Origin of the sequence: Vibrio sp. S/42/10, assembly GCF_029890535.1 — a bacterium.
GTDB lineage: Bacteria > Pseudomonadota > Gammaproteobacteria > Enterobacterales > Vibrionaceae > Vibrio > Vibrio cyclitrophicus.
Genome location: NZ_JAKMZC010000016.1, coordinates 57,672 through 115,342, shown reverse-complemented (window position 1 = coordinate 115,342; position 57,671 = coordinate 57,672). Strand labels below are relative to the sequence as shown.

Here is a 57,671-nt window from a genome sequence, read left to right as displayed (position 1 = left end):
GTGTCTCACAATAGAGTAAAACATCACACCGAAGACGACGAAAGCGATCGCACAACAGATATAGAAGATCAGCATATGGAGTTCATACACTTTACCGCTAATCTCAGTAACACCTTGTGTCATGTTGTATTCAGTACTTGCATGCACTAAAGGCGATATTAAGGCCGCAACAAAAATATTCAAAAGCCACGCTAGACTGACCAATAATCTTTTCAAAAGATCTCTCCTCATCCTTCCTAATTGGATAATTGCGACTTAAATGTTGTTGCGGGCTATAAGTCATTACTAGCAGGGCAACATACATTGTTATTCCGATTACATATGAAAAGGCTGAATCTCAATCTACAACTCACGCGACGACTAAAGTGATACAGTCTCAGTGACCACTGACCCATAAACAACCTATGTACTTTCCGATTAAGAGACATTGGAAGTTTCTACGAAAGATTCAAAAACGGCGAACTTGTCAAACTTTGTTATATTTATGTAAAAGGCTAGTTAGTGATATCCAATTGTTCAAGGTAAGTGTGCTTACTAAACAGACAATTATTGAAGTAGCTTTATCCATATGCCCTTCCCTTGCTGTTGGAATTTATTTTAAATCGAGTTTTACGATTGCTTTCATGGAAATGATAATCAATATCACTTAAATTAAATCAACAGAAAGATATCCCGACATGAAAAGGTTTAGTGATTATGCAAGATGCAATGAACTGGTTAGCGAGAGACCCAGATCCAAGAACTCGTGAAGAGCTACAGTACCTCATCGATGAGGGGATGAACGACGAATTAGAAGATCGCTTTATTCAACGGTTAGAATTTGGTACAGCAGGTCTACGAGGCAAAGTTGGATGCGGTCCAAATCGAATGAACCGGTTAGTAATACAGGAAACAGCAACCGGACTTGGCCACTATTTAATCGAGCATGTCGCTAATGCCACCATTCGCGGTGTCGTTGTTGGCTATGACGGGCGCTTAGATTCAAAGCAGTTCGCCATTGATACAGCTTCCGTGCTTACGGCTTTGGGGATCAAGGTTTACCTAACCTCTAACGTGGCAGCAACACCTATTGTGGCTTTCGGTATTGAGCATTTTAATGCGGCGGCTGCTGTTGTCGTAACGGCTAGCCACAACCCACCAGAATATAATGGCTTCAAGGTGTACTGGGAAAATGGCGCGCAAATTATTCCCCCTCACGATGCAGGCATTGCAGCTGAAATCGACACTGCTGCAGCCAAACCTATTCCTTTAATGAACTTGAGTGATGCAGAACAGCAAGGCAAATTAGTGTGGCTCACCGAGGGATATTATCAAACCTATCGAGCTGCGATTAATCAGAGCCCGCATGTAAACAACAGTACCGAAGCCGCTAAAACAACCATTACCTATACCGCCATGCATGGTGTAGGTGCACAAATGGCTGAAGATCTTCTCCATGATTCTGGATTCCACAAAGTATTCAGTGTACCGGAACAAAGAGAGCCCGATGGTCACTTCCCGACCGTTAACTTCCCGAACCCCGAAGAAAAAGGGGCAATGGATCTCGTTATTAACCTCGCCAAAAGTGTTGATGCCGACATCGCTTGCGCTAATGACCCAGATGCAGACCGATTTGCCGTTGCAGTTAGAATCGATGATACAATTAGAACCGATGATGCTTCTTACAAGATGCTGACTGGGGATCAAGTAGGTGTGTTATTCGCTCACTATTTATTATCGAAGCCGCACACCAAAAACCAATTAGTTGGTAACAGTATTGTATCTTCAACCTTGCTTGAAAAAGTGGCTCAATCCCACGGCGCGACTTACTTCCAAACGCTAACGGGCTTTAAATGGTTGGCGAATATTGGGATGCAGTTGGAGGATGAGCAGAATGAGTTCTTGTTCGCCTATGAAGAAGCCCTTGGCTACACAATCGGCACTCAGGTACGAGATAAAGATGGCCTATCGGCTATCGTTGTCTTCGCTCAATTAGTTGAAGAGTTGAAATCTCAAGGTCAAACCATCTGGGATCTCCTCGCTCAAATTTCGCGTGAGCATGGCGTCCATACTAACGCTCAGAGAAGTATTGCGCTTGACCCTGACTCGCCATCTATTGGTTCTAAACTCAGAGCTGCTCAACCTAAAGCTATAAACGAGGTCGCTATCTCTGTGATTGAAGATCTGCAATCCTCTTTGCGATACATCGTTGGTGGCGATACTGAAACCATTAACTTACCAACAAGTGACGTGCTGATTTATCACCTTGAAGATGGCTCACGTATTATCGTCCGCCCTTCTGGCACAGAGCCAAAAGTGAAAGTCTACTATGAAACAGTGACAAAGTTTGAAGAAACAGAGACGTATGAAGACACTCGTTTACGTGGTGAAAAGTTCATGGAGAAACTAATTGAACAGCACCAAAAAGAGCTGAATTCTTAGTCGGTGAAGCGAGAGTTTACTCGATATTCGAATAAGACAATTCGTACTTAGCAGAACCAAAAATGGACGCATTAAGCGTCCATTTTTTATCGGCAATGAGCCGTTATCATGTGCTTTACTTAGGTAATTGAAGCAGTAAAGAAAGAAGAAAGCATCCAAACCGCTAACACAATAAACACGCCGCCCATCACTTTCTGCTGATAAGTACGAAACTTTGCGTTTTCTACGAGAGGCTTACCAATAGTACCCACCAAAGCCACAAGAAGAAAATTAAACGTCAAACCAAGAACGTTCAATAATAGGCCCAAAAACAGCATCTGTTCACCAGAGGTCGCTTCAATATTTGTAGAAACGAATTGAGGCAAAAACATCACAAAAAAAACCAACGCCTTTGGATTAAGCAGATTACTAATTAACGCTCTTTGGTAATACGACTTAGCGGCAGCATTGTCACTGAGTCCGGCCGCTTCTCCCTGATCGGTTCGAAGGCAGTCCCATCCCATTTTAAGTAAGTATGCACCACCTAATAAATGCAGCGCTTTCAAAGCAATAGGGCTCATAGCGATCAATGCCGACACACCCATCGCCGCCAGCACTGTCAGAATAATTCCAGAAGTCGCGTTACCTAGGCTCGCAAACACACCGACCTTACGACCATAGCTCATACTTGAGCTCGCGATCAGTAACATATCAGGACCAGGTAAAAGGAGAAGTGCAACAACGGCTGTCAGGTAAACAGGTAAAATGGCTAAGTCGATCATGAGCTTCAGTATTGATAAAAACGGAGCCGGATTTTATATCAATTACAAACGCCATTCTAGATGCAACCCGTTGCTTGATGGTTAATTATTCGAATTAACAACCACCAACAGCCAGTAAAACCAACTTATTAACTAAAAAAACCAATGTGATTAACTCGCTACCCATTCAATCTCAATCAATGTCGTTTCTCCACACTTAAGGCGACCAAGGAATATATCGCCGCGGTGTACTTCTCCAACGCCTTTAGGGGTACCCGTCATCACGACATCACCGTCGAGTAATGTCGTGTAAGAAGACAACTCTTCGAGGATAGTTTTCGGGGAATAGAGCATCTGTTCAACGTGTCCTTTTTGAACGCGGACACAGTTGATAAACAGTTCTATATTCAAGTCCGCGAGGTCTAAGTTATCAGTTGGAACAAAGCGACTAAATACGGCTGAACCATCAAATGCTTTGGCGCGCTCCCAAGGTAAACCTTTCGCTTTTAAGCTACTTTGCAATTCACGTTTAGTGAGATCTAGCCCTAAACCCACAGCGGAGTACTGACCATTTTCAACGATAAAACAGATTTCTGACTCGTAGTGCAGCGCTTCTTGATGAAAAGAAGACAGAGATGACGTAACACTGGTGCTCGGTTTATTGAAAACCACCATTGAGTCTGGAATTGCGTTATTGAGTTCTTCGATGTGATCGACATAGTTACGCCCAACACACAGCACCTTAGTTGGAGTTGCTGTTCGTTTCGAATTCATCAATTGTTCCTGATCTACAACGCTGCTCATAGTTTGTCCCTGAACTATTCTTTGGAGTGCAAAGTTTACCGCAACATAAAGAGAGAATCTTCGACAAGATGGTTATCAACATCTAAATTCTGATCTTTAGCTCAATTTAATGATTTAAATACTTTTATCCGAAGATCGCGACATATAAGAACTGATGACAAGAGCATAGCTACGTAGATGAAATGAATGGCTAGGTAACATGAAGGAAAAACTAAAACAGATGCGTATAGAACGAAAGAAGCCCTCTCTAATCAAGAGATCAGAGAGGGCTTAGCATGGTGTCTAGGACAGTATCCTAAAAGGTAAACTTAAGGAGTAAACACTATGCTAAATTAGTCTGCGACTTATAGGTAGTAACGAGCACCAAGTAGCCACTGGTCGTCAGCTTTTTCTTTGTAAACGCCAGAACCTTGTAGGTCGAACTGGTAACCAGCAAAGCCTACGAACTGAGACGTGAAGTTGTATTCAGCTTGTAGAGCAGTAGTAGCAAATACTGTATCGCTTAGCTTGTCGTCTTCTACCGCTTCGTAGTTAACGCTTAGGTTAAGGCTGTTAGAAAGAGCGTAAGAAGCTAGTAATTCAATTGCAACTGACTCTTCAAGAATCTGGCCGTTACCTGAGTTCATGTAGTTGTTCATTGCGTATACACCAGCAAGGTAAAGACCTTCAGCGCCGTATGAACCGTAAGTTGCACTTAATACGTGAGAATCAGCAGTTTTTGAACCCACTACACCAAAGTAGTTAACATCACCGGTGTTGTATGCGTAGTTCGCAGTAACGTCAGCAATCGCGTAATTCAAAGCAATTTGAGCACGGTTGCCGTATTCGTTCGCACCATCAGCTTTGCGACCTTGCCATGCAACAGCTGCGTTTAGAGAGCCAGCGTTGCCGAAGTCGATAGCGTTGCCGTAGCTAACCATTTCTTCGCCACGACCAGTACCTAGGTTACCGTGATCTTCGTAGATGAAGTCATTCGCGAATGCGATTGGCATATCTGCTACACCAGCAACGTTGTAGTAAGGTGCCCATTGAGTACCTACTGCTGCACGACCGTAATCGTCATGAGAAAGACCAACGTAACCAAGACGAGTTGTGAATGACTCTTCACCACCGTCAAGCATGTTTAGCGCCCATTCACCTTTAGCATCAGCAGTAAAGCCGTTACCAAGATCGTGAGTTGCACCGAAGTTGATACGTGGAGAAACAGATTCTACACCGATATCATCGCTGTTAAGACGGTCATCGCTGTTTACATCACCAACTGCAACTGAAACGTGACCGCCAACTGAGAATGTTGTGCCGTCTTCGTTGTAAAGCTCTACTGCAACTGCCTGTGTACCAAATACTGCACCAGAAATTGCTAGCGCTAAAAGTTTCTTATTCATTGTCATATCCATTATGTAACTGGGTGAGTTATTCACTAACAACCTCGTGCTTACGGAGAAGTTGTTACCTGCATTTAACAAGTGGACAAACACTAATATACGAATGACAAAAAGTTGCATTAAAATATGTAAAATAAAAAAATTCGCACTATAAAAAACAAAAAAACCTTTTTAAACAATAAATTAAACTAAAAACACAAATGCGAACTGTTACTTTTTGAGATAAAAACATCAAAATTTTTGGTTTTCTAATCACCAAATAAACATTAAAAATCAAAATTTAAAATTACTCATCAGACCATTATATGACAAACTTTTAACCTTGAAACACCTTGTAACATCTAGAATGCATTTGAAACATTTAACCCGGTAAAATAATTTCCACTGCTTTAGAGAAGAAAAAGTAACTCAGCGGAAATTCATCGAAGCCAGATACAAAAAAAGCAACCAATCAGTGATGGGTTGCCTTCAATAACTCATAGCTTTCGTTCTTATTTAAAGCAAACCTCAGCCCAACGAGCCAGACCTGCTGTTACTGAGCCGAAATAGTTACCACTCACAATCGGTACATTCGGTACAGCTTCTTCTACTGCTTGGCGAAGGATTGGAGATCGAGCCGAACCACCGGTCATGTAGATAACATCTGGCTTTTTCTGACCTTGTTGAATGGCTTCTTTTACTAACTCAATCATCTTAGACTTTGGTGTTTCAATAGCTTCGATCATCTGTTCAACAGAGATATCAACTTCCACTAACTCAGAAGCGACATTAATCGCCGTTCGGTATTGAGCACATTCAGCTAAAGCAATTTTGGTTTCTTCAGCTCGACGCACAATGCTGTAGCCTAGAGTATCGTGATAAACCCTCATCAAGCGATCTAACTTTTGAGGATCTGAAGCTTCTTTACGAAGTAACTTCAAGGCCGCTAGGTTTTCGCGAGAATAGAAGTTCTTTTGCGCTTCAACATTATTGATCGCAATTGGATTCCAGAATTGAGTCAGCGGCATATCGATACCTGAAATGCCTTTACTACCCATACCGAAAGGTGACATCAGTTGTTTAAAAGCAAGGTAGATATCAAGGTCATTCCCTCCTACCCTTTGCCCGCTGTGGGCTAATAAACTTTGAGTACGATCCGCCTTACCCGACCAAGTTGGTCCCATTTCTAACAATGAGCAATCGGTCGTACCACCACCAATATCCACCACCAATACCGTTTGGTTTTCAGTTAGGGTACTTTCGTAATCAAGCCCCGCCGCAACAGGTTCAAATTGAAAAGCAATATCAGTAAAGCCTGCACGCTTAGCTGCACGAGAAAGAATATGTTCGGCTTGTCGGTTTGCTTCTTCACCACCTCGACCATGAAAGTTAATCGGACGACCAATAACGGCTTGTTTAATTTGTTCTTGAGTCGTCAGTTCGGCTTGGTGTTTAATATTCGCCATCATTGCACAGACTAAATCTTCAAAAAAACTCACCTGAACATCATGTAGCCCACTCGCACCAAGGAAAGATTTCGGCGATTTCACATAGTAAACGTCACGAGGGTCTTCTAAGTAAAGATCCAACGCTGCCTGACCAAATGCCATATCTTCAGGCACTAAATCAATACTCTCTTCTCGGTTCAACGCAATCGCACGTCGTAACACCTGCTCGCCAACCACATCGCTCGGTTTGATATTCAAATGGCGAAATAGATGCTCAGAAACGCTTTCACGAGTCGGAGCAAACACAGTTGAGGGAATATAGTGGTTGTTACCTTCCAACGGTAATAGGCTTGGTTCTCCATTAACCATTGCTGCAACAGAACAGTTTGCCGTTCCATAATCAAATCCAATAAACATAATATCCCCCACTCGACAAAAGGGGCGAGATGCTACATGAAAAACCTTAAAATTACGAGTTGCTTTGTTAATTTTACTGAGTCAATTCTTGGTTAACAGGGCTCTGCAAAGGAAAACAAATATGCTACATTTCAGCACAAATGAATCATGGGTCAGATAAATGAAAACACCTTGCCGAGCGGCTTGTAAAAATAATGGCGGCATATGCAATGGATGCCATCGAACAATGGATGAGATTATCGGCTGGAAAGGGTTATCTGAAAACGAAAGAGAATCAGTGATGAATAATCTGAGTGGCATTAGCTCAACTCATCAATGCCCAGAATGCAATGAGCCTGCACAATGTGATATCAGTGCGGGAAAAGAGACGTGTTGGTGCTTTGAATTAGAGAAGCGAGACACCGACAATATTCCAAAAGCAGGTGTTTGTCTGTGTCGTAAGTGCCTATCAGCCTTACCTGTTCAGTAGTTTTTGTGCCTATGAACTTGCACTAGAACGCAAAAAGAAGCGAGATAGCATTATCTCGCTTCAAGACACGATTAACTAAATGAGTGATTACTTAGCTTTTGCAACCAATGCCGGCTGAGAGAACTCGACTCCCCCCCAACCATGTATCATGAAGTTTCGAATATTTTGATGGTCGGTATTCTCAGGAAAATCTAGTACGTCATTTCGGTAAAACTGACCAAAACAAGCCAACGTTTGATCTACTGAGAGGCCTAACGCTAAACCAAAGGCAAAAATCTTACACGAACCATTGTTCTGCCCTGCCGCATTAACCACATCGCCATTACGAAATTCACTCTCAGAAAAATCATAGCTAGCTTCTATCACTTGCATTGTATCTTCAAATTGAACGCTTTCCGGTGCTTGTTTCAGGTTTTCTAAGAAAGTTTCCAGTTCCATTTACTCATTCTCCATTAAGTACACAACTAACAATAGTCTATCTTGTTTTACGGCAAGAGTAAGCTGTTGTTTCCTGTTGAAAACACCTCACTTTTTTACTCGACACCTGCAATTACCTTAATGAAACTAATGACATAGTATTATCAGGACGTTATATTATTTCATCAGATGGTTAACATTGTTCAATAACGAATATGCATAAAGATAAAAACATAGAACTGTTCAGATACCTTAAACCCGGTACAAAAACAGCAGGTGTGTTGGAATTCGGCCCAGACGACTCAGTCCAAATAAGCACCCTGTATATTGGCTATAAGGAAGATCAGTACCTGATCTTAGAGCTCTCCCAAAAAGCAACCGAGGCACTCACTCTCAGAAAGCTCACTAATGTTGATATGATTGTCCGTGCTATTACCGATACTGAGCTTGGACATATCATTGCATTTAAAACCAATGTACTGGCTCATATCACTTCGCCAGCGCATCTTATTTTTCTTCGCCCGCCGTCTAATTTTGCGACTAAACCAATCCGCGAACACGAAAGATACAAAGTGCACCTGGGGTGTGAAGTGACCTTTGATACGCTGTCACTTGACGCAACGTTAGTGGATTTTTCTGTCTCTGGCTGTGGTGTTTACATTACACAGCAATCTGATATCGATATAGGTTGGAAGATCAAAGTCAATTCAGTACTGAGCGAGCATTTAGAAAGTGAGTTGGTCTACAAAGTGGTGAGTAAGAAAAAGCAAGGTCAAGGCTGGATTTTTGGTATCCAATTTCCCGAACACTTAAGCATGAGTGATGAGCTAAAAACACTACTGTTGGAACAAGCCTTTATCGCAAGTTCTTTGTAGCAGTTTATTATTGGGATGTTGTGATTATAAAATTTTAGGAATAAAAACGATATTTCACCACAATTTCATAAAGGAACCCCATACGACTATTTGCTTTTGCTTTTGCTTTTGCTTTTGCTTTTGCTTTTGCTAAAGATTAGTCCTGTTGCTCCCAGTAAGAGTTTTTAAAATGTACAAAAGCTTGGTGTAGAGACTCTTCCTTGATCGGTTTTACAATCACGTAATTTGCCCCGGCGGCTAGGAAGCTGTTTCTAGTCGACTTCTGAGCGTCAGCGGTACAGGCATAGATAGGTGTTGACAAAACAATCTCATCTCTCAATTTCTGAGTGGTTTCGACCCCTCCTAAATTAGGCAGTTGGTTGTCCATTAGAATGAGGTCAAACGTATTCGCCTTTGCCATTTCTATTGCTTCTAAACCGTCTTTAGCCCAAGTCACGATCATTCCATATTTTTTACAGAAAGCTTGTGCGATAAATGCATTCGTGTGATTGTCTTCTACCAACAATACTTCTAAAGGTCGACTAAAAAGCGTTTCAGGATCAATCTCTGCTTGTGGTTTGTAACCTAACAACGACTTTGAATGCAATTCAACCGGTAATTCAACAATAAACTCAGAGCCTTGACCCATGACACTGCGAACTTGAATATCTCCCTCAAGCATATCGACTAGGTTTTTTACAATCGTTAATCCGAGACCAGTGCCGCCATACTCGCGAGTTGTGGTCTCCTCTGCTTGTACAAACGGTTCAAAAACTGCATCGATCTTGTTTTCATCAATACCAATACCACTGTCTTTGACTCGCACAATTAAGCTGGCTTTGTCGGAGTTAAAAATACTTTCTAGCTCAAAGTTGACTGAAATGCTGCCTTGATGAGTAAACTTCAATGCATTACTCAATAGGTTAAACATAATTTGGTTAAGTCGAACTTGATCAGTGTATATCTCAACGTCATCAACTAAATGATTCACAATACTAAAGACAACTGATTTATCCTCGCATAACGGTCGATAAATACTATCCAACGTATTAACCAACTCCGTTAAGCGAAAGTCTTTTTTCTGTATATTAAATTGACCCTGTTCGATTTTAGAGAAGTCCAAGATGTCATTAAGTACCGCCAGTAAGTGTTCAGCACTGTTGCAAAGTACATCGACTTGGCCCCGATTATCTTCTCCCTGTAAAGAACGTTTAAGCAGCTGGGAAACACCTAGAATACCGTTTAGCGGCGTACGAATCTCATGGCTCATCTTAGCTAAAAAGTCGGCTCGTACATTCGCAAGATGCTCAGCTTCTTCTCTTGCTCGATCAGCCTGTCTCTCTGCTTCTATCAGCTTAGTGATGTCTTGCCCTTGAACCACCACTCCTGTAATACCGTGTTCAACGCGAATCGCAGACATGTTCCAACGGAACACCTTTTCACCGATTGGCACATTAATCCCCGTCAGTTTCGCGCCTTGAACCACCATTTGAATGTTCGGCAACATACGACTCTCAAACTCTTGAGCCATCGCACCATAGTTGTCATCGTCATCGAATAAAGCCATGCGAGCTGCCGGGTTCATCTGAATCAAATCGCCTTTTTCAGACCAGACCAAAATGGGTGAATGAGCAAAATTGAACAGATCTTGGAACTTTTGGTTCTGTTCAGATAAACGTTCAAAGGTATCTTCTAGCGTGCAACCAATATGATGGAACTCGAAAATATTGGAACCATCAAACTTGTTGTATTCATCATTGTCACTTGCGGAACGGGTAAAGTTCATCAGTTTATCGAGCTCAGCCGCGACTCTTCTTTGAATCCAAGCTCGCGTAAAGAAGGACATAAAGACGATCACAACGATCACGACAATAATGGCGCGCTCATAATTCTCTTCTAACTCAATAAAATTGGTGTTTTTTTGCACCGCTCGAATAGTGAGTGGTGTATCAACGGCGTTTATCTGAATCGTCGTGATAGTGACGAAGTGGAGAGGTAATTCATCATGGACTTCGTAAGCAAGAATATCCGTTATCGTATAGCTTTCGTCACCACTGAACGTTGAAGTAACTGGCGCTCCATTAGCCTCGATGACAATATTTTCGCAATTACTTCCTTGTTGGATAGATTCTGCAAGAGAGAAGTTATTGTCTAGCACAATGGCAATATATAACTGACCAAGAACCTCACCGGTCGCGTTATCAATAATGGGTGTTCTTCGTGCCAATAAATGGCGGTCGCCAATATCGGTGGCTAGCTTCAAAAAATGCCAATTACTACTGAACGATACTTCATTAGAGATACTCTCTAATGACGTATTGTCTAAACCATAAAACTGACCATTTCCATCGTCCCAAACTAGACCATTATGAGTAGAAATAAAGCGTAAATCTGGCGCGTGAGCAGGCTCCCGCTGATCAACACCAAAGAAAAAATAGCTCAACGCCTCTTCATTATGAGTATCAAAATACCCTCTTAAAGTTTGACTGTGTGAACTACTATCTTGGTGAATTTGAAGAACAGACAAACGGTAGTCGAACATGTTTTGGATCAGGCTTGATGTTTGCTGAACGGTTCGATTGGTCTCTTGTTTCACAATATTACTACTGGTCTCATAATTATGAATAAGCACGCCAAGCGCCATCACCCCTATCACTAAAATAATAATACGGGTAATTAATTTGGCTAAAGTGTTTCTTGGTGTATTGGCGTAGCTTTTCTTCATTATTGGCCTGAGTACCTAAATGCACGCTTCTTAAGTTCTGAAATACGTTCTGGAGAGTCTTCTTTGGTGACAACTTCGAACTCACCAGAATAAACGGTAGGAACTTCCAACCCAGCAAGGTCCCATTTGATAGCTTCTGCCATCGCAATACCCGTATCGTCATTCATTCGCATGACAGTAACATCTAAGTCACCTCTCTCAATCGCTTCAAGTTCAGCAGAACCGCCTCCCCAGCCATTAATTAAGATATCTTTACGCGACTCACGAATCGCTTCTACAGCACCTAGAGCGACATCAGTTGCACATGCATAGATAAAGTCTAGATCCTTATTGTTCGCAATGCTGATTTTAGCTGCCTGGTAACCACTTTCCTTATCTGATTTAGTGTAGAAAGAAGACTTGAGATCAAAATTAGTATCGGTGTTTACATCATGGATAAAGGTATCGCCACGAGCATCACTAATGTAGCCCTCTGAACGATATAGAACCGAGTACTTACTGTTAGGAGGTGTCACTTGTTTAAAATAGTCCGCCAACTTCAAGCTGCCTGTTGCATGGTCAAAACCCACATACATAAATGGCTGCCTGTCTGCCCACGCACGTACTGGAGTGGTGATGTTTTGCAGGATCAACTTGGTATCCGTAGAGCTCAATACATGCTCAATAAATTTACGGTGTCGAGTTGTATCTAGCGTAAAAATTAAGTAATCCGTCTTGTTTTCAATCGCCTCTTGCAAAGAAATACTCTGCTGAGATATATCTGCATTGACACGAGTAAACACTTGGTTTATTTGGTAATTAATTCTTAACCTGTCGAGACGTTTCTCAAAGGCTTGGATATTTCGGACCCAATAATCGGAGATCTGTTGGCCAGGGTAAACAACAGAAATTGTGATCGGTCTATCTTGAGCTCGCTTTAATGGCACGGGGTGGTTTTGTACAGCTTCGACCATCTTATCCGTCAGCGCTTTTTGTTCTGGAAATTTAGCAAGATAATCCTGGTATTCCCAATACCCATTGAGGACACGGGTACCGTGGGAGAGAGCGGACGCAGAAAATACGGCAAGTCCAAACAACATCAATAAACGTTTCATATTTTTCTCGTTTTATATGAGCTACTTTGGCTCATTTTTTAACCTAGCATGACACCATCTCTTTGTATGGCTCAAATATATTATGTAGGACAACGACGATAAATGATAGCGTCTAAAACTAATTAGAACGACATTCCAAATGAGTAATTAGTCAATCTGATATTGATATAAAAACTGATGGCCCTAATGCAAGTATCAAAAAGACAACAAAACGGTTTATATTTATTAAAAATCAATAACTTAAAAAGTATCGTACAATTCTTCATTCTTAATAATTAGTTCAATAGTGAATATTTTAGCTATGATTTATGAGACTTCGGTATATTGAATTTTATCTTCTTGCCACTCAATGATTAATTTGAGTGATACCAATTTTTCTTTACGAGATTTGGGCAATTGTTTGATCGCGTATTCGGTTTTCAATGCCTCACTTTTAGACCCGACACTAAAACTCCAAACTAGCTTAAGTGGACCTTTACCTTTTAAGGCCTTTGCACCTTTACCTTGCTGATGTTGTTCAAAACGACGCTCTAAATTGTTAGTTACTCCACAATAGAGCGCGTTGTTTTTATTGCGGATCAGATACACGACCCAATCCGCATCTTTATTAGACGTCGTCATTTAAAGCAGTGATTCAACCAACTCTTTCAACTCCGCCACTTCTGCTCTTAGGCTTGCGATTTCAGATTCAAGTTCTTCAAACTTTTCGCTCGTCGCAGATGGCGTAGCCGCGCCAACAGATGCCGTCTCAAACGCTTCAACATCAACTTCTCCACTCAACAAGTGTTGGTAACGAGATTCACGTTTACCAGCTTCGCGAGGAAGTTTGACCACTAATGCACCAGCTTCTCTTGCAGCTAATTTCTCTAACGTAGCTTCCACTTCTTTCACATCATTGAAATTCGCTAGGCGGCCCGTTCGAGTTCGAAGTTCACCGGGTGTTTGCGCACCGCGAAGTAACATACAGCAAATAATCGCACGCTCTTGCTCGGTAAACTGCAGATCACCAAATTCAGTATTGCAGAAACGATGTTGATACTTATTAACACGGCTGTTGAAGCTGCTTTCATCACTCACCATGCGACGCGCAATCAAACCATCAGCCGCATCTAAAACATCTGACTCTGACAGAGAAAGAACTGGGTCACGATTGCTCTTTTGATTACAAGCCGTTGTTAAGCTATTCAGTGTCAGTGGGTAATGATCGGGAGTAGTCACTTCTTTCTCGATCAAACAACCAATGATTCTCGCTTCAATTGGGGAAAGTACTGTGTTCATCGTTTTTCCTTTTTATTATTTTTGATAATTCCACCTCAACACTTAACAATTCAGCCAGTAATAGCTAGTGCTCAGACAAAATTGGTACTCGTTTCTTTCTACCTTGCTCATCAATCAATATGATCTTAGAACGATTAAGCTCTATTTCCACGACTTCCAAATAAGTACGCTCTTGGACATATGCTTCACGAAGCTTGTTTTTCTCTACTGAAGATTCAGTCGCATGCTCCACCGAATCTACTATTTCCAATTGTTGTTCTTTCATTTAACATTTCGTATCAATGCAGTATCTATACTGGATACTAACGTGAACACTTAGATAAAAACAATCACGTATCAGCGAGACTGCCGAATAATTATACAAGCTTACTTTCGCTTTGATCTAAAGACTGTTACATCATCAATTGATGTGCTTTAATCAGAACCAGACAACGTATTTGACGAATAGGAAAAGGAATCTATGAGCAGCGTATTTGAAATTGTTAACCAAGCACGACGTAAGAACAAACTTAAGCGTGAACTTTTAGACAACGAAAAGAAAGTTCGCGACAACCGCAAGCGTGTCGACCTCCTTGATAACCTACTTGATTACATCAAGCCAGAAATGACTCATGACGAAATCTTAGGCATTATCAAAAACATGAAAGCAGACTACGAAGACCGTGTTGATGACCACATCATTAAGAGCGCAGAGATTTCTAAAGCGCGTCGCGATATCAGCCGTCGTATTCGTGAACTAACAGAAGAAGACAAGCAAACCCAAGGTAAGAAGTAATCTAACCGAGTAAATTGACTTGCAATAATGTTAGCAACCCACTCTTTGTAGTGGGTTTTTTTGTACGTAAATTCTATCGTCTATACTTAATTGAACGTAAATGATTTGGTGACAGCAAGTTATCAAGTGAAGGTAAGTTACTAAGTAAACGCAAGCAATGGAGTGACCCTATGTACGCAAGTATTCTGATTACCTTAGCGCTATCATCAACTCAGCCCTACCCCGAAGAATTTGAGAGACTTTACACTGAAGAGACAGAAATCACTTACGACGACCTCGTAGTAGATGTTCATGGTTACAAGGTTCCGACTCGATCGGCATTTCGAGGTTGGATGCTTCTTAATCATGCAGAAGATAAAGTAAAGGAAGTTGGGCAACAGCTCAAAGATGCTGGTGTGACCAAAAGTATGCCATTGCATTTAGTGCTACTTCAAGGAACAGACTGGGCAATGAGTAACACCACTTTGTTTACCCTTCCCAATAAGAAAAACGTGCCTAACATGATCAATACCTTGAAATACATACAACAATACATCGAGCCTGAAATTGGTATTGTTATCCCTGTTTCAGGCGAACGTTCTAAGATTTACAACCAGCAGGCTGGAGGGGCTCTGCAAAGCAAACATTTGGAATTCTGTGCCTTAGATCTCGTTCCTGCCAACGGCATTTCTCGAAGCGATCTGCACGTTAAACTTAAAAAGATTCATGCTGAATTCGGGCAAAAAAACAACGTTGGATTGGGGCTATATTCTGGAGTTCGATTCCATATCGATACTTGCGGGTTTAGACAATGGTAATTAAGCACACGATCGAGTCATAATGACCGCAAATCCACCCGAGTCAATTTGACCCTATTGGTATTTAAATTCAATGTAAAGCATTGATAATATTAATTTAGAACAACTGGAACGCTAATTGCTATTTATAACAAGTATCATAATTATTATTGGCAATTAGGAATTCAATATGAAGACAATGACTCAACGCTTTCAAACTCTACTTTCTGTATCAAACTTCAGTTTAGCGATTACTGCCTTGCTCATGCTACTGAGCATTATCATTGCCTACCCTTTGGCCGACCATTTCTCTTTGTCCATCCAGATCGTCGCACACATCAGTACCATATTGGTAGCTGCATTACTAAAAATAAGTTACGTAGGTCGTTGCCTTGCCCAGTACAACCTTGGCTTGGAAGTTCGCTAGATACTTAGCAGTCGTTTGGAGATAACCCTATTCTTCATTTAATAATGAAGCTCTATGGCGCTATAGAGAACGTTAAAGGCGCTTCACAATAACATCACTCAATGAAAACTGAGCTCGGCAACAAAACGACTAGACGATATCAAGACTACTAAAGAGATCATAAAGCTGATGAGACTTATAAGGTTTCGGTAAATAAGCGTTCATTCCTGCTTCAAAGCAATCTTTGATGTCTTCTTCTAATACACTAGCGGTTAACGCAATAATAGGCAGTGGTATAGCTTGCTGATCGAGTTCCCACTGTCGGATCGCTCGAGTCGCCGTTATACCGTCCATAACCGGCATCATACAATCCATTAAGATTGCATCAAACTGAGCTCCTTGGGTTATCACATCGACCGCTTCTTGCCCATTACTGGCAATCAAATATTCATAGCCCGCTTGCTCCAAGAAGAAACTGGCTATTTTCTGATTCATCAGGTTATCTTCAACAATTAAAATACGTCGATTCAAGGCACGAACTTCTTCATCCTTTGATACCACCTGTGTTGCTTGCTCTTCACCTATATCAAGAGACTGCAGGCTGTTTAGGAATCGTCTTCCTAAAAAAGGTAATGTATGGGTCGAGTGGACCGATTCTGGTATGAGATTGGTTTTAAATAAATGATGCTGACACACAATGACGCGTGTCAGTGGATATAACTCCTTTAACGCTGCAAGATCATTCCTCATAGAGTGATGTAGCGTGTGACAATAAAAAACCAAGTCACTTTCTTTTAAGCTCTCATCAAGTGCCGATATAGATGAAACAACGTTAGGTTTGATGTTCAAGCGACCACACTCTTTAACCAGTTGATCGAGATAATTAAAAGAGTTCGAGATAATAGTCGCATGACTTAAAGTCTCGAAAGTTTGGACATGAGTTTCAACGACATCGACATACAGACAAAAAGTAAACGTCGAGCCCTCTCCTTTCAGCGAACGCGCGGTAATATAACCGCCCATCAAATCCACAAGTTGACGACAAATCGCAAGCCCTAACCCTGTGCCGCCAAATTGGCGTGTAATGCTGCCATCTTCTTGGGTGAAGGGTTCGAAAATGGATTCTAACTTCTCAGGCTCAATTCCAATCCCGGTATCAGATACACTACACTCGAGCTTACCTCTGCCCATAGACATCGGTGTATAAGCAATATCCGTTGTAATGATTCCCTTAGACGTAAATTTGATGGCATTAGACAACAGGTTTGTCAGCACTTGTCGAACGCGGTATTCATCGAAAAACAGTTGTCGTGGGGTTTGAGCGTCAATATTGATATCGAGTTCAATATCTTTACTTATCGCTTTCGACAAAATCACACTCACTGAGTCATAAACCGCTTCTCGCAAATCGGCATTATGTGGCGACAGCATTAGGTTGCCAGACTCTATCTTAGAAAGATCGAGAATATCATTGAGCAGCACCAACAACGAATGTGAAGACGATTCTATATCTTCGAGTACCTCTTGTTGGTTAGCACTCAGTTGGCTCTGGGATAAGATCTCGGCCATACCGATAATGCCATTGAGCGGCGTTCGTATCTCATGAGACATATTAGCTAAGAACGCACTTTTCGCTTTGTTTGCCGAAATCGCATCCTCTTTTGCTTCAATTAGCTCTTTATTGTGTTGATGATTACGCTCCATTACTCGATTCAGGGTTTGAGTAAACTCGGCTAGCTCATCGTTACCTTTCACTTCAATAACCGTAGGCTTACCGTAACTATCCGCACATTCAGAAACCCCTTTTAAAATGAGTGATAAGTTTCGGTTTAAACGTAAAGAAGTCGCGATACCCAACCATAGCAAAACACCTGAAACGACAAGAATCAATAATGTCATAATCAAAGTTTGTCTTTTCTGCAACGCAATATTTCTGGTCAAATCAGATTGAAGTTGTTGAGTGTAAGCACTCACCGCTTCTGAAATGGCCTGCTTCTTTCGTTCTAAACCTTCAACATGCTCATATATTTCAGGTGACGAGAAATCTCCTTTCAGAATTCGTCCAGTAAAACTGTCTTGAAATTCGTCTTTGGAAAACGTCTTTAATAGTGTTCTAATTTCAGGCGAGCGACTACCCGAGCGAAAAAACGTCGCTAACAGCTGTTGCTGCCTTTCTAAAGCACCCACATAACTCAACAGATATTGATCTTTCAGTTCTGGAGAACGATATAAGCGGTAACTTAACCACGCTTCTCTCTGTGTCCAAAATACGTAATTAGTGAGATTGATAAACACCGCATCGGTTTGACTGATTTTTTCATCGACTAAATTAATGTGATATTCGGACAACTCCATTAATACATCTTTTAGCAAATCGAAAGCGCGCTCTGTTAGCTGTGTATTGTCATTGTTTGGAATTGCGCCTGTACTTTTTACAGCTCCACCTAGGCTAACTAACACACGCTTCAGTTCTAACAATTGTGGTTCGACGGTCCAAGTAGTGTCGAGCGATTGAAGTCTTCTCTCGAACTGAGATAGCCTATCAAGTTCAGTTTGCAGTCTTGATAGTAATTGGCTTTTTTCGGGGGAATCATTAGACAGAACCAACCATCGATACGCATCACTTGAAATAGTATTAAAAGATTGAAGCGCTTCAACCTTAATGCGGGTTGTCTCAAGGTGACTCATTTTTTTATCGTTCTTCAACACTTCATTGACTGTAAATCCAAGCATGATGAATACAGAAACGGTGGAAAGAAAAATAAGACGCCATCTAATTGACATGTTTATCATTTTTATAACGACTCCCTTCCCGTAAGTGATTTTTTCTAGCCTAAGTTAAGAATAGGACATTAACCGGAGTTATTGATCAAATTGGATATGAACAAACGATACTCCGAGCCCAGAATGACAAATTAGCCGCCGCTGGTATCCATATCAGAGGGTAAAGGGAGAACGACTCCCAAAAACAAATGAGGTATCAGCATGAAGAGTGTATATAACTGAGCTTTAAACAATTGAAGCTTAAAGAAACGACGCATTATCGAGTTATTATCACTCATAGAACGCGTGGACCGGAAAGCTCATTGGTTTGATTCAGCAGTCAATAATAATTCTACATATTAACCAAGCCGTTAGTTGGGTTAAATTTGTGACACCTAAACGCTTGCGTTACGTACTTTCCGCACTCAACTTCAGCTTGTTCAAAGGTCGAATAGGAAAACTCGTTGATTGCCTTATTTGTCGTTTACTTTTTACGTGTAACTCGTGTTCATGATCACACCTTTAGTGTTCACCATGGCCAGGTTTTCATATCATATTTTGAGATAAGTATTTTTTGTCGAAAAATAAGTACTACAGATTGTTAAAGTCAATAGCCTTTATTAACACTAAAATGTTGATTTCTGGCTACTCTATCGGAATTTTATAGATAATTTATCTGCATTTATTTTTCCTAGCAGAATAACCCGTCGTACCTTACAATCCTGCCACATAAAAATTACAAGTTGCACACAAGGCATATCAAGCACATTTAAGTGGCAATAAAGACCACAGCCTGATGCCTCAAATCCCCTATGCTGATTGGCTTCCCTACAACCGCCATGAATGCAGAAACTTAACGTGAAAGGTCCCGAGTAAAGATGAGTCCCGAAAAGCACCTCCTAGACTGGCAAACTAGTCAAACTATTGCTGAATCCATCGCCCCAACTTTAGGTCAGTTATACCGTCAAAAAGGCGTAGAGGTTATCCTCTTCGGTAAGACCCTGGTTAACGCGACAACTATCGACATCATCAAAGCTCACCGTATCGCAAAACGTTACACTGGTTCTCCTCTTACAGCAGAACAGACTCAACCAATCATTCAACACCTTATCTCTATGGATCTATCTCCATGTCGCATCGATGTTGGTCGTCTTGCTCATGCATTCTGGCAAGATCGCGAAGACACAAACGGGTTGGATGATTTCCTACAAACTGCACTCATTGAATCGCTTAAAGGCGATGCGATGACAGAACCTCGTGACGTTGTATTATACGGTTTTGGTCGTATTGGCCGACTGCTCACTCGTCTGTTGATCGAGAAAAGTGGCCCGGGTTATCCACTGCGTTTGCGTGCAATCGTTGTACGTGGCGGCAAAGATGGCGACCTAGAAAAACGTGCTAGCCTGCTTCGTCGTGACTCTGTACACGGCCAATTCAACGGCAGCATTGTTGTAGACCAAGAACGCAAAGCGATCATCGTTAACGGTAACTTCATCCAAGTTATCTACGCAAACAAACCAGAAGACGTGGATTACACGGCTTACGGTATTGAAAACGCACTTGTGGTTGATAACACAGGCGTATGGCGTGATGCGGAAGGCCTAAGCCAACACGTTGCGTGTAATGGTGCGAAGAAAGTTCTACTGACTGCGCCAGGTAAAGGCGATATCAAGAACGTGGTATTTGGTGTGAATGAAAATGTTATTCAGCCAGAAGACACCATCATCTCTGCAGCAAGCTGTACTACTAACGCAATCACTCCAGTATTGAAAGCGGTTCACGACAAGTTTGGCGTGCTGTCTGGTCACATCGAAACGGTGCACTCATTTACCAATGATCAAAACCTAATCGATAACTTCCACTCGGGTGATCGTCGTGGTCGTGCTGCGTCACTGAACATGGTTTTGACATCGACTGGCGCTGCTAAAGCAGTATCAAAAGCGATGCCGGAAATGGAAGGTAAGCTAACAGGTAATGCGATTCGCGTACCTACGCCAAACGTTTCAATGGCAGTTGCGAACCTAAACCTTGAGAAAGGCACAAACAAAGAAGAGTTGAACGAGTACCTGCGTGAAATGGCGCTGTCTTCTGCTTTGTCTGCACAAATCGATTACACAGACTCGACTGAGATTGTATCGACGGACTTGGTTGGCTCTCGCCACCCTGGTGTGGTTGACGGTGTTGCGACTATCGCACAAGACAACCGCGCCGTGTTGTATATTTGGTACGACAACGAGTTTGGCTACAGCTGTCAGGTTGTTCACTGTATGGAACAAATGATGGGTGTGCGCTACAAGACTTACCCTGAAGTATAAAAACTGCTTAGAACCTGTAAATTGCTTAGATTCTATGACTTCCTTAGATTCTATAAGCAGTTTTAGGTAACCAGCTCCACAACATAATAATTATATCTGCAAGGTCTGTAACGGGCTTTGCAACCCTTCTTGTTTTACTCCCCCGTATAAATAGGAAGGTTGCCACTTAGATCTGCTCTCTCTATCTGATCTAAGTGGCCTTTTTACATCTGGCAAGCTAACTTTTATCGCTATTACAAGAACTTTATCCTCATCACTCTTGGAAAGCTTCACTTCACGTCTGTTACAACTCAATCTCAACATCTGACTGAATCGAGCTCGAACACGCGAGTACATAACCTTGCTCAATCTGTTCTGGCGTCAAAGTCTCTTGGCTGCTTGACTCCACCGAACCTTTGGTTACTTTACACTTACACGAACCACAAATCCCACTGCGACAAGCAATAATAATCGGAACGCCTGCTTTCTCTAATGAATCAGCGAGTGGTGTGCCCGCCTCCGCCTCTACTTCTGCGCCAAAGGCAGGAACAAACACCTTAACGGCACCATTTGAATCTGCAGACGCTTCCGCTTGTGATTCTTCTGAAGCAGTATTGCTATTGGCTAGTGAATCATTAGTTTGAGTCGCTGGAGTAAAACTTTCTTGATAAAAGTTATCCATGTTGAACTCAAGTTCTTTCAGGTAGTTTTCTATGTCTTGCATGAAGCCTACAGGCCCACACAGATAAACCGTTCTATCTAAGATATCTGGGCTCAGTTTCACTAACCAATTCTTATCTAATCGGCCTTGAGGAGCCTTTGTTCCTTCACTGTCTTTCAGCAGTAATCTTAAATTGAAGTTCGCATGTGTCTCATCAAGTTGGTTAAGCTCTTCAAAGTAGATGGTCTCGCGTCGATTACGTGCCATGTGAACAAAATCGATTTCAATATCACAACCTTGAGCCAACCAATACTTTGCCATCGCCATCACAGGTGTGATACCACAACCTGCACTCACTAGCGTTACTTTCTGTGTTGCCGTTGGCATGCAATCAATACAGTTAAACGTACCTGCTGGCTTCAATACAGAAACCTCATCACCTTCATCAAGTTCATCAACAATAAAGTTCGAAACCAAACCACCTTCCACACGCTTTACCGTCAGCTTCAGGCGGTTATCTTCAGGACAAGATGCTACAGAATAGGCACGGTAATCGGTTTTCGTCGGCATATCCAAACCCAAGGTAATGAACTGCCCTGGCTTAAAGTTGAAATGTAAGTCTTGTGGAATGCGGCCAAGCTCAAAGCTGACCGTATCTGGCGTCTCGTGCCATTTCTTTAAACACACTAAATTGATTGAATCGCTATCCGACCATGCATACATAGTTCGTGTACCTTGCTAATGATTAAATGACTAAAGATTTAAATCTAAAAAACCCCGCCGTTGTCTGTTTTAGAAAAACGTCACAACAACGGGGCTTTGAGTTGGCCTAAATTAAGCCGCTAAGATTGTTTTAAGATCTTGTTCTGGCGTTGAGATAGAACGCATATCGAACTCGTCTTGAATAATCTTTAGTAGATTTTCTGTTAGGAAAGCTGGCGCTGTTGGGCCCGTGTAAATACCTTTCACACCAAGAGCGAACAGAGTAAGCAGGATAACAATCGCTTTTTGCTCGAACCAAGATAAAACCAGCGTTAACGGAAGTTCGTTAATGCCACAATCAAACTCTTTAGACAGTGCTAGAGCAAGCTGAATAGCTGAGTAAGCATCGTTACATTGACCTACATCGAGCAGACGTGGGATACCGTTAATGTCACCGAATTGATTTTTGTTGAAGCGGAATTTACCACACGCAAGCGTTAAGATGACTGAATCTTCTGGCGCTTGAGCTGTGAAGTCTGTGTAGTAGCTACGTTCAGATTTGTCACCGTCACAACCACCGACTAGGAAGAAATGTTTGATGTTGCCTTCTTTCACTTGCTCAACAACCGCAGGTGCCGCTTCCATCAATGCGTTACGACCAAAACCGACAGTGATCATTTGCTCGATCTCGTCGTGTTTAAAACCTTCTTGCGCCAGTGCACAGTCGATTACTGCGCTGAAATCGTCGCCTTCAAGGTGTGCAACACCCGGCCAGCCTACGATGCTACGCGTAAACAGACGGTCTGCGTAAGAACCTACATCTGGGTTAAGTAGGCAGTTAGATGTCATTACGATGGCACCAGGGAAGTTCGCAAACTCTTTTTGCTGGTTCTGCCAAGCGCTGCCGTAGTTACCCGCAAGGTGTGGGTACTTGTTCAGTTCAGGGTAGCCGTGTGCAGGTAACATCTCACCGTTAGTGTAAACATTGATACCCTTGCCTTCCGTTTGTTGAAGGATCTTTTCTAGATCATGCAAGTCGTGGCCAGAAACAAGAATACAGTGACCTTTCTTAGTCTTCACGTTCACGGTTGTTGGTTGAGGGTGACCAAATGTATCTGTCTCACCTTTATCCAGCATTTCCATTACTTTGTAGTTCATCAAGCCAATCTGCATAGATGTATCTAGCAGTTGTTTTAGGTCAGATGGATCAGTACCTAAGAAAGCCATGATTTCGTGATATTCAGCAAAAATAGCATTGTCAGTTTGACCAAGAACACGCGCGTGCTCCATGTATGCTGCCGCACCTTTTAGACCGTATAGGCAAAGAAGGCGAAGACCGATCACATCTTCATGTTGAGAGTCGTGACCACGGTTTACCGCAGCTTGAGGTGCAAGTGCCAATAGCTCTGAAGAATCTGTTGGAAGATCGAATTGCGCAGCAGCCGAAAGTGCTGGGATTTCAAAGCCGATCAATGTAGCAGCCGCACGTACCTGTTGCTCTAGACGCTGCTTAAACTCGTGAGATTGTTGTGCAAACTCGATAATACGCGCAGGGTCGAAGTTAACGTTAGTCAGTGTTGCGAAGAATGCTTTTGGCGCCCACTCATCAATTTCAGTATCAATAACATCGCAAGCGCGACCTAAATTTGCCCAAAAAGAAACACCTTGAAGAGAATGCACCAACACATCTTGAAGATCGGATACTTCAGACGTTTTTCCACACATACCTTGTGCGAAAGAACAACCTTTTAAGGTTGGGGTTTGAATGGTTTGTTCACATTGAATACAGAACATATAGGGCTCCCAGTAATTTTTATTAGCTGTAAGTACTTTGCTTACAGTGACTTATTCCAAACCCTATAGAGCATCAAGCGTGCCAACTTTTAAGTGGCTGATTTTAAACAGCTAAAGCAAATTCCATATTTTTAGTGCGTGATTATGACTACATATAAACCCTCAATTCAAACACACCTGTGTCATAGTGACTCTATGAGATTAATTAACGATGTTCATGTTTCGTTCAGAATAGAAGCGATATAGTAACAACATAGAGAAAAGAGGAATGAATATGAAAAATATATTAGTTACGATTGTTGCGCTGTTTACTGGCCTATTGGCGTTATTCACTAGCTTGCTCCTTGCTATTCCTTTAGCTATTGCAGCTTTAATTACTGGCAAGCGCATTCAGAATCAAATGAAGAAACAAGGTTTCTCAGCTCATATGAACACTCGTCAGTCATCAACCAGTGATGCTGGTGTTATTGAAGGCGAATACGAAGACCTTTCAAACAAAAAATAGTCTAAGCTTTTGCTTCAAAATAAAACACGATAGAGACAACATTAAATAATGACCAGAAAGACCATTATTACGCTCATTGCCTTAACGACTTTAGGTCTCGTTGGTTGCTCCAGCGAGACCATTGAACCCGCTTACGAAACCTCCCCAAACTTGCCTGAATATCAACAAGATACTTTTGACGCATACATCAGTGACACTCAAGATTGGTTGCTGAGAAATCGCGTGTTCATGACCGAAAATAAGCAGTTAGAGATTCAACTTAATTCTCCGGCAGAATATCAACCCGTTTCTCCTAACGGGAAAGCCGTATTGTTAGTCCATGGATTAGGCGACTCACCCTACTCATTTAAAGATATCGCCACGCATCTAGCAGAACAAGGTTACCTTGTGAGAACGGTATTACTTCCCGGTCACGGCAGTCGTGTGGGCGACTTAATGCAACCAAGCTTGGAAGATTGGCAAGGTGTCGTAGCTCACCATACTCAGTTACTTGAGCAGGAATATGATTCTGTGTGGCTTGGCGGTTATTCAACAGGTGCAAATCTAGTGACTTCACAGGCGATGAACGACCCAAAGATCTCAGGGCTATTGCTATTCTCCCCTGCATTTCAACCAAGCTCATCAGCCGTGCAATACGCAGGTCTAGCAAGTTATTTTATTACTTGGGCTGACCAAGATCCTGAAGACAATATACTGCGCTATAACTCGCTGCCAATGAATGGCGCTTCGGTTTACTATGAAACATCAGAAGTGGTTCGCGAAGATCTACAAGATAAACACTTCGACAAACCTGTTTTTATTATGATGAGCGAAGGCGATAGTGTCATTGACACCAAATTTGTCCAGCAAGCGTTTAGTCGATCGATGCCAAACCCAAACAATGTGTTGATTTGGCTAGGGGAAGCGACACTCGAAGATCCTCGCGCTATTCAATACAGTATGAAGATTCCAGATCAGCGCATTTCTAATGGTTCTCACATGGGCTTACTGTTCTCACCCAACAACCCGTACTACGGAGTCAATGGTAGTAAGAGAATTTGTTCTAACGGACAAGCAGAAGGTTTTGAAGAGCAATGTATCGATAATAGTGAAGTTTGGTACTCAGCGTGGGGTTATATTGAGGATGGGAAAAACCATGCACGCCTAACCTACAACCCTTACTTTTCGGACTCAATGACGAAGCTTGATGCAGTGCTGAACTCGGAAGGCTAGTACATCCATTGATTTGAAAAGTAAAGGCTCACTGGACAACGTCTAGTGAGCCTTTTTAATAGAAACCTGTTATCGCGAGAAATGACTTACTTCTAAATCGTCCACACCACACGAACAGCCAACAAAATCAAAACTACACCAGACAGTCGATCGATCAATTGAGCTTTCGAGCGAATACGCTCAACAATCAATGGGCTAGACAACACCAATGTGATGAAGGTGTACCAAAGGCCATCAACAATCAACGGGGTTGAAACAATAATTACTTTATTAGTTAGCTCATTACCTAGTGCAACAAATTGGCTAAACAGAGCGATGAAGAACAGCGCGATCTTTGGGCTCAGAATAGAGATCAAGAAAGCCTCACGCGCAGATTGCATGTAGCTCATCTGCTCACCCGCTTCCAATTTCGCAGCTACGCCACCTTTCGAACGCAACGCATTCACACCAAGGTATAGCAGATACGCAGCGCCCGTTATACTGATACCTTTAAATAACATTGGTGATTGTTCAAGTAACACCGCCAAACCAACAATCGTTGCGAACGCATAAATACCAATGCCAGCGGCGTGTGACCAAGCAGCAACAAGCCCATTCATACGGCCACCAGCCAAACTATGCTTAGCGATCATCGCTAAGCTTGGGCCTGGAGACATCGCGCCCAATAAACAAATCGCCAATAAAGAAAACCAAATTGTTACTGTCATCATTCCATTCCTAGTAAAAACATACGCTCTGACTGAACGCCTTGTACTTGCTATTTACAATAATTCGCAGAAAGTATTCTTTGAAATCAAAGATCATCATCATAGTTATGATTTGAAATCATACTTATATTGTAACTCGATTTTTGCATAGCCTGGAATGCCTTCTCTCGTGCCCATTTGTGTGCAGAGTCGTTGTCATACTTAGGGTGCCACATCAGCCAATAGGTATGCATTTCAGTATCAAACGGCAAAGAAAAATAAGTAGTCTCTAGGTGTCGTCCTAAGTTATGAGCGATATGTTCAGGCACAATCATTAGATAATCATCTTGCATCAACACCGTGCCTGCCGACGAGAAAAACGGAACCTGTAAAGCAACTCTACGTTTAAGATTTTGTTTCTTTAATGCAATATCCGCGTAACTGTCTTTGTCTCCGCCACCCGTCACTTTAATATGTGAGTAATTAACGATATCCTTCGCACTCAAGGCTAATTGCTGAGCGAGCGGATGAGACTTACGCATCAAACACACCGATTTATCTTCACCAAGCTTAATGCTCGATACTTGCTCTGGTTTTTTGGGAAACATGCTGGAAGCTAAATGAATACCCGACTCGTTTAGCGCTTCAAGATAATTGGGCTGCCATAAACGGTAAGCCAAATTAATATTTGGGGCTTCTGCAGAGACTTCAGAGACAATGACAGGAAGAATATACTGAGCAACATAATCGCTGGACGATAACACCAATTCACCCTGCCAGTCTTGTGGTTCAAAGGGTTTATCATCCAATAAATGGTCGAACTCACCCAACAAATCATCCAGTTTTCCCTTGAGAAGCAGAGCTCGATTGGTAGGAACCAGCTTGTTGCCATCACGAACAAGGAGAGGGTCACCACACAAGTCTCTAAGTTGAGCCAATTGGCGACTCACCGCCGATTGCGTTATGTGCAGGCGCTGAGCTGCACGGCTTACATGGCACTCTTCAAGGAGCACATGCAGCGAGCGCAGCAAGTTTAAATTTACATTACTTAGCAAAATTTAGGCTCCTAGCAAGATTGAAGCTCCTAACCATGTTGACGCTCTTAGCGCAGTCGATCACTCCTAACATGAACGGCCTAACGAATTCTGTTTGTTAAAAAACTCGGTCAAAACCGTATGCGTCATTAGGTGGCGAAGATCTGGGTAACTTTGCAATTGATCGCGGACTTGATTCAAGTGCTTCATGCTTTCCACTTCGATGTACAACATCATATCCGTCTCACCGCTGATCGAATGGCACCATTGAACCCCGTCAATACTCTGGATACGTTTCGCGTAAGACTCACAACTGTGGTTACTACTCGCTAGATCAAACTTCAATGTAATATAAGCGCACACATTCTTAGGTTGATCAGGTTCCGCTATCTGCGCGCAATACCCTGTAATCACCTTATCGTTTTCTAATTTCTTGATTCTAGCATTGACTGCAGAGCGAGAAAGGCTCACGTCTCTAGCAATATCGCTCACTGAGCATCGAGCATTAATTTTGAGGATATCTAAAATTTGCCGATCAAATTTATCCATGATTGCGATGACTTCCATTATTGTTCTATTTATAGGGACTAATTTGACACAGTTTTCCTCGATAGAACAGCCGACACTTTCACGTTGAATTGAATCAATACCGTTAAAATGACCGCCTCTTAAGACGTTTCGCTAGCTGCATTATTGATAGCGACAATGTATGCTTTCAATCACAATGCAGAATATGCACTCTGCACCTCAATTCTAACTGAAAACAACACCGCACCATCAGCAAGGACAGCGAATGACGCAACTCAAACAAGAGATCACCTTGATCTCAGGAATCGGACAACTCTCAACCACTTTGCTAGGTACTGGGTTATTTATGATTCCAGCCATCGCCGCAGGAATCGCAGGACAATTATCACTGTTAGCTTGGTTGATATTGTTTATCGCAATCTGTCCAATTGCGCTTACCTTTGCAGCGTTAGGGAAACGCTACCCGAATGCGGGTGGCACAGCTTATTTTGTCCGTCAGGCATTCAGCGAACGTTTAGAAACAAGTGTTGCATGGTTATTCGTAAGTGTCGTTCCTGTGGGTATACCTGCCGCCATTGCATTAGCCGGAGGTTTTGCTCAACAGCTATTACCTGCGCCACTCGATACGCCTCTTGGAGCGCAATTCATTACCGTTGCACTGCTTATTGTGGTTAACCTCATGGGCAGCAAGTCGTCTGGTCGACTGCAAACGATTATTGCACTTTCAATATTTGCTTTAGTCAGCGCTTTTGTCTGGAAAGCTGATATCGGGGCTACTGATGTTGTTATTCCTGCAATTACATCAGATTCAATATGGTCAATTGGTGCAGCGCTTGCGGTGATGTTTTGGTGTTTTGTTGGCATAGAAGCTTTTGCTCACATGGGTGAAGAGTTTAAAAACCCACAACGTGATTTTCCAATCGCGATCATCGCTGGGTGCTTTGTCGCGGGCATCGTCTATTGGGCTTGCTCGGTGGTCATCATCAAAGTGGGTGCTTACGGTTCGCCTGAGTTTGATGCGACTTCAATCCCATGGGTTACGGAACAACTGTTTGGTAATGGATTTAAAACGGTGATAAGCGTTCTAGGATTCTTCGCATGTTTTGCGAGCTTAAACCTTTATACTCAAAGCTTATCTAGAATGATCTGGGCTCAGGCACGCCAACACAGACCAGAAAGCCGAATGGCAAAACTTAACAGCCATGGCGTACCGCTTTACCCAACCCTAGCGATTGGCTTTATTGCGCTTATATCGTGCGTAATTGGTGAACTATCTGATTTGGATCTTGAATTCTTTCTCAAGCTTGCTAATGGTATTTTTGTTCTGGTTTATCTGCTCGCAATGTTAGCGGCTTGTCGCTTGTTAACTGGAACATCGAGATACACAGCTATGGTTGCTCTCGTTATTTGTACCTTGGTTTTTATCTGCTTAGGTTGGTCAATGCTCTACGCGGTTATCACCTTTATGACACTGTCACTTCCTTGGCGCAAGTGGCTAGGTAAACCAACGGTTTCTATCGACAAATTGTAAGGTAACGTTCGCAACCATTCTTGATAAAGCTTAGAAGCCGCCTATCAAATTCACAGCAATAATGTCAAAATCAGAGCACTATTGATAAAAAAGCCGAGCGATCTCTTTGATCTTCGGCTTCACATCATCTAACGAGATGTTGCCAAAACCCAATACCACCGCGCTCCAATCACGCCCAGCACTCGATCCATATTCGTAAAAATCAAACGGTCGAATCACAATATTTTCTTGCTCTGCTTTACGGCTCCACTCTTGCTCTGATATCCCATTTAACCATTTAACCATAACATGTAGCCCTGCCGCTTGACTGACCACCTCAAGATCACCATTAAATTCGCTATCAATGGCCTCGATCATCGCTTCATATTTGAGTTTGTATAAACGACGCATCTTTCTGATATGTCTTAATAAGTCACCTTCACGAACAAAATCAGCTAATGCTGCTTGCGTATGTGAGGCCGTGTCTCCACTGAGCGCGTCTTTAATCTCCAAACACTTAGTAACTAATTGTTCTGGTACCACCAAGTAACCTAAACGAAGGCCATTGAACATCACCTTACTCATCGAGCCAACATAAATGATTCGATCATCAAACCCCAGTTTCCCTGCCAAGCCTTGCATACTGGTATAAGGGCGATGAGCAAACTGAAACTCACTGTCGTAGTCGTCCTCAATGATCCAAGACTCATGTTTGTTGGCCCAATCGATAAGTTTTAAACGCTGATCTGTGTTGAGTGTTGTACCCATCGGGTATTGATTACTGGGGGTGACATACAAGGCCTTAGCATCGCTGGCGAGTATTTTTTCAATATCAAGGCCAACTTTTTCTCGGACACTCACACCATCCAATTCAAGCTTGAATAGATCAACAATTTTATGTACTTGTCGATAGCCAGGCTCTTCCATAAGAATCTTATCGCCCACCTCCAACGTCGCCATTAAACCTATTGAAATCGCTTGCTGCGCACCTGCCGTAATAATAATTCTATCGGCATGACAGCGAACTGAACGGCTACTTGCAAGGTAACCGCTCAACGCTTCTCTCAATGCCAAACTTCCCTGGACGTCTTGATTCCCCGCGATGCTCTGACGCTCAGAGTGGCGTTGTAACAGTCTTTGCCACTTAGTAAAAGGGAAAGCATTCAAGTCAGGAACTCCCGGTGCAAAACTTCGGTTGATATCATTGGGTGTCACTCGCGCGCTACTTGGCATATCAACCTCTGCACTCACATCATGTGAACTCTGAATACCGTTCGATTGAGAGAAACTCAAGAAATACTCTGGCTGCTCAACCGACACATAAAAGCCTGAACCTTTCTTGCTCTCGATATAGCCTTCTGTGACCAGCTGTTCATACGCGTAAATCACCGTATTTCGGCTCACAGACAACTCAATAGCCAATTTACGCGTTGAAGGTAACTTATAGCCTCTGCTCCATAAATTTTGAACGATCTTCTCTCTGATTGCATGAAACAAGGCGGTTTGACGAGTTTCATGTTGATCGTTTAACTGTAGGTCACCGACATAAATAGGCTGCATAACTGGATCCAAATAGTGTTTAAAAGTGGCTCTATTTAATAGACCAGTTAATCGATACATTGATCAAAAGGCAATGATTAAGGAGCGATTATGTTATCTAACACGAAAAGAACAACGATTAAGAAAGGGGCTCACAAGGCCGTATTTAACACAGAAAAACTGCATCAAATCATCGACGAGAGCTTAATCGCACATATCGCATTACAGGGTGATCAAGGTCCGATGATAATTCCGATGCTCGCATGGCGAGTAGATGACATGGTCTACATTCATGGCGCTAAAAACAGTCGATTATTAAAAGGCTTAAAAAAGGGAGAACCAACCTGCCTAACGTTCACTTTGTTTGATGGATGGGTGCTAGCACGCTCTGCATTTCATCACAGCGCGCATTATCGTTCTGCTGTTGTATTGGGGTCATTCTCAGTCATCGATGACAATCATGAAAAGGATCGCTTGTTGAATATCTTTATCGAGCAAATCGCACCGGGAAGAACCAGCGAAGTCAGGCTCAGTAATGAGAAAGAGCTCAAGGCGACCGAGTTATTGGCGATACCTTTAACGGAAGCATCCGTGAAGATTGGTAAACATGGTGTAAATGATGATAAAACTGATATGGATATTCCCGTCTGGGCGGGTGTGTTGCCTTATCGCACCGTTGTAGGGCCACTGGAAACGGTTCCCGAGCAGAAAGGCCTCATCGAAAAACCAGATTATCAAGCAGCCTATGGCGAACGTTGGTATCAAAATTAACACACCAATATGGTCAACGGAACGGAGTTATATACAATCTGACTTACAGAAAATTAACATGACTCAATAATGTAATCAGATGATGACGATGAATAAGGACACTCTCCCACTTAAAGGCTTGCTCAATGGTATTGGGCAAGTCTATTTCACACCGTCCGTCATGACGTCACTTCTGCTGTTGCTTGCTATTTCTATTGAATCACTGGCACTGGCTTGCCTAACCCTGCTTGGTGCAAGTTGCAGTTATGCATTGGTCTTTTATATATTTACCTTCAGCAACACAAACAAGTCAGTTGACAACATTAGTAGCGGCATGTACGCATTAAATGGCGCTTTAATTGGTTTGTTTATCGGTAACTTTTTTGGTGTCACACCATTATTGGTCCTAGTCACTGTGTTCGGCGCGTTGCTCACCGTTCCCATAGCCAACATTGTATTCAGCTTTAAGAAGTATCGCGCTTACACCAGCGCTTTTGTCCTCACATCTTGGCTAATTTATGTTATCCAATCGACCTTAGATCTATCGGCCTTTGCTACCCCCACCTCTGTATTCGTTCCAATAATCAGTATTGAGCAAGGTTCATGGTTTAATTTGTCAGCAGTGGTGATCCCGCTCTTAAAAGGGATCAGCCAAGTCAGCTTTATCGAAAATGCATTGTCGGGGCTAGTTATCTTAATCGCCATCGCACTTAACAACCTAAAACATGCTCTGTGGGTCGTTGCTTCGGTCGTTCTCAGCACAGCTTTTAGCCATATAATTGGCGCTTCTGGCGCGCTAATTGAGCAAGGTCTTTATGGGTACAATGCCATTCTTTCGACTCTTGCGCTTGTGCTTTATACACGAATCCCATGGCCGTTAATCCTATTAGGCATTCTTTTGAGCAGCCTCATCACACTCGGTTTTCATGAATTGTCACTACTGCCGCTGACGGCTCCTTTTATCCTTAGTACTTGGGTTATCGTTTATTTAACCACTCACTTTCAAAAGCGAGTCAAAGGCTAATAAAAGTAATGATCAGCATTCACTATCAAAACGTTCAATATACTGCTTAGGTGTTAGTCCTCGGTGTTTTTTGAACATCCTATTAAAGCTCGCGACATTGGTATAACCTAATCTCGTTGCAACTTCTTCTATCGGCACTGAATACAACAACAGTTCCACGGCCACGTTGCTTAACGCGTATCCCATTATGGTAGAAAAGTTAACACCCAATTTGTGTAATCGTCGCTGGAACTGCTGTTCAGATAGACCGAGTAAACTGGAAACTTTATGTAAGGTAGGCAAACCAAAATGACGACTATAATTGATCATCTCATAAGTCACCTTATGTTCATCACCAGCATCCGGCATATTGAGATAATTGTCTAAGTCATGAAAATTCATCGCCAGATTCGTTTTACTGTTCGATGGTGATTGATTAATGGATAACCTAGACTCACTCCGTATCCAAACCTCTGTACGCGGCTGCCCCCATTGAACCGTGCAACCGAAATACTCATGGTAAAGATCAACGTTATCTCGATGGCCGGCAATTGATACCGCCACAGGTTTAAAATCATCCCCTAAATAACGGCGCAAAATCTTCATAATGAAAATTGCCACTCTTATTGAGTCGTGTACTTTGCCCGTTTCCGTGTAAGCGGGATTGTCGTAGCACCATTTAATCATGGTCCCGACTTGAGCACCGTATAAGAAAGCACCCGACTGTAAACAGTGCAGTCCGATGTTGACTCTACGAATCGTCGACGCAAGATCGTGACCAGAAAAAAACCAATTCGTTAACGGGCCTAATCTTTCAATATCGACACGATCGGCCAATTTCAATATGATATCCGGATCATTAGTTTGCTGTTCAAGCAAGTCATACCATTTATCAACTTCATTCACCGGAATGAGGTTCATCGAGTTACTAAATACCGACTTAGGAATACCTAAACGCTCCACATTAACCATGGGATTCGTCACTGCATGCTGATAAATACCCAAAATTCCTAACGCTCTTAAGAAGTTACAATGGTTCATTCGTCGCTGCCCCCTAGAAGTTTAATGATAGATCAAATCATATAAACACTATTATCGAAATAATTGGTAAATTTACAACCTATAAATCCGACGTCCATCACACTCGGCGCATCATTTAGCTTAGGATTTATCAATGAGTTTATTAAGTGTCCCATTTGTCGGAACCGGTGCCGATACCGCATTGCACGTCGTAGCAGGCGTTGTATTAGTCGCAACTATCGCGGCTGCATGTTACGGATTCTGGCGTGTTCATGAATTACCAATCAATAAAGCTCACAGTAAAGAGCATCAACAACTCGGCTTAATCACCGCATTAACATGGATTGGTTTTATTTGGCATTGGGTATGGGTACTTGCCGTCATATTGGCCTTTGTTGATATGGAAAAAGCCATTATTAACCTGAGGGACACATGGAAAGCGCCAGCTAAACCTGACGTTCAACCAGAACAAAACGATAAAAATGAGGAGAACCCAGTATGTTAGAAGGTTTAGCTATTTGGGCACTGTTCATTTATTTACTGAGACTAGTGGGCATGCCGTGGAACAAAGGCACTAAGGCGTTCGCTTATCTCGGTGGTACGTCATGGTTGATGTTCGTGTGGGTTGGATTGATCAACTACACTCCGATGGATCTGTCGGGTGGTTCAGTTGTTCAGTCTCCACATATTCAGTTACGTCCGGACTCAACAGCGGTAACAGGGAAAACGACTAAAGTTCACATCAGTCCAAACCAAGATGTCATGGAAGGGCAGCTTCTTTATGAGATTGATGACACTAAATATGTAATCGCAAGAGACAAAGCAAGTGTTCAACTTGAATCAACGGAAGTCGCTTTAGACACAGCTCATCAAGAAGTTAGTATTGCTAAAATCAGTTACCAATCAGCGCTTGAAGACATCAAGGCTTCGATTGCACAAATAGAATCAGCAAAAACAGACTTAGTACTGCAATCAAAAACGCTTGATCGTTACCAGAAGCAAAACAGTGTCGTAGAACATACGATTACTGAAACTGACATCGACCAACAAACGGCAAAGGTAGACTTAGCAACTCATAATGTCACAACGCTAGAGTCTCAGCTCAGTAAAAAAGAAGTCGATGCCGAAAATGCGAAACTAAACATCCACAAAGCAGAAACCAATGTGAGTAAAAAGCAAACTGAAGTCGATTCAGCAAAGGCTACGTTGGCACAAGCACAATGGGATCTGAACAGCACCAAGGTAACCGCTCCAACCGACGGCTTTGTGACAAACTTTATCCTTCGTGAAGGACAGCGAGTTTCAATGATGCCTCGTATCCAAATGTATACCGAAGAAAAGTATGTATTGATGCGAGTGAATCACCAAGCGATTCGTAACGTAAAGGTTGGCCAACCCGCAGAGTTTTCTACCGCCGTATACCCGGGGAAAATATTCTCTGCGACCGTAGAAGGTATTGTAGAAGCGACAGGCGAAGCACAAGCTAACTTACTAGGCCTCGATGAGCAAGTTCGTGTAACGACAGGTCGAAACCTTCAGAACAAGCATCACTTTGTCCGTCTAAAAATTGATGAAGCGAAAGGTTACGATATACCAGTAGGTTCTGTTGGACTAGCATGGGTAAGCGGTGAAAAGCCAATTAGCTTTATGGGTTTCCTAGATGTGATTCGTGGAATCATCATTCGAATGAAGTCTCAACTATACTTCTTTTACTCCATCTAACACGCCTCATTAGTCAAAAAAAGAAAGCCCGTACGTTCTCAGATATTACGGGCTTTCTGTTTTTTTAACTTTCAGTTTTTTCTATTTTTTCGGCTACAAATTCTATCTAATAAAGGTCTAAAAGAACTTAAAAATGCAGAAACCTCAGCGCCTCTACCGTTTACTCTTATTGGCGACCAAACGACCAACACTTGCAAATTGCAATTGCAAAATGCGATATCGAATTCCAAAAAAGCGAACAAAACGCTCAAATACGCACCAAATTGCTATAAAACAACCGTTTCATGCTGTTTTAAAAGTTGGCACACTACCTGCAATGTATATATTGACCCTTCTTAAGCCGAGGGTCACCTAGCCAACTGACGTTGTTAGTGAACCTTTCTTGTTCACAAAATATATAAGCCAATTGCGGTTATTGCGATTGGCTATTTTTTTGCCTGTCGTTTGATTAACCCCCCTCCTAAATATACAGACACCCATTCAAAATAATAATAACCAACATTAACATCCAACACCCGACATTAGACAAGTAATGCGTTATAGAAAACGTTTTCTATTTATTTATATGGCACAATAAAAAAAATAACCCCATGTTATATAAGATAATTAATTCGTTAACCTACTCAGACGTACAACTATTGACAAAAATAGCATTGACTATGTGATTTATACCACCATAATGCGCTCGTTTGCCTGCAATACGGCAACCGTTATTTTTAATTTTGATCAATTGCGGAGGTAAAAGATGGCTGCGGATAATAACTACAGTCTTGGGCCGGTTCCAGCATCGGCTAGGAAAGGAGTTGCTTCACTCACCATGGTAATGCTTGGACTCACTTTCTTCTCTGCAAGTATGTGGACAGGTGGTTCACTCGGGACAGGCCTCTCATTCAACGATTTTTTCCTCGCCGTTCTCATCGGTAACCTAATTCTTGGTATTTACACTTCTTTTCTTGGCTACATCGGCTCATCTACTGGCCTCTCTACTCACCTCCTAGCTCGTTTCTCTTTCGGTACAAAAGGCTCATGGCTTCCTTCTGCTCTACTTGGTGGTACACAAGTCGGTTGGTTTGGCGTAGGTGTAGCGATGTTCGCAATTCCAGTACAGAAAGCGACGGGCATTGATACCAACACTTTGATTATTGTGTCAGGCCTTTTGATGACAGGTACGGTGTACTTCGGTATTAAAGCGCTAATGGTGCTTTCAGCGATTGCTGTTCCAGCGATTGCAATTCTAGGTGGTTACTCAGTGTTGACTGCGGTAGACAGCGTTGGCGGACTAGAACAGCTACAACTGATTAAACCAGAAACTCCAATGGACTTCTCAATGGCCTTAGCAATGGTTGTAGGTTCATTTGTTAGTGCAGGTACGCTAACGGCCGATTTTGTTCGCTTTGGTAAAAAGCCAGCGAGCGCAGTATTAATCACAATGGTTGCATTCTTCATCGGTAACTCACTGATGTTTATCTTCGGTGCAGCCGGTGCAGCAGCAACAGGCCAATCAGACATTTCAGATGTAATGATCGCACAAGGGCTGCTGCTTCCAGCGATCATCGTGCTTGGCTTGAACATCTGGACAACCAATGAAAACGCTCTTTATGCATCTGGCCTTGGTTTATCTAACATCACTGGTCGCTCAAGTACTACAATGTCTATCATTAACGGCATCATCGGTACGATTTTCGCGCTTTGGTTGTACAACAACTTCGTAGGTTGGCTAACCTTCCTATCGTTGGCGATTCCACCAATTGGTGGCGTAATCATCGCCGACTTCTTTGCGAATCGTAAACGTTACAAAGATTTTGCAAATGCAGAGTTCCAAACCGTTAATTGGGCTGGCATTATCGCGGTAGCAACAGGCGTAGCCGCTGGTCATTTCCTTCCTGGCGTTGTTCCTTTGAACGCAGTGTTAGGTGGTGCAATCAGTTACCTCGTGCTTAATCCTCTATTGAACAAAAAAGCTCTGAAATCTCAGGCCGCTTAAGGACACACTATGACAACCTTATTAATCAAGAACGCGAAACTTCAAGACCAAGAGGGCTTGAAACAGATTCTGATTGAAAATGGTCAATTTTCTCGCATTCTCGATAATGACGCACAAATTAATCATCAAGGTGACATTCTTGATGCTGAAGGTGGCATTGCAGTTACACCGTTCTGTGAACCGCACATCCACCTAGATACCACTCAAACCGCTGGTGAGCCTAACTGGAACATCTCTGGCACTTTGTTTGAAGGTATTGAGCGTTGGGCTGAGCGCAAAGAACTGCTATCAATTGAAGACGTTAAATCTCGTGCGAAGCAAACACTGAAATGGCAGATCGCTAACGGTGTTCAACACGTGCGTACTCACGTTGACGTATCTGACCCAACGTTAGTTGCGTTAAGAGCGATGGTTGAAGTTCGTGAAGAGATGAAAGAGTGGGTCGACATTCAGATCGTTGCATTCCCTCAGGAAGGCATTCTTTCATACCCTAACGGCAAAGAGTTGCTTGAAGAAGCAGTGAAGATCGGCGCTGACGTTATTGGCGCTATCCCTCACTTCGAATTCACTCGTGAATACGGTGTTGAATCTCTGCATTACGTGTTCGAGCTTGCACGCAAGTACGACTGTCTGATCGACGTTCACTGTGACGAAATCGACGACGAACAATCTCGTTTTGTTGAAACACTGGCAGCCCTTGCTCATAAATTTGAGATGGGTGAAAAGGTAACAGCAAGCCACACAACGGCGATGGGTTCTTACAACGGTGCTTACGCGTCTCGTCTGTTCCGTCTATTGAAGATGTCTGGTATCAATTTCGTAGCAAACCCGTTAGTGAACATTCACTTACAAGGCCGTTTCGACGATTACCCAAAACGCCGTGGCGTGACTCGTGTGAAAGAGATGCTAGCAGCAAACATCAACGTTTGTTTTGGCCACGATGATGTGTTTGACCCATGGTACCCGCTTGGCACAGCAAATATGCTTCAAGTTTTGCATATGGGGCTGCACGTAACACAAGTTATGGGCTATGACCAAATCAATACCTCACTTGATTTGATCAGCAAGAACTCAGCTCGTACTCTAAACATTCAAAACAACTACGGTATTGAACAAGGTAAACCAGGTAGCCTTCTGATCTTGCCTGCTGACAATGGCTTTGATGCTGTTCGTCGCCAAGTACCAGTTCAATACTCAGTTCGACACGGCAAGGTAATTGCTGAAACGCAACCTGCAAAAACAAAAATTAACTTAGATCAAATCGAAGATATCAACTTCAAACGTTAAGATCGTCTATACTAATGATGAAAAGGAAGCTACAGGCTTCCTTTTTACTTTGTCACTGCAGCAAAACCCTATAAAACTATCAGCTATTGAGGGTAGTTTATGTCGGTTGGCACAACATGACAAAAAAACTCGATGATTTATCAATCAATGAGTGTACAATCGGAAAGACTGTGTTAACATGCACTCGCTCTGTTAGCCGGAGTTATTTAAGTTAGATGAATAGTAAAAAATGACATGTAAAATCGTTACCCGTTTTTGTAAGTAGTTTTTCCTTATTTCTTAGCAATATTAAATAATTCAATTATCAGCGCATTGCAGTAATGCAATCAACAATTTAGAAAATTTATGAATAAGGGACAAATTATGTCTAACACAAATACTGGCACTGTAAAATGGTTTAACGAAGAGAAAGGTTTCGGTTTCATTTCTCAAGACAACGGCGGTGCTGACGTATTCGTACACTTCCGTGCAATCGCTTCAGAAGGCTTCAAAACTCTGAAAGAAGGCCAAAAGGTTTCTTTCGAAGTTGAAAACGGTCAAAAAGGCCTACAAGCAGCAAACGTTGTTGCTCAATAATTAGCTTTTAGCTAAAAAGAATTTTAAAGCGCTGATTTTTATCGGCGCTTTTTTATGTCTGCTTATAAATCTCCCCTATCTTTGTCCTTCCTTCGATGTAAGTTTAAATCGGTATATACCTAACGAGTCAAACTTCATCAATCAAAATTTCTAGCGATGTTATCGAGTGTTTTAACAAGCTAGGATGACCCATTATTTAGTTTGATTGGTATTAGGCGTCTACTATTCGGACATAGCTTCTAAACGTCACTTAGTGAGAATCATTGAAGTATTACAACACTCATATTCACTTGTAATTTTATAAAAACCCAATCTTCGTTCAAAAAAATCAACCCAAAATATGGTTAAAGAACAATCCATTACCTGCCATTTATCAATGCGCAATCGATATTCATAATAAAAATAAGTAATTTATCCAACCCTCATCCATTAATCATATAATTTTTGAAGCAAAGACCTTCGAAATCCGCTAATCTTGTCCGAAAGTGGCTTGAGTTAGTTTGGTATCTGCAGTAAAAATAATGAAAAAAGACGAATTTCAGAAATCCACCGCTAATCTAAAAAAAGCGGTACCTCTTATGATGAAGAACAGAGTGTCCACCACACCTGCAAATTATGCACTTTGGTACACCTATGTCGATAATGCTATCCCGCAGCTGACTCAAGACATGGATGGTATTTTGGAAAGCTACGGCATTTGCCCACCAGCTATTGGTGAGCAACTTTACAACAATTATGTTGCTAGCAAATCCGAAACCAACATCAACGATCTTCGCGCAAACTTAGAATTGTTGGTTTCTGAAGTCTCGAACTCGATGAACGATACGCTCACTGACACCTCCGCTTTCTCCGATATGATCGATAAAAGCTTCGAGGATCTAGCTCGTGTTGACAATGATAGTTTGTCTATCGATGAAGTCATGTCTTTGGTTCGCCAACTTGTTTCAGAATCTCGGAATATCCGTCACTCGACCCAATTTCTCAATTCTCAGTTGAATTCTGCAACGTCAGAGATCACCAAGCTGAAGACCCAATTGGTAGAAGTACAGAAAGATGCGCTTTTTGACAGCACAACGACGCTCTATAATCGTCGGTCTTTCGACCGTGATATAGAAACCTTGTGTGAAGCGAAACAATCTCTGTGTTTAATTCTGCTCGACATCGATCATTTTAAAAACTTCAATGACACGTATGGCCACTTGTTTGGTGACATGGTTCTTAAAGGAATTGCTCGTAAATTGAAATTAAGTTGCCGAGAAGGTATTTCAGCATACCGATTTGGTGGTGAAGAGTTCGCTCTTATCGTTCCAAACAAATCACTACGCATAGCTCGCCAACTTGCTGATACCAACCGACGTTCTCTAGAAAAGCTGTCGATTAAAGATCGCCGTAGTGGAAAACAGGTTGGTAATATTACCGCTTCGTTTGGTGTTGCTGAACTTGAACCAGGCGAATCAGCCCAGTCATTAGTTGAACGCGCGGATAAATTACTTTATGAAGCGAAATCACTTGGCCGTAACCGAGTCATGCCTCTTTAAGGTTATCACTAGTAAATCTCAACTAGAGCCAGTGAAGCATTAATCAATATACGTTGAGAAGAGCATCAAAAAGCCCCAAAGACTAACTACTGCGTTAATCTTTGGGGCTTTTCTCGTTAGTAGACGTATCGATTGATTATCTACTGGCTTTAACTTTATAGTTATCTCAACCCTATTTCATGTAACTAGATTTGGTAACAATAATTTAGACAGTAATCTTCACCACTTTTTGCTCTGAACTCTTTGTCTTCACTGCATGCCTTTGGTTTACCCTTCGCATCACCTTGAATCAAACTTATCCAGTGGCGCATTGCTGCGATAGTCTCTTCACGCATTGTGGTCGTAGCTTCCATTGGCGACTGGCCAAAGGTTGTGCAAGACTCAAGTTGAATATCATTAATCTCAACCAGTTCAATACAACCCGTTCCTTTATGGCAACCAATCATCACCTCTAAGTGGCTTCCGCTACCATCGCGGAACAAGATAGAGTCTGGGTCATTCTTCTCACCCATGTACGCTACAAACTGTTTAGGGTGCTTTAAGCCACTGTGCTGGCCATCTTTAAAGTAAGCCATGATATGGCGGTAATCGACTACGTAGCTAGTCACATCTTGATGTGAGCCGTTCTCTAACGGAAAAAGTCTATCAAGCAGTTGCTTCGCTTTCACTTGCTTCTCAGTTTGCTGGTTGGCACTGATTGTCTCCACGGCAAAGACAGCTTCAGCGATAAATGGCTTTGATTGTTTTTGGATTTCTGTTTTATCGAATGTCAGCATATTCATAGTCTTTCCCTCTTGACCAGTCCGGTGATAACCACCGATTTCTACAGCAAAAATGTGTCCTAGAGCAATTATTCCAAACTAACGTTTAATTTATTTGTCATTTTGTGAATTGCTTAGTTTGTAGATTAGCGTTTTTTTACATACAATTTCACAACAAAAATTTTACAATGTGAATTTTACAAATATGGCCTTGTCAAAAAGTTTAGTTCGTCAGTCACACTTCCTGGGTACGAAAATACGAAACCTAAGAAAACGTAACCATTTAACGATGGAAGATCTGTCTGCGCGTTGTATTAGAATCAACCCAGAATACGCACCTTCCGTTTCTTACCTCTCAATGATTGAACGTGGAAAGCGGGTTCCAAGCATTGATATGCTGGAGGTGGTAGCACAGGTCTTTCAGAAGAACCCAACCTGGTTCCTCGACGATGAATCTGAACAACAAGCCATTGCCCCTGATAAAGGGAATCGTGGTGGGATAAGTGGCATGGCACTTGAGCCTAGTTTCCTTTTCTCCAACGACATCCTACAAATTGCTATTCCTGAAATGCTGTCACAAACGGGAATCTCGGGCCGTCAGTTTGCGCATCTCTTGATTAGGGCACACCAAGAGAGCAACCAGAACCACTTCCCCGACCTTGAGCGCGCCGCAGAGGAAGTGGGCTTAAAACGCCTTAACCTCAGCGTAGAAGACCTTATAGACATCGCTAGAAACCTAGGAATCAACATCCGCTGGGTAACTCGTACACCACAAGACGTTGTTGATGAGCTAGGGATTAATGCCAAGCAGTTAGTCACCTCGTTTTTTGAGCCTCCCGGTACGATCTTCTTGAACGAGATTCTTAAAGAGTACCCTACCCGTCTGAAATACGACCTCTCGGTTTATATCGGCCATTGCATTCTGCACAGCAAAGAAGGCCTAAAGAGTGTGTTGTCGGTCGGTAACAACAACACATGGGACGACAACCAGGTATCAGGATCTTCACAGCTCAACTCTCAAGATATTCTACAAGCATGGCGAGATTTTGAATCCAGCTTCTTTGCTGGGGCATTGTTGTGCCCAAAAGTCCCGTTTAGGCAGTTACTCGACCGTACTGGTTACGAAATCGACGTTCACAAAAGAGCAGGGGTTTCCCCCTCTGTTGCGATGCGTCGAATGACGGTAGTATCGCCCTACCCTCACTGGCACTACTTTGATGCTTATGGGCCGGGGAAACTCAAGGCAGTTTACCGCGGGAACGGGATTCCGCTACCTTGGGGAAATATGAGAACGGTGGCTGATCCATGTCAACATTGGGCTGTATTCCGTCGATTATCAGAACCTCGAGCGGGAAGCTCGGCTCAAATCTCCATTTTGAATGTGGGCGATGAGCCAAGGATCTACTGCTGTGAATCTATCAATATGACGGATCCTGCCGGCAACAATCGCGTGTTATGTGCTGGTATAGATCTCAACCCTGCGATTGATGCTCAAGGCGGTAATTCAAGAGACATAGCAGAGCAACTTAAAGCGTCATGCGTTAATAACGGCGGTTCTGTGGTTATCCCACGTAACATCAAGAAAGATCTCACGACAATAGCCAAGATTCTAAATATAAATTGGATTGAACGTGGGATAGAGACAGAGGCGAGGCTTATCTGCTCAAGAGGAGGAGAATGCCCGCGCCAACCAAGCTGTTACTCGAAGTGCGGGGAGTAAAAAGTAATAACAAAAAATGGGACCTAAAATTCAGGCAAAAAAAAACCAATCACAAAAGGGTGATTGGTCATATATTTTGTGTGAACAATAAGGGTTCACTAACAACGTCAGTTGGCTAGGTGACCCTCGGCTTAAGAAGGGTCACTAATACTAATGCACTATGCGTGCCAACTTTAAAAACCCGTATTTTCTACGCATCTGGACACGTATTAGACGTAAATCCTTGTTTGTTTTGCAAACTGAAATTGCAAATTGCAAAAACCAACAAAAACGCTAGTGATTATGTTGTTATTAATGAACCATTAAAGATTTATTAACCTTCCTCTACATACCTTATTTCCCTTAGATTCAATGACTTTAAACACAAATAAATCCCTGCTAGTTTGTTAAACAACACCCATAAAAAAACGCGAACATTGAAATTCAATATTCGCGTTTATTTGAGTTAAGTAGCAGAAAGTGACTAATGAACAAGAATTATCCTAAAAAGCAATTCTTGTTACAGAACCTCTACAACACTTATCTTATTATAACCTATCTGCTTATCGACTTACCAAAGAAAAACTATTTCTGAGGTGCTGGCTTAGCACGGCTTCTAGATGGTTTATTCGCTGCTGGCTTATTCGCCGAAGGCTTATTTGAACCATAGCTACCACCGTAACCTGTCTTCTTAGGTTTCCCTGCGCCTGCTGGCTTGCCAGAGTTGTTCGGTTTACCAGAAGCATTAGGTTTACCCAATGTACTTTGAGAACCTGAGTTATTCACAGAAGGCTTGTTAGCCGCATTACCGCGTTTATAGTTACTGCCATTATTTCTTACTGACTGATCATCCGTTGCAACGGCTGAATTGCCATCAGTCGCCTTCTTAGCTGAATTTGGCTTACGCTTAGGAGCAGAACCTGAACCAGAGACATGACGCTTGTTTTTACCTGCTGGTTTATGTCCGCGAGCGTTCTCACCTGAACGTTGGCCATCAGAATGTTCACGAGGCTTCTTCGGTTTTTTAGGCTTAATTGGACGAGAATCGAGTCGAGACTCAGGTAACTTATTTACTGGGGAGAAACCTTCAAGTTCACGACGCTCTAGCACCTGTTGAATCAGGCGTTCAATACCGAACAGCTCACCCACTTCATCAGCACACACCAATGAAATTGCTTTACCGACTTCACCAGCACGGCCAGTACGACCAATACGGTGTACATAGTCTTCTGATACATGCGGAAGATCGAAGTTAACCACTTGAGGTAGCTGTGGGATATCGATACCACGAGCAGCTATATCGGTCGCAACAAGCACTCGCACTTTACCTGTTTTAAAGTTCTCTAAGGCTTTAGTACGCGCACCTTGGCTCTTGTTACCATGAATAGGAGCGGCTGTGATGTCTTGCTCTTCAAGGAAACGAGCAAGCTTGTTTGCACCGTGTTTTGTTTTGCTGAATACCAACACTTGTCGCCAATCGTTATCTTTGATCAGCTTAGCTAGCATGGCGCTCTTTTTCTTTTTGTCTACTGGGTAGATGCTTTGCTCAACCGTTTTCGCTGTCGAGTTTGCAGGGCTTACCGAGATCTCAACAGGATTGTTCACCAAGCCTTTTGCTAGGCTACGGATATCATCAGAGAAAGTCGCTGAGAACAGTAAGTTCTGACGCTTCTTAGGCAAAAATGCTAAGATTTTACGGATATCACGAATGAAGCCCATGTCTAGCATACGGTCAGCTTCATCTAGCACTAGAATTTCAAGTTGGTCAAAACGCACAGCATTTTGGTTATATAGGTCAAGTAGACGACCTGGTGTTGCCACCAGCACATCACTACCTTTACGCAATTTTTGCATCTGAGGGTTAATTTTCACGCCACCAAACACAACGGTAGAAGTAAGCGGTAAATTAATACCGTATTTAACTACGCTGCCGTTCACTTGCGCAGCAAGCTCACGTGTTGGTGTTAGCACTAGCGCACGAACTTGGTTCTGACGTACGCGAGGGCCTTTTGATAACATTTCAAGAATAGGTAGCGTGAAGCCTGCAGTTTTACCTGTACCTGTTTGAGCAGCGGCCATAACATCTTTGCCCGTTAGGACAGCAGGCACGGCTTTCTCTTGGATTGGTGATGGCTTATCGTAACCTTGTGCTTCAATAGCTTTAAGGATCGGTTCAGAAAGGCCAAGGGAGGTAAAACTCATAGATTATTTTCTCAGTTGAATAACATTTAGTATGAGCAACACGATAAAAATGCGTTGCTTCAGCTTTTGCTTATCAAATCATTGATACGAAGCAAAGCGCGGTATTCTGAGGCTTTTCCCCACTTTCAGCAACTAAATTCTAATCATAGACCAGATTCAACTTAGGTGACTTGGCGCTTCTGTTGGTACATTTTTTCGTCAGCAGCTTTCAATAGACCATCTATATCATTGAAGTTGTCATTATAACTTACCCAACCAACACTGATACTGAGATAAATCGAGTGCCCGTCGTAAACGACTGGAGTTTCACAAATCGCACTTTGTAGCTTACTTGTAATCGATGCCACGTGTTGATCATCGATAATACGTGGCAACAACACTAAGAACTCATCCCCACCTATTCTTGCAACAATATCAGAGGTGCGCAGTTTACTTTTTATCCGTTTAGCACATTCAATTAAAACTTTGTCGCCCGCTGCATGACCATAAGTATCGTTAATCGCTTTAAAGCCATCGAGGTCAATATTAACCACAGCAAAGGTCTGTGTTCTCTGTTTTTGAACCGTTTTAAATGCTTGCTTTAGGCTATACATGAAATAGCGTCGATTCGGCAACATTGTCAATTCATCATGCATTGATCGGCTATCCGCAACGCGATAAAGCCGGTAAATCATAATATAAGCAATCGCAAGAATAAGCATCAGAGTGTAGCCTACAAGCCTAACACCATGGATACGATACCAAGGCACATCCATAAGCACATGCTCATTCCCAGATAAAGCAAGGTACCATCCACCGTATGGAAAATTTACTTGCTCGGTCGTAAAGGCATTATTGAACACATCTTCTTTGCCATAGAAAACAGCGCCCTCTTGGCCCATACTATTTGCACCACAAATCGCAAACTCATATTTATTTTCTATTCCATCGACCCCAACATCCTCGAGCAGTGAATCTAAATCGATCACGGCACTCAAAACTCCCCAATAGTCTTGATTAAAAGGGGGATCTCTAAAGATAGACGTGCGTGTGATCAAGGCTTGGCCGCCTTGAAACAACTCAAATGGGCCAGCAATAAATGTATTGCCGATATTACGAGCAATTTCAACCGATTCCCATTGGGTTGGGTGGTCGCGATAGTCAATGCCAAGGATTTGTTCATTGCCTTCCATTGGATAAACGAAATTTAGAACATCATCTTCAGCTAAAGCTATCAATCGAATATGGAAACCATCTCGAATAATATTTTGCGCAATTTGCTCCCAGTCTTTTTGGTCGCTATTAGGGTTTACGGATACAAGGGTTGATAAGCTATTGAGAATATACATATCGGAAACGATCGTCGCTTCTATGCGAGATCGGATAATAGAGAGCTGCCTCTTTGCCTCGGAATAGGATTCATTTTGTAGGAAGACTAACTGTTTGGTGTGAAAGAACTCTATGGCGCTCACAACCAACAAGAAAAACAACAAAGATAATAATTTGGCAGGCCACTGCTTGCTAGAACGACTTGGCATTCACGAACCTCTAACACTTTTGTTCTGTTTACTGCCTTTAACTGGCTCATTTCTGGCTTACTCTTCAAGTATGCCGTCAAGTCGTTAAAAATCCACATTTAGCGTCCAGTCTCCACTCATTATTGAGTCATTCATCACTGATAAGCCAATTAGTCACTCCGGTTGTTAAATCAAAAATCCTCAATGAACCTTATAAAGCTTACATTGTATTGACCCAAACCTTACATTAAAGGATTCATCAATGTTATTTTACTTGTACTATTAATCAGCTTGGTACCTTACGACATGAAGTTAAAAACCATAACCCTATGCACTTTGTTATCAGCCTCCTTTGCAATTGCGGTTCACGCACAGGAAACGCTTCAGGAACCAAGCGCAACAGAGACTCAATACCAAGCTGATGATCTCCAATCTCAGAAAGAATCTTTTAAGCAATCAGCTGACCTCATTCGCACTACATACGAAACTCAACTTTACACCCTGCCCGCCTTCAAAGAAGGTCACTACGGGCTGCGCATGTATCGCCAAACATTAGACGATAAATATTCGGCTGCGGTGTGGAGTGATATGGCACGTGTAGCGAGTAAACTCAGCACCCTATCGAACGACGTTCATACCATGGAGCAAATCGTACTCTACTCAGAGAAGCGCGTTGCTTCTTATGTTGGCGATAACGATGAGCGCAGTGTTCGACGCTACAACATCACCAAACACATGCCAGAATACCTTTATCTTGGCGTTGACCTTCTAGGCTCTATGGCGCGAGCCAATGAATACGGTTTAGAACACAACAATGATGCCGAGCTGCGTGAAATCATTCGTCGTTATGACTTCTCACGATACGTGACCAATGAAGACATGATTAAAGCGTGGGCTGCCCAATTAGCTAATCAGGTCTATTGGCTACGCCAACTAGGAGAGCAAGATGTTGTCGAGCAGTTCATCGATACCTTCAAAAAGGCCTACCCAGATGAGCAAGATAAGAAGCTTTCGACCCAGCAGTACGGCAATAAACTCTATGGCATGACACACGTGATCTTTGGTGACTCAGAGTACTATCAACACCAAGTGAGTGAACAAGAACATCAATGGATCTACGATTACTTCAGAGAGAACATTGATACGATTTTGCTACGTGCTAAAGAAGATGTGATTGCTGAGGTTGGGTTAACTTTCTTATTGGCAGGCTTAGAAAATGATCCCGTTGTTGAGAAAACACGTCTCGCAATACAATCCGCTATCGACAAGCAACGCGGTATGATCCCTTCGATCACTGGTGATTTTGATCTTGAATACGGTGAACACCGCAACGTGCTGGCGATCATGTTACTCGACTGGCAGCAAGTAAACGAAGCGCCAACCCTAAAAGGCAACCCTAAGGTGTTTAGTAATATCCCTTATGGGCTCGTAGAAAACAAACCACTGAGTCAATAACGACTGTTGATGAATTTACGTTTGCTAAATAACATTCGTTAAGTTAACGGTAACAGATAAGTTGGTCTAAATAGCCCAAAAAGCCGCACCCTTCTTTAGGTTTGCGGCTTTTGTCTATTTCAGGTGGTTGCTTTGGCTCATATTAAGGTCATCATACGCTTTTGTTCATCACTATCGTGAAATCCCCTTCTGCGTATCCCTCTATTAACGAGACATCATCACAAAGCGTTTTACAGAAACGATATACGCCATCAGGGTGGTAACTCATCAAGGTATTGCGAGATGGATATTGACTTGAATTGAGAAGGTTAAAAATCACAGTCTGATTCGCTAATCCAAACATACGAGTGATCATATTGGTTAGGTAATCTGTATCACGAGAGATGTAGTTCAATGAGCCACTGGCGATAACCATATCGTGTGGCTCGAGGTTCATCTTGCTCATGTCACCCGATAAAAACTCGCAGCGTTGTTCTGTGTAATTTTGCTTGGCCTTATTTAAAAAATCGGTATGTTGATCAACGCCTGTGTATGAGCGAATTCGATAGATGCTATCAAGCAGTTCAAACAACTCTCCATAGCCACAACCTAAATCTAAAACACTCTTTTTCTCAAAGTCTGCCGAACGCGCAATAACTTCAAAGCGACACAGTTGGCTCTCTTCGCTGGTCCATCCCAAAGACTTTGCCTTGTTACCTTTCCAACGATGGGTCTGTTTTCGGTGATAACGAAACACTTTAAAACGATCAAGCCAATGCATTATGAGAAATCCACCCACACTTCACGTCCACCAGCCTGTTCTTGGTTGTGGTATTGCCATTGATATTGTGCCAGAAGCTTTTCAGTTAACTCCAGACCTAGGCCAAAGCCCAAATGATTATCTTCGATTGTGCCATCGGTATTGTGGTTAACGATGGTGACTTTTGAGCCTGATTGAACAATACGCACAGTACCGCTGCCAGTGTGTTGGAATGCATTTCGGATTAAGTTAGTCAGCACAATGCGAGTAAGCCCAACAGGTAACTGGCAGTGCGTGTCGTCGCTTTCAAGGTTTACAACCACAGCTTTTCCATTTAATAGATAGGTTAAGTCGTAGTTTATCTGTCGCAGCAATTCGCCAAGATGTATGTGCTCAACTGGTAGGTCTTTATTTTGCTGTCGGGTTAGCCACAACAAGGTTTCAGTTAAATCTGTCATGGTAAAGCCTGCACGCTTGATTCGGTCTATCACTTCAAGCTGCTTTTCTTGGCTCTTGCCCTTTTTAATCAACTTCTCTAGCAGTTCGCTATTGGTTCTTGTGACTGCAATCGGCGTGCGCAGCTCGTGGCTGGCATAGCCTAAAAACTTCTGCTCTCGTTCTAAACCACTCTGAACTGAACTTAAGCTGTCGCGAATGATATTTGCCAAAGTATTCAACTCACTAAAATGAAAATCTGGTGTAGGTTCGCAGAGGTTATCTTTATCTAACAATTTAGCCCAATTTTTTAGTTGTTCAACGGGCGATGCTACCTTTCGTAGTATCAAAACTAAAATGGCAAAAAACAGAATAATCGCGGCTAACGCCGTCAGAAAAATCGTCACAAAATGAGGCAATGCTTTGTCTTCTAAAAAGTGGTCTTGTCTTTGGTCAAACACAGCCGAAACGTAACGCACTTCGTCTCCCTTCATCACCTTCATGACAAAGTAACCTTCTTTTGGCGGTGCAAATATCGACTTGCCAAGAATCTTTTTCGAGATGACGTTTAACTCAACGTTACTCTGCTCAATATGAGTTCGAATACCTTGCGGTAAATCGCTCCAGCGCGTAGCAACCGTAAACTCTTGATTGGTCATTGGCTCACCTGGCTTAACTGCCTCTTGCTGAGCTTGAGCAATCATAGAGCCACGCATAGCCACATCCATCCCAGAAATAAAGTAATTGATGCTCAACGCCGATAGCACCAGAATGGTCGTCACTCCAGTAACCAAAATCGCCAGCAGGACGTAGATTCTTAAACTTGGCCTAATCTTCATCTTTCAGGTAACTCCTTAATCGCAAACCCTTTGCCAGCAATAGTATGCAGTAATTTATTCTCTTGCTCGCTATCCACTTGTTTGCGCAGATTAAAGATATGTACTTTTAAGCTGTTGCTGTCCGGTTGTTCGTCCCCCCACACCCCTTGCATTATCGTCTCTCGTGAAACTGGGGTAGGACTAGAGCGCATCAAGATCTCTAATATTTTCAATGCGGTCGGTGAAAGCTTTAAAGGAGAATTGGCACGATAAGCTTGATGTTGTTTAAGGTCGATTTCTAAGTCGCAAACGGATAAACGACTTACCTGCCCACTGCGTCGTTTGGCCAAGACTTGCGCTCGAACAATCAGCTCTTCCATCGCAAATGGCTTCACTAAATAATCATCGGCCCCTTTGGAAAAGCCGATCAGCTTGTCGTCTAGGGTATCCCGCGCTGTGAGCATCAATACAGGCGTATCAATACCTTGCGTTCTCAGGTTTTCACAGACTTGCAATCCGTTCATTTTAGGCAGGTTAAGATCGAGGATCACCGCATCATAGCGGTTTGTTTCGATGAGATTGAGCCCAGCTAATCCATTCGCCGCGTGGTCGCATTGAATATCTTCCAAATCTAAGTAATCAATAACCGCAGTAGCCAAATCGAGGTCATCTTCAACCAAAAGCAATTGGAGCTTATCTGTGAGTTTATTGGTGACGGATTCTGCCATCGTGACGACCTCTATTATTGTTTGTAGTGTGGCTTGTTATGCGGCGATTTAATATTTTGATCTGTAACGAATCTAGACCGATATTTCTGAGACTAACTCGGCAGCCATCAGCCTAGATATCATCATTAGCTTAGCCTTTATTAAGCCGTTTGCTCGACGCCTTTAACTCGGTGAGTTGCTTTAAGTATCAGCGATTTAATTTCGCATTGAATCAGTAATAGCGCTGGCGTCAAAATCAGCGTAATGAACGTAGCAAACAAAATACCGTAACCTAGCGCAGCGGCCGCAGGAATAAGGAACTGAGCCTGTAAAGACGTTTCACTTAATAGTGGAGTCAAACCTGCGAACGTGGTGACAGATGTAAGTAACACCGCTCTTAGACGACTAGAACACGCTTCCACAATCGCATCGTGAACTGACTTGCCTTTTTCTTTGATTAACTCGTTAAAACGAGACACCAATAGCAGGCTATCATTCACCACTACACCGCTTAACGCTAAAATACCATTTAACGATAGGATACTGATTGTTAAGTCATTCCACCAGTGTCCTAAGATTGCACCGACAATACCAAATGGAATCGCGGTCATGATGATCATTGGCTGTATGTATGAACGCAACGGGATAGCAAGTAAGGTATAAATAGCGATCATCGCGAGCACAAACATACTCATCATGGAACTGGCCGTCTCTTCTTGCTCTTCGGTTTCGCCAGCAAAGTCCACCGTTAGCCCCGGGTATTGCGCTTCTAAATTGGGTACCAAAGTATCTTGCAACTGATGAACCAATTCTGCAGGTGCAACTACATCTTTATCCAATACAGCACTAATATAAACCGCTCGCTGGCTATCAATACGTGTAATCTCTGAAACTTGGTAATCTGAATGCACTTCAGCAACCGAACTTAAAGGCACCACAGTACCATCGTTGGTTCTGACACTAGACTGCTTAATATCAGCAATGGTTTGACGATCGGATTCTGGGTAACGAACTCGAACTTTCACCTCATCTTTACCACGTTGGAACTGCTGAACGATGTCGCCACCAAACGCTTGTAACACTTGTTGTGAAAGACTTGCAGTATCAAACCCTAATGCTCGGCCTTGTTGTGTTAATTCAAAGCGATACTGAGGTTCACCAAGGTCCAAGTTGTGGTCAATGCCACTCACACCGTCGATGGTTTGCAGTTTGGCTAAGAACTCATTGCCCGCAGCCGTTACTGATTCTTCATTCCACGCTTTCAGTTCAACTTTAAAGTTGTCGACCATCTCCATTTTAGACAAGACTTTCAGCTTCTTAACGCCTTCCATTTGGCCAACTGTTTCTTCCCACAAATCTGCAAATTCATTGGATGTGTAAACACTGTCGCTGTCGAGCTCAATTCTTACCTGACCCGAATCATCAGCATCGGCGATAACCTGAAGGCTAAGCAATTCAGATGGTTCACCTTGAGCACCGTATTGAGATCTCAGTGTTTCATCGATTTGTTTTGCTGCCGCTTCAAGCACCAACAAGTTCTGCTGTGTTTGACCAAAGCTGGCATCGTTTTGCATCGACATATCGGCTGTCACTGTGTCACCTGGCATATCTGGGAAGAACGCCACACGAACCGCGCCCGTCATAGGCAACCCGGACACCAAGATAAGCAGTGACAAGAAAACCATCACCACGGCATAACGCAGCTTTAGTGCCCATTCAATCACAGGGCAATAGATGCGCTTGTTAAACCAACCTAGCCCAGTATCGGCAGTATGTTGAACACGAGCCCACATCCCCTTCTTTTCACTTCGCTTAGTATTAATGTGTGCAAGGTGCGAAGGCAGAATGAACTTAGACTCAACCAAAGACAGCAGTAAACAGATCGTCACGACAGTGCCAAATTGAGCATAAATCTGCCCCATTTTGCCTTCAACGCTAGCAAGCGCGAGAAAAGCAACGACTGTCGTCAAAACACCAAATATGGTTGGAGATGCCACCTTCATCGTACCGCGAATAGTACTGTCTATTGAGTCCCCGTCTTCTTTACGTGTCGAGTAAATACTTTCTCCGACCACCACGGCATCATCAACCACAATTCCGAGCGCCATAATAAAGCCAAAGGTGGTCATCTCATTAATGGTTAACCCCATGAAACTATCTGTCATGAAGAACATGGTGCCAAAAAAGACAAACGGTAAGCCCGCAGCTACCCAGAAAGCGACACGCACGTTTAAGAATACCGCTAGTACGATGAATACCAGAGCAATACCCGTTAACGCATTCTTTACCAATAGACTCAAGCGATCTTTGATCATGGTACTTTTGTCGTACCAAGTTTCGATTTCAACATCACTAGGCAGCATGTTGCTGTTTTCCCAGCGCTCTACCACTTGTTGAGCCTGTTCAACAATGCTGACTACGTCTCCGTATTCATCCATCACAATCTCAATAGCCATCGCATTCTGTTGGTTATAACGAGAAAGCATAAAAGTATCATCAGCAAACATGTCTTCGACATGGGCGATGTCACCCAAGGTAATTTGAGTGCCATCGGTAGTCGTCAGTACAGGAATCGCATCAAAATCTTGTAATTCATACGCCTGTTCAGACACCTTCAAACGAACGGTTTTTTCACCATTGCGAAGGCTGGTCGAGATAGCTGCAGAAGATTCCGCATTGATTGCTTCTGACACGTCGGTCAGTGTTAACCCATAAGCTTGAAGCTTGTTTTCATCAACCTCAACCGAGATCATAGGGTCAGCCTTAGCCTTGATTTCCAAATCACTGATTGCAGACTGGCTCAATAAGTCTGACTTCAACTGTTCAGCTAAACTCTGCAGCGTTGCTCTGTCTGCATCACCATAAATCTGTACCCACAAGGCGTGATCTTGCATTCGAGCTTTATCAATCACTGGGTTATCAGCGTCGGCAGGCAGGTTGTTAATCGCATCAACCTTAGTCTTCACGTCAGTCAACAAAGTATCAAGATCATAAGTGCTGTTTTTTTCAATAGAAACATAGCTACCGTTCGCGTCAGAAGTTGACGTTATACGTTTAATGCCCGGCACGGTTTCTAGCGCGTCTTCAATCTTAATCGCAAGGCCTTCTTCCGCTTGAATAGGGTCGCCACTGTCATAGGTGACCGATACCGACACGACATCAGGCTCAAGACTTGGGAACGCTTCTTTACGCAACGTGTTAAGCGATAGCAGACCAGTAATGATCACACCCATTAACAGTAAATTCGCCGCCACAGAATTATTGGCAAACCAGGCAATCGCACCCGCATGTGGCTTGCTCGACGTCTGGTTAGCGCGTGCTTGGTTATCGTTCGACATGATTTAACCCTCCGCCTTAGCCAGAACGATCATACCTACTTTGAAGCTACTTAATGGACGTTTTACCACTTGTACACTGTCACTATTTGATACGTTTGGGTTATTCAACTTAGTTGGATCGACATAAATCAAACCACCTTTTTCAAACTCCACATTCGCGTTTGATTTCGAAAGCTGGCCATTTGCATCGACAAACCACAAGTCGCCCTGCTGAGAAATTGCGGAAGCGGGAAGCTGCCACAATTGAGTGAGTCGTTTACCAGAGATCGTTGCTTTTACAAATGTGCCCGGGTAAAGATCTTTCTGTTGTTCCAAAGGATTATCGACTTTCACGATCAAAGAACGTTGACGTGTGTCTTGCTGTAAATGCTGCTCAACTCGCTCGACATAACCTTGCCATTGGAACTGGCCATCAGAACTTGACAGAGTCACTGGCCATGGTTGCTGTTTCAGTTGCGAATTATCGCTGTTTGGTAAGCTCAACCATTGGCTTTCAGAAAGCGGCACTGATACCTCAACCTCATCAATGCTATAGAGCGTAGCGATCTGAGTACCCGTTTGTGCATAGCTTCCGGGTTGAACATCACGGCTCACGACCAACGAATCAAAAGGGGCAACCAAAGTTGTTTTTTCGAGGTCTTGTTCAGCCTTAGCTAGCTCGAGTTTGGCGTTCTCTAGAGCTGCGGTGACTTGTGCTAATTGCGGTTCACGCAATACCAAAGGTGAATCAGGCTCGCCAGATAAACCAGAACGTTTCCATTCAGATTTGGCTTGTTCACCTTCCCTTTGTTCTTCTAATAAATCCAGTTGAGCTTGAGCAACATTCGCTTTTGCTTCTGTCACAGCTTGCTGATAGCTAGTCGAATCAATATTGGCGATCACCTCACCTTTGCCGATTACTTGTCCAGTTTCAAACTGTGAACTGATCGCCTCGACTCGACCACTCACCTCTGTTGAGAACATCAGTTCATAACGTGACTTCGCTTCTCCATAGCCCACAACTTCCGCTAAATAATCGCCTAAAGTTGCAGCAACAACCGACACCTGTTGCTGTTGTGAAACAGGTAAAATCTTTACTGCAATAGACTTACTTCCAATAGACTTAGTGGTAACAGACTCAGTTTGAGGATCTGAAACTGTCAGTTCATTCGTATTCTGAGGCGAAGGTTGCACTTGAGAACCATTGTAAGCAAGGGCTGCAAAGATGCTTGAACCAGCAACTAGAGTAATTGCAATAGTGATGGTATTTAGTTTCATGAGGATACTCCCAAGCCCAGAGCTAGGCCTAAATCAATTCGGTTTACGAGACGGTTATAAATGGTTTGTGCTAGCTGTGCTTCAAGGTCGTAGGTTTGTTGCTGAACAGAAAGTAGATCAAAAATATCGACCAAACCTTGACGGTATTTCTCTTCATAACTGGCAAAGCTACGTTGTGCGCTTACCAATGCGTTTGCTAGGTGCTGCTGTTGAAGTGTCAGTGAGGATTCTTGCCCCATTGCGTTTTCCACTTCATTCACCGCATTGAGCAGTGTCTCTTGGTAAGCCCAGTAACTGGTTTCTGTGGTTAGGTCTGCGATCTCAGCCTGTGCTTTGAGCTGGCCACCTTGAAACAGCGGTGCAGACACTTGGCCAAGCGCACTCCACAAAGGCCCAGTAAGCAACGCTTCACTCGGTGACTCCGCCATATCGGTTAGGCTTGCAGATAAGCTAATAGACGGCAGCATTGCTTTATATGCGGCATCAGCACGCAGAGTTTCCGCTTCGATATTAAAGAAAGCCGCTTGCAGATCGGGACGACCTGCCAGATCTTGCGTCGGCATGTTATCTAATGGATTAATTATGGTTGGAAATGAACCGAGATCAGTGAGAAACGCTTCATCAGACTCCCCACTCCACAGCCCCGTTAACAAAACCAACCCACGTCGACTTTGTGCAAGTAACTCTTGGTAATCGGCCAAGGTTGCCTGAGTCGATGCGCTGCTCGTTTTCGCGTTATCTAAATCTTCAAGGCTACCCAGCCCTGCGCGGTAACGTTCTAAAACTAGCTCTTCGTTGTTTTCTAGAATCACCAAGCGCTGCGTTTCAATATCGACCAGCTGTTGCTTCAAACTGATATCAAGCCAACCTCTCATCACACTCGCGACCAAAAGATCTTGAGCGCCCTGAAGGTTAGCCTGAGACGTCGCAATGTCTTTTAAAGCTGCATTGTTTGTGTCTGCTAATTTCTGCCATAGGTCCAACTCCCAACCAACGGTGACATCCGTGGTATAAGTTTCAGTGGTGCTTGAACCGTTAGTGCCCTCGTCAGCTTGACCAGAAAAGCTCGCATCGACGGTTGGTAAGCGATCACCTGAAGTTACACCTTGCTGCGCATAGGCTATTTTGAGTGCTGTGATGTTTTGTTGGAGGCTTGGGCTGTTCTTCAGAGCGCGTTCGATATAGAGATCGAGCTCCGGTGCGTTCACTAAATCGGTGAGTTGTAGGTTCTTAGCGTCTAGATCTTGTTGAGTAGACGCTTGATCACTAGAAGCCAGTTGAATCAGCTCTGCGAGTAAGCTTTGTTGTGTCTGATTGGTGCTTTGCTCAGCTAGCGAAACATAGTCAGTCTGACTGGTTGTCGTGCAACCGATCAAACCAATTAGAGCAAGTGAAATAAGGGAATGTTTTAAAGGAAGATTCAATTTCATCTTCTTGTCTCCTGTAAGAATGGAGACAAGATAATGAGTTGGGGGTTAAGAGAGGGTTAAGGCGAGTGTTAACCCCAAAAGAACGTGCAAAGAGTCGTCTGTTTGAACTTATGGTTTAAGCTTCCGGCTTGCTTGAAAAGAACCCACCGATCTTATAACCGATCGCATAGCAAACCACGGCAACTGTGACAAATACCAATGCCGAGAAAAAGTACGCTACCGATGCCGCTACGCCAGT

General features: G+C 42.8%; 49 protein-coding genes (2 of these 49 cut by a window edge). 20 read left to right on the top strand and 29 right to left on the bottom strand.

From position 1 onward, the window contains the following. Nucleotides 1–216 carry the 5' portion of a cytochrome c oxidase subunit II gene (coxB, locus tag L8S15_RS17030; protein WP_022570980.1) on the bottom strand. The gene continues 1,017 nt to the left of window position 1, outside the view, so only the first 216 of its 1,233 coding nucleotides appear in the window; the start codon lies at nucleotides 214–216; the stop codon falls past the left edge of the window. Between the two features lie 480 nt (nucleotides 217–696). Between coxB and L8S15_RS17025 the strand changes: the two genes are divergently transcribed. Then, the gene (locus tag L8S15_RS17025; protein WP_016785086.1) at nucleotides 697–2,421 is read left to right on the top strand and encodes a phospho-sugar mutase; all 1,725 of its coding nucleotides are present in this window, start codon (nucleotides 697–699) and stop codon (nucleotides 2,419–2,421) included. Nucleotides 2,422–2,540: 119 nt separating this feature from the next. Here the strand turns inward: L8S15_RS17025 and L8S15_RS17020 are convergent, their stop codons facing one another. The 4 genes from L8S15_RS17020 to yegD all read right to left on the bottom strand — a co-directional run bounded on the left by L8S15_RS17020 (nucleotide 2,541) and on the right by yegD (nucleotide 7,194). Beyond that, nucleotides 2,541–3,182, bottom strand: coding sequence for a LysE family translocator (locus tag L8S15_RS17020; protein ID WP_010428658.1), 642 nt, complete (start codon nucleotides 3,180–3,182; stop codon nucleotides 2,541–2,543). A 150-nt stretch (nucleotides 3,183–3,332) separates the two neighbouring features. Then, entirely contained in the window at nucleotides 3,333–3,965 is a 633-nt protein-coding gene (locus L8S15_RS17015; RefSeq protein ID WP_016788887.1) for a fumarylacetoacetate hydrolase family protein, read from the bottom strand. Between the two features lie 344 nt (nucleotides 3,966–4,309). After that, nucleotides 4,310–5,350, bottom strand: a complete 1,041-nt coding sequence (locus L8S15_RS17010) for a porin (RefSeq protein WP_010428655.1) — start codon at nucleotides 5,348–5,350, stop codon at nucleotides 4,310–4,312. 491 nt (nucleotides 5,351–5,841) lie between these two features. Then, the gene (gene yegD, locus L8S15_RS17005; protein WP_010428653.1) at nucleotides 5,842–7,194 is read right to left on the bottom strand and encodes a molecular chaperone; all 1,353 of its coding nucleotides are present in this window, start codon (nucleotides 7,192–7,194) and stop codon (nucleotides 5,842–5,844) included. Between the two features lie 160 nt (nucleotides 7,195–7,354). Here yegD and L8S15_RS17000 point away from each other — a divergent pair, with 160 nt between their 5' ends. Beyond that, complete coding sequence (locus L8S15_RS17000; protein ID WP_080572691.1) at nucleotides 7,355–7,663, top strand: DUF1289 domain-containing protein; 309 nt, start codon at nucleotides 7,355–7,357, stop codon at nucleotides 7,661–7,663. An 87-nt stretch (nucleotides 7,664–7,750) separates the two neighbouring features. On the opposite strand, the gene L8S15_RS16995 is transcribed toward L8S15_RS17000, so the two are convergent. Further along, the gene (locus L8S15_RS16995) at nucleotides 7,751–8,101 is read right to left on the bottom strand and encodes a HopJ type III effector protein (protein ID WP_010428650.1); all 351 of its coding nucleotides are present in this window, start codon (nucleotides 8,099–8,101) and stop codon (nucleotides 7,751–7,753) included. A gap of 194 nt (nucleotides 8,102–8,295) precedes the next feature. Between L8S15_RS16995 and L8S15_RS16990 the strand changes: the two genes are divergently transcribed. After that, on the top strand, nucleotides 8,296–8,955 hold the full coding sequence (locus L8S15_RS16990; protein WP_010428648.1) for a PilZ domain-containing protein: 660 nt from the start codon (nucleotides 8,296–8,298) through the stop codon (nucleotides 8,953–8,955). 136 nt (nucleotides 8,956–9,091) lie between these two features. Here the strand turns inward: L8S15_RS16990 and luxQ are convergent, their stop codons facing one another. The 5 genes from luxQ to L8S15_RS16965 all read right to left on the bottom strand — a co-directional run bounded on the left by luxQ (nucleotide 9,092) and on the right by L8S15_RS16965 (nucleotide 14,296). After that, the gene (luxQ, locus tag L8S15_RS16985; RefSeq protein WP_016769136.1) at nucleotides 9,092–11,659 is read right to left on the bottom strand and encodes a quorum-sensing autoinducer 2 sensor kinase/phosphatase LuxQ; all 2,568 of its coding nucleotides are present in this window, start codon (nucleotides 11,657–11,659) and stop codon (nucleotides 9,092–9,094) included. Further along, a complete protein-coding gene (locus L8S15_RS16980) occupies nucleotides 11,659–12,753 on the bottom strand; it encodes an autoinducer 2-binding periplasmic protein LuxP (protein ID WP_010428642.1) in 1,095 nt (364 codons plus the stop codon). The genes luxQ and L8S15_RS16980 overlap by 1 nt, the downstream gene beginning before the upstream one ends. Nucleotides 12,754–13,059: 306 nt before the next feature. Next, nucleotides 13,060–13,374 (bottom strand): GIY-YIG nuclease family protein, encoded by a 315-nt coding sequence (locus L8S15_RS16975; RefSeq protein ID WP_010428640.1) that lies wholly within the window; start codon nucleotides 13,372–13,374, stop codon nucleotides 13,060–13,062. Then, a complete protein-coding gene (locus L8S15_RS16970; protein WP_280574319.1) occupies nucleotides 13,375–14,031 on the bottom strand; it encodes a YceH family protein in 657 nt (218 codons plus the stop codon). A gap of 64 nt (nucleotides 14,032–14,095) precedes the next feature. Further along, nucleotides 14,096–14,296 carry a hypothetical protein gene (locus L8S15_RS16965; protein WP_016769134.1) on the bottom strand — a complete coding sequence of 67 codons (201 nt, stop codon included), beginning with the start codon at nucleotides 14,294–14,296 and terminating at the stop codon, nucleotides 14,096–14,098. Nucleotides 14,297–14,491: 195 nt separating this feature from the next. Between L8S15_RS16965 and L8S15_RS16960 the strand changes: the two genes are divergently transcribed. From L8S15_RS16960 to L8S15_RS16950, 3 genes are all read left to right on the top strand, one after another. Next, nucleotides 14,492–14,806, top strand: coding sequence for a DUF496 family protein (locus L8S15_RS16960; RefSeq protein WP_004730049.1), 315 nt, complete (start codon nucleotides 14,492–14,494; stop codon nucleotides 14,804–14,806). 170 nt (nucleotides 14,807–14,976) lie between these two features. Continuing rightward, nucleotides 14,977–15,603: a D-Ala-D-Ala carboxypeptidase family metallohydrolase gene (locus L8S15_RS16955; RefSeq protein ID WP_010428625.1), complete on the top strand. Its 627-nt coding sequence runs from the start codon at nucleotides 14,977–14,979 to the stop codon at nucleotides 15,601–15,603. Between the two features lie 169 nt (nucleotides 15,604–15,772). Continuing rightward, nucleotides 15,773–16,009: a hypothetical protein gene (locus L8S15_RS16950; protein ID WP_010428622.1), complete on the top strand. Its 237-nt coding sequence runs from the start codon at nucleotides 15,773–15,775 to the stop codon at nucleotides 16,007–16,009. A gap of 129 nt (nucleotides 16,010–16,138) precedes the next feature. Here the strand turns inward: L8S15_RS16950 and L8S15_RS16945 are convergent, their stop codons facing one another. Next, the gene (locus L8S15_RS16945; RefSeq protein WP_280574330.1) at nucleotides 16,139–18,721 is read right to left on the bottom strand and encodes an ATP-binding protein; all 2,583 of its coding nucleotides are present in this window, start codon (nucleotides 18,719–18,721) and stop codon (nucleotides 16,139–16,141) included. A gap of 908 nt (nucleotides 18,722–19,629) precedes the next feature. Between L8S15_RS16945 and L8S15_RS16940 the strand changes: the two genes are divergently transcribed. Continuing rightward, the gene (locus L8S15_RS16940) at nucleotides 19,630–21,066 is read left to right on the top strand and encodes a glyceraldehyde-3-phosphate dehydrogenase (RefSeq protein WP_016769130.1); all 1,437 of its coding nucleotides are present in this window, start codon (nucleotides 19,630–19,632) and stop codon (nucleotides 21,064–21,066) included. 283 nt (nucleotides 21,067–21,349) lie between these two features. Here the strand turns inward: L8S15_RS16940 and L8S15_RS16935 are convergent, their stop codons facing one another. Beyond that, nucleotides 21,350–22,429, bottom strand: a complete 1,080-nt coding sequence (locus tag L8S15_RS16935) for a hybrid-cluster NAD(P)-dependent oxidoreductase (protein WP_280574312.1) — start codon at nucleotides 22,427–22,429, stop codon at nucleotides 21,350–21,352. 111 nt (nucleotides 22,430–22,540) lie between these two features. Then, the gene (gene hcp / locus L8S15_RS16930) at nucleotides 22,541–24,202 is read right to left on the bottom strand and encodes a hydroxylamine reductase (RefSeq protein WP_010428613.1); all 1,662 of its coding nucleotides are present in this window, start codon (nucleotides 24,200–24,202) and stop codon (nucleotides 22,541–22,543) included. 274 nt (nucleotides 24,203–24,476) lie between these two features. On the opposite strand from hcp, the gene L8S15_RS16925 reads away from it, so the two are divergent. Both L8S15_RS16925 and L8S15_RS16920 read left to right on the top strand, forming a co-directional pair. Beyond that, nucleotides 24,477–24,707, top strand: a complete 231-nt coding sequence (locus tag L8S15_RS16925; RefSeq protein ID WP_010428611.1) for a hypothetical protein — start codon at nucleotides 24,477–24,479, stop codon at nucleotides 24,705–24,707. Nucleotides 24,708–24,755: 48 nt separating this feature from the next. After that, nucleotides 24,756–25,919, top strand: coding sequence for an alpha/beta fold hydrolase (locus tag L8S15_RS16920; RefSeq protein WP_016788884.1), 1,164 nt, complete (start codon nucleotides 24,756–24,758; stop codon nucleotides 25,917–25,919). Between the two features lie 92 nt (nucleotides 25,920–26,011). On the opposite strand, the gene L8S15_RS16915 is transcribed toward L8S15_RS16920, so the two are convergent. From L8S15_RS16915 to L8S15_RS16905, 3 genes are all read right to left on the bottom strand, one after another. After that, complete coding sequence (locus L8S15_RS16915; RefSeq protein WP_280574329.1) at nucleotides 26,012–26,626, bottom strand: LysE family translocator; 615 nt, start codon at nucleotides 26,624–26,626, stop codon at nucleotides 26,012–26,014. Nucleotides 26,627–26,712: 86 nt separating this feature from the next. Beyond that, on the bottom strand, nucleotides 26,713–27,660 hold the full coding sequence (locus L8S15_RS16910; RefSeq protein ID WP_016788883.1) for a LysR family transcriptional regulator: 948 nt from the start codon (nucleotides 27,658–27,660) through the stop codon (nucleotides 26,713–26,715). A 66-nt stretch (nucleotides 27,661–27,726) separates the two neighbouring features. Next, complete coding sequence (locus L8S15_RS16905) at nucleotides 27,727–28,188, bottom strand: Lrp/AsnC family transcriptional regulator (protein ID WP_029189134.1); 462 nt, start codon at nucleotides 28,186–28,188, stop codon at nucleotides 27,727–27,729. Nucleotides 28,189–28,432: 244 nt separating this feature from the next. Between L8S15_RS16905 and yjeH the strand changes: the two genes are divergently transcribed. Next, a complete protein-coding gene (gene yjeH, locus L8S15_RS16900; protein ID WP_102282575.1) occupies nucleotides 28,433–29,698 on the top strand; it encodes an L-methionine/branched-chain amino acid transporter in 1,266 nt (421 codons plus the stop codon). A 78-nt stretch (nucleotides 29,699–29,776) separates the two neighbouring features. Here yjeH and L8S15_RS16895 read toward each other — a convergent pair whose 3' ends face one another. Then, nucleotides 29,777–31,237 carry a PLP-dependent aminotransferase family protein gene (locus tag L8S15_RS16895; protein ID WP_280574304.1) on the bottom strand — a complete coding sequence of 487 codons (1,461 nt, stop codon included), beginning with the start codon at nucleotides 31,235–31,237 and terminating at the stop codon, nucleotides 29,777–29,779. 90 nt (nucleotides 31,238–31,327) lie between these two features. Between L8S15_RS16895 and L8S15_RS16890 the strand changes: the two genes are divergently transcribed. Together L8S15_RS16890 and L8S15_RS16885 are read left to right on the top strand one after the other, a co-directional pair. Beyond that, nucleotides 31,328–31,987 (top strand): pyridoxamine 5'-phosphate oxidase family protein, encoded by a 660-nt coding sequence (locus tag L8S15_RS16890; protein WP_016785079.1) that lies wholly within the window; start codon nucleotides 31,328–31,330, stop codon nucleotides 31,985–31,987. A 79-nt stretch (nucleotides 31,988–32,066) separates the two neighbouring features. Next, nucleotides 32,067–32,990 carry an urea transporter gene (locus tag L8S15_RS16885; protein ID WP_016769123.1) on the top strand — a complete coding sequence of 308 codons (924 nt, stop codon included), beginning with the start codon at nucleotides 32,067–32,069 and terminating at the stop codon, nucleotides 32,988–32,990. A 12-nt stretch (nucleotides 32,991–33,002) separates the two neighbouring features. On the opposite strand, the gene L8S15_RS16880 is transcribed toward L8S15_RS16885, so the two are convergent. Further along, a complete protein-coding gene (locus L8S15_RS16880; RefSeq protein ID WP_010428587.1) occupies nucleotides 33,003–34,010 on the bottom strand; it encodes an AraC family transcriptional regulator in 1,008 nt (335 codons plus the stop codon). Between the two features lie 133 nt (nucleotides 34,011–34,143). Here L8S15_RS16880 and L8S15_RS16875 point away from each other — a divergent pair, with 133 nt between their 5' ends. The 6 genes from L8S15_RS16875 (at nucleotide 34,144) to L8S15_RS16850 (ending at nucleotide 41,096) form a co-directional block, all read left to right on the top strand. Continuing rightward, on the top strand, nucleotides 34,144–34,494 hold the full coding sequence (locus L8S15_RS16875) for an MFS transporter (protein ID WP_010428586.1): 351 nt from the start codon (nucleotides 34,144–34,146) through the stop codon (nucleotides 34,492–34,494). Further along, a complete protein-coding gene (locus L8S15_RS16870; protein WP_016785078.1) occupies nucleotides 34,488–35,711 on the top strand; it encodes an HlyD family secretion protein in 1,224 nt (407 codons plus the stop codon). Before L8S15_RS16875 ends, L8S15_RS16870 begins: the two co-directional genes overlap by 7 nt. Nucleotides 35,712–36,456: 745 nt before the next feature. Continuing rightward, complete coding sequence (codB, locus tag L8S15_RS16865) at nucleotides 36,457–37,695, top strand: cytosine permease (protein ID WP_010428581.1); 1,239 nt, start codon at nucleotides 36,457–36,459, stop codon at nucleotides 37,693–37,695. A gap of 9 nt (nucleotides 37,696–37,704) precedes the next feature. Further along, complete coding sequence (locus L8S15_RS16860) at nucleotides 37,705–38,982, top strand: cytosine deaminase (protein WP_010428579.1); 1,278 nt, start codon at nucleotides 37,705–37,707, stop codon at nucleotides 38,980–38,982. Nucleotides 38,983–39,345: 363 nt separating this feature from the next. Further along, entirely contained in the window at nucleotides 39,346–39,558 is a 213-nt protein-coding gene (locus tag L8S15_RS16855; protein ID WP_004730009.1) for a cold-shock protein, read from the top strand. Between the two features lie 521 nt (nucleotides 39,559–40,079). Beyond that, the gene (locus L8S15_RS16850) at nucleotides 40,080–41,096 is read left to right on the top strand and encodes a GGDEF domain-containing protein (protein WP_010428574.1); all 1,017 of its coding nucleotides are present in this window, start codon (nucleotides 40,080–40,082) and stop codon (nucleotides 41,094–41,096) included. A 185-nt stretch (nucleotides 41,097–41,281) separates the two neighbouring features. Here the strand turns inward: L8S15_RS16850 and L8S15_RS16845 are convergent, their stop codons facing one another. After that, nucleotides 41,282–41,878 (bottom strand): malate synthase, encoded by a 597-nt coding sequence (locus L8S15_RS16845; RefSeq protein ID WP_016789414.1) that lies wholly within the window; start codon nucleotides 41,876–41,878, stop codon nucleotides 41,282–41,284. Nucleotides 41,879–42,047: 169 nt separating this feature from the next. On the opposite strand from L8S15_RS16845, the gene L8S15_RS16840 reads away from it, so the two are divergent. Continuing rightward, complete coding sequence (locus L8S15_RS16840) at nucleotides 42,048–43,577, top strand: DUF3612 domain-containing protein (RefSeq protein ID WP_080572690.1); 1,530 nt, start codon at nucleotides 42,048–42,050, stop codon at nucleotides 43,575–43,577. Between the two features lie 564 nt (nucleotides 43,578–44,141). Here L8S15_RS16840 and L8S15_RS16835 read toward each other — a convergent pair. Together L8S15_RS16835 and L8S15_RS16830 are read right to left on the bottom strand one after the other, a co-directional pair. Further along, a complete protein-coding gene (locus tag L8S15_RS16835) occupies nucleotides 44,142–45,758 on the bottom strand; it encodes a DEAD/DEAH box helicase (protein WP_016769118.1) in 1,617 nt (538 codons plus the stop codon). Nucleotides 45,759–45,919: 161 nt separating this feature from the next. Beyond that, entirely contained in the window at nucleotides 45,920–47,275 is a 1,356-nt protein-coding gene (locus L8S15_RS16830) for a diguanylate cyclase (RefSeq protein ID WP_010428560.1), read from the bottom strand. Nucleotides 47,276–47,560: 285 nt separating this feature from the next. Between L8S15_RS16830 and L8S15_RS16825 the strand changes: the two genes are divergently transcribed. Next, complete coding sequence (locus tag L8S15_RS16825) at nucleotides 47,561–48,709, top strand: DUF3541 domain-containing protein (protein WP_010428558.1); 1,149 nt, start codon at nucleotides 47,561–47,563, stop codon at nucleotides 48,707–48,709. A gap of 151 nt (nucleotides 48,710–48,860) precedes the next feature. On the opposite strand, the gene L8S15_RS16820 is transcribed toward L8S15_RS16825, so the two are convergent. From L8S15_RS16820 to L8S15_RS16790, 7 genes are all read right to left on the bottom strand, one after another. Then, nucleotides 48,861–49,469, bottom strand: coding sequence for a class I SAM-dependent methyltransferase (locus L8S15_RS16820; RefSeq protein ID WP_016789409.1), 609 nt, complete (start codon nucleotides 49,467–49,469; stop codon nucleotides 48,861–48,863). After that, on the bottom strand, nucleotides 49,469–50,722 hold the full coding sequence (locus tag L8S15_RS16815; protein WP_016794937.1) for a HAMP domain-containing sensor histidine kinase: 1,254 nt from the start codon (nucleotides 50,720–50,722) through the stop codon (nucleotides 49,469–49,471). Before L8S15_RS16815 ends, L8S15_RS16820 begins: the two co-directional genes overlap by 1 nt. Next, on the bottom strand, nucleotides 50,719–51,429 hold the full coding sequence (locus tag L8S15_RS16810) for a response regulator transcription factor (protein ID WP_010428552.1): 711 nt from the start codon (nucleotides 51,427–51,429) through the stop codon (nucleotides 50,719–50,721). The genes L8S15_RS16815 and L8S15_RS16810 overlap by 4 nt, the downstream gene beginning before the upstream one ends. A gap of 140 nt (nucleotides 51,430–51,569) precedes the next feature. After that, a complete protein-coding gene (locus tag L8S15_RS16805; RefSeq protein WP_016789407.1) occupies nucleotides 51,570–54,746 on the bottom strand; it encodes an efflux RND transporter permease subunit in 3,177 nt (1,058 codons plus the stop codon). Between the two features lie 3 nt (nucleotides 54,747–54,749). Next, a complete protein-coding gene (locus L8S15_RS16800; protein WP_102421086.1) occupies nucleotides 54,750–56,003 on the bottom strand; it encodes an efflux RND transporter periplasmic adaptor subunit in 1,254 nt (417 codons plus the stop codon). After that, nucleotides 56,000–57,433 (bottom strand): TolC family protein, encoded by a 1,434-nt coding sequence (locus L8S15_RS16795; RefSeq protein WP_102421085.1) that lies wholly within the window; start codon nucleotides 57,431–57,433, stop codon nucleotides 56,000–56,002. The genes L8S15_RS16800 and L8S15_RS16795 overlap by 4 nt, the downstream gene beginning before the upstream one ends. Nucleotides 57,434–57,548: 115 nt before the next feature. Further along, nucleotides 57,549–57,671, bottom strand: partial view of a hypothetical protein gene (locus L8S15_RS16790; RefSeq protein ID WP_016784175.1) — the 3' portion only. It continues 147 nt past the right edge of the window; 123 of the gene's 270 nt are visible here — the last part of the coding sequence; its start codon lies beyond the right edge, outside the window; its stop codon occupies nucleotides 57,549–57,551.

What these genes read in the sequence shown, in the direction of transcription:
- L8S15_RS16925 (WP_010428611.1), top strand. Translation starts at nt 24,477, where the DNA reads ATGAAAAATATATTAGTTACGATTGTTGCGCTGTTTACTGGCCTATTG.
- L8S15_RS16950 (WP_010428622.1), top strand. Translation starts at nt 15,773, where the DNA reads ATGAAGACAATGACTCAACGCTTTCAAACTCTACTTTCTGTATCAAAC.
- yjeH (WP_102282575.1), top strand. Translation starts at nt 28,433, where the DNA reads ATGACGCAACTCAAACAAGAGATCACCTTGATCTCAGGAATCGGACAA.
- L8S15_RS17025 (WP_016785086.1), top strand. Translation starts at nt 697, where the DNA reads ATGCAAGATGCAATGAACTGGTTAGCGAGAGACCCAGATCCAAGAACT.
- L8S15_RS16845 (WP_016789414.1), bottom strand. Translation starts at nt 41,878, where the DNA reads ATGAATATGCTGACATTCGATAAAACAGAAATCCAAAAACAATCAAAG.
- L8S15_RS16820 (WP_016789409.1), bottom strand. Translation starts at nt 49,469, where the DNA reads ATGCATTGGCTTGATCGTTTTAAAGTGTTTCGTTATCACCGAAAACAG.
- L8S15_RS16970 (WP_280574319.1), bottom strand. Translation starts at nt 14,031, where the DNA reads ATGAACACAGTACTTTCCCCAATTGAAGCGAGAATCATTGGTTGTTTG.
- L8S15_RS16855 (WP_004730009.1), top strand. Translation starts at nt 39,346, where the DNA reads ATGTCTAACACAAATACTGGCACTGTAAAATGGTTTAACGAAGAGAAA.
- L8S15_RS17000 (WP_080572691.1), top strand. Translation starts at nt 7,355, where the DNA reads ATGAAAACACCTTGCCGAGCGGCTTGTAAAAATAATGGCGGCATATGC.
- L8S15_RS16945 (WP_280574330.1), bottom strand. Translation starts at nt 18,721, where the DNA reads ATGCTTGGATTTACAGTCAATGAAGTGTTGAAGAACGATAAAAAAATG.
- yegD (WP_010428653.1), bottom strand. Translation starts at nt 7,194, where the DNA reads ATGTTTATTGGATTTGATTATGGAACGGCAAACTGTTCTGTTGCAGCA.
- L8S15_RS16825 (WP_010428558.1), top strand. Translation starts at nt 47,561, where the DNA reads ATGAAGTTAAAAACCATAACCCTATGCACTTTGTTATCAGCCTCCTTT.
- L8S15_RS16805 (WP_016789407.1), bottom strand. Translation starts at nt 54,746, where the DNA reads ATGTCGAACGATAACCAAGCACGCGCTAACCAGACGTCGAGCAAGCCA.
- L8S15_RS16870 (WP_016785078.1), top strand. Translation starts at nt 34,488, where the DNA reads ATGTTAGAAGGTTTAGCTATTTGGGCACTGTTCATTTATTTACTGAGA.
- L8S15_RS16795 (WP_102421085.1), bottom strand. Translation starts at nt 57,433, where the DNA reads ATGAAATTGAATCTTCCTTTAAAACATTCCCTTATTTCACTTGCTCTA.
- L8S15_RS16810 (WP_010428552.1), bottom strand. Translation starts at nt 51,429, where the DNA reads ATGGCAGAATCCGTCACCAATAAACTCACAGATAAGCTCCAATTGCTT.
- L8S15_RS16975 (WP_010428640.1), bottom strand. Translation starts at nt 13,374, where the DNA reads ATGACGACGTCTAATAAAGATGCGGATTGGGTCGTGTATCTGATCCGC.
- L8S15_RS16815 (WP_016794937.1), bottom strand. Translation starts at nt 50,722, where the DNA reads ATGAAGATTAGGCCAAGTTTAAGAATCTACGTCCTGCTGGCGATTTTG.
- L8S15_RS16965 (WP_016769134.1), bottom strand. Translation starts at nt 14,296, where the DNA reads ATGAAAGAACAACAATTGGAAATAGTAGATTCGGTGGAGCATGCGACT.
- L8S15_RS16920 (WP_016788884.1), top strand. Translation starts at nt 24,756, where the DNA reads ATGACCAGAAAGACCATTATTACGCTCATTGCCTTAACGACTTTAGGT.
- L8S15_RS16895 (WP_280574304.1), bottom strand. Translation starts at nt 31,237, where the DNA reads ATGCAGCCTATTTATGTCGGTGACCTACAGTTAAACGATCAACATGAA.
- luxQ (WP_016769136.1), bottom strand. Translation starts at nt 11,659, where the DNA reads ATGAAGAAAAGCTACGCCAATACACCAAGAAACACTTTAGCCAAATTA.
- L8S15_RS17020 (WP_010428658.1), bottom strand. Translation starts at nt 3,182, where the DNA reads ATGATCGACTTAGCCATTTTACCTGTTTACCTGACAGCCGTTGTTGCA.
- L8S15_RS16905 (WP_029189134.1), bottom strand. Translation starts at nt 28,188, where the DNA reads ATGGATAAATTTGATCGGCAAATTTTAGATATCCTCAAAATTAATGCT.
- L8S15_RS16850 (WP_010428574.1), top strand. Translation starts at nt 40,080, where the DNA reads ATGAAAAAAGACGAATTTCAGAAATCCACCGCTAATCTAAAAAAAGCG.
- L8S15_RS16995 (WP_010428650.1), bottom strand. Translation starts at nt 8,101, where the DNA reads ATGGAACTGGAAACTTTCTTAGAAAACCTGAAACAAGCACCGGAAAGC.
- L8S15_RS16980 (WP_010428642.1), bottom strand. Translation starts at nt 12,753, where the DNA reads ATGAAACGTTTATTGATGTTGTTTGGACTTGCCGTATTTTCTGCGTCC.
- L8S15_RS16860 (WP_010428579.1), top strand. Translation starts at nt 37,705, where the DNA reads ATGACAACCTTATTAATCAAGAACGCGAAACTTCAAGACCAAGAGGGC.
- L8S15_RS16885 (WP_016769123.1), top strand. Translation starts at nt 32,067, where the DNA reads ATGATGACGATGAATAAGGACACTCTCCCACTTAAAGGCTTGCTCAAT.
- L8S15_RS16875 (WP_010428586.1), top strand. Translation starts at nt 34,144, where the DNA reads ATGAGTTTATTAAGTGTCCCATTTGTCGGAACCGGTGCCGATACCGCA.
- L8S15_RS16960 (WP_004730049.1), top strand. Translation starts at nt 14,492, where the DNA reads ATGAGCAGCGTATTTGAAATTGTTAACCAAGCACGACGTAAGAACAAA.
- L8S15_RS16835 (WP_016769118.1), bottom strand. Translation starts at nt 45,758, where the DNA reads ATGAGTTTTACCTCCCTTGGCCTTTCTGAACCGATCCTTAAAGCTATT.
- L8S15_RS16880 (WP_010428587.1), bottom strand. Translation starts at nt 34,010, where the DNA reads ATGAACCATTGTAACTTCTTAAGAGCGTTAGGAATTTTGGGTATTTAT.
- L8S15_RS16990 (WP_010428648.1), top strand. Translation starts at nt 8,296, where the DNA reads ATGCATAAAGATAAAAACATAGAACTGTTCAGATACCTTAAACCCGGT.
- L8S15_RS16940 (WP_016769130.1), top strand. Translation starts at nt 19,630, where the DNA reads ATGAGTCCCGAAAAGCACCTCCTAGACTGGCAAACTAGTCAAACTATT.
- L8S15_RS16915 (WP_280574329.1), bottom strand. Translation starts at nt 26,626, where the DNA reads ATGACAGTAACAATTTGGTTTTCTTTATTGGCGATTTGTTTATTGGGC.
- L8S15_RS16800 (WP_102421086.1), bottom strand. Translation starts at nt 56,003, where the DNA reads ATGAAACTAAATACCATCACTATTGCAATTACTCTAGTTGCTGGTTCA.
- L8S15_RS16935 (WP_280574312.1), bottom strand. Translation starts at nt 22,429, where the DNA reads ATGTATGCATGGTCGGATAGCGATTCAATCAATTTAGTGTGTTTAAAG.
- codB (WP_010428581.1), top strand. Translation starts at nt 36,457, where the DNA reads ATGGCTGCGGATAATAACTACAGTCTTGGGCCGGTTCCAGCATCGGCT.
- L8S15_RS17010 (WP_010428655.1), bottom strand. Translation starts at nt 5,350, where the DNA reads ATGAATAAGAAACTTTTAGCGCTAGCAATTTCTGGTGCAGTATTTGGT.
- L8S15_RS16890 (WP_016785079.1), top strand. Translation starts at nt 31,328, where the DNA reads ATGTTATCTAACACGAAAAGAACAACGATTAAGAAAGGGGCTCACAAG.
- L8S15_RS17015 (WP_016788887.1), bottom strand. Translation starts at nt 3,965, where the DNA reads ATGAGCAGCGTTGTAGATCAGGAACAATTGATGAATTCGAAACGAACA.
- L8S15_RS16830 (WP_010428560.1), bottom strand. Translation starts at nt 47,275, where the DNA reads ATGCCAAGTCGTTCTAGCAAGCAGTGGCCTGCCAAATTATTATCTTTG.
- hcp (WP_010428613.1), bottom strand. Translation starts at nt 24,202, where the DNA reads ATGTTCTGTATTCAATGTGAACAAACCATTCAAACCCCAACCTTAAAA.
- L8S15_RS16955 (WP_010428625.1), top strand. Translation starts at nt 14,977, where the DNA reads ATGTACGCAAGTATTCTGATTACCTTAGCGCTATCATCAACTCAGCCC.